Annotated in this window: 59 protein-coding genes and 3 tRNA genes (2 of these 62 only partly in view); 14 read left to right on the forward strand and 48 right to left on the reverse strand. The window is 50.8% G+C overall.

The window, feature by feature from the left end; translation table 11 throughout:
* On the reverse strand, positions 1-165 hold the 5' portion of the coding sequence (locus AYJ59_RS09545; protein ID WP_127119980.1) for a Nif3-like dinuclear metal center hexameric protein. It extends 150 nt beyond the left edge of the window; only the first 165 of its 315 coding nucleotides appear in the window; the start codon lies at positions 163-165; the stop codon falls past the left edge of the window.
* Between the two features lie 64 nt (positions 166-229).
* Here AYJ59_RS09545 and AYJ59_RS09550 point away from each other — a divergent pair, with 64 nt between their 5' ends.
* Positions 230-514, forward strand: a complete 285-nt coding sequence (locus AYJ59_RS09550; RefSeq protein WP_029937592.1) for a hypothetical protein — start codon at positions 230-232, stop codon at positions 512-514.
* Between the two features lie 76 nt (positions 515-590).
* Here AYJ59_RS09550 and AYJ59_RS09555 read toward each other — a convergent pair whose 3' ends face one another.
* The 3 genes from AYJ59_RS09555 to AYJ59_RS09565 all read right to left on the reverse strand — a co-directional run bounded on the left by AYJ59_RS09555 (position 591) and on the right by AYJ59_RS09565 (position 4037).
* Positions 591-1823 carry a methyl-accepting chemotaxis protein gene (locus AYJ59_RS09555; protein ID WP_029937591.1) on the reverse strand — a complete coding sequence of 411 codons (1233 nt, stop codon included), beginning with the start codon at positions 1821-1823 and terminating at the stop codon, positions 591-593.
* A 189-nt stretch (positions 1824-2012) separates the two neighbouring features.
* Positions 2013-3146 carry a protein-glutamate methylesterase/protein-glutamine glutaminase gene (locus tag AYJ59_RS09560; protein WP_029937590.1) on the reverse strand — a complete coding sequence of 378 codons (1134 nt, stop codon included), beginning with the start codon at positions 3144-3146 and terminating at the stop codon, positions 2013-2015.
* A gap of 63 nt (positions 3147-3209) precedes the next feature.
* Entirely contained in the window at positions 3210-4037 is an 828-nt protein-coding gene (locus AYJ59_RS09565) for a CheR family methyltransferase (protein ID WP_127119981.1), read from the reverse strand.
* 132 nt (positions 4038-4169) lie between these two features.
* Between AYJ59_RS09565 and AYJ59_RS09570 the strand changes: the two genes are divergently transcribed.
* The 5 genes from AYJ59_RS09570 (at position 4170) to AYJ59_RS09590 (ending at position 7019) form a co-directional block, all read left to right on the forward strand.
* Complete coding sequence (locus AYJ59_RS09570) at positions 4170-5207, forward strand: flagellar hook-length control protein FliK (RefSeq protein ID WP_127119982.1); 1038 nt, start codon at positions 4170-4172, stop codon at positions 5205-5207.
* 179 nt (positions 5208-5386) lie between these two features.
* On the forward strand, positions 5387-5917 hold the full coding sequence (locus AYJ59_RS09575; protein WP_127119983.1) for a chemotaxis protein CheW: 531 nt from the start codon (positions 5387-5389) through the stop codon (positions 5915-5917).
* A 48-nt stretch (positions 5918-5965) separates the two neighbouring features.
* On the forward strand, positions 5966-6328 hold the full coding sequence (locus AYJ59_RS09580) for a response regulator (RefSeq protein ID WP_029937586.1): 363 nt from the start codon (positions 5966-5968) through the stop codon (positions 6326-6328).
* 27 nt (positions 6329-6355) lie between these two features.
* Entirely contained in the window at positions 6356-6634 is a 279-nt protein-coding gene (locus AYJ59_RS09585) for an STAS domain-containing protein (RefSeq protein ID WP_029937585.1), read from the forward strand.
* Positions 6635-6695: 61 nt separating this feature from the next.
* Positions 6696-7019 carry an EscU/YscU/HrcU family type III secretion system export apparatus switch protein gene (locus AYJ59_RS09590; RefSeq protein ID WP_029937584.1) on the forward strand — a complete coding sequence of 108 codons (324 nt, stop codon included), beginning with the start codon at positions 6696-6698 and terminating at the stop codon, positions 7017-7019.
* A 68-nt stretch (positions 7020-7087) separates the two neighbouring features.
* On the opposite strand, the gene AYJ59_RS09595 is transcribed toward AYJ59_RS09590, so the two are convergent.
* The 22 genes from AYJ59_RS09595 to AYJ59_RS09700 form a co-directional block, all read right to left on the reverse strand.
* Positions 7088-7579, reverse strand: coding sequence for a chemotaxis protein CheW (locus AYJ59_RS09595; protein ID WP_029937583.1), 492 nt, complete (start codon positions 7577-7579; stop codon positions 7088-7090).
* A gap of 30 nt (positions 7580-7609) precedes the next feature.
* Complete coding sequence (locus AYJ59_RS09600) at positions 7610-9577, reverse strand: chemotaxis protein CheA (protein ID WP_127119984.1); 1968 nt, start codon at positions 9575-9577, stop codon at positions 7610-7612.
* Positions 9578-9713: 136 nt separating this feature from the next.
* On the reverse strand, positions 9714-10364 hold the full coding sequence (locus AYJ59_RS09605) for a protein phosphatase CheZ (protein ID WP_029937581.1): 651 nt from the start codon (positions 10362-10364) through the stop codon (positions 9714-9716).
* Positions 10365-10450: 86 nt separating this feature from the next.
* A complete protein-coding gene (locus tag AYJ59_RS09610; protein ID WP_185748090.1) occupies positions 10451-10864 on the reverse strand; it encodes a chemotaxis response regulator CheY in 414 nt (137 codons plus the stop codon).
* A gap of 20 nt (positions 10865-10884) precedes the next feature.
* Positions 10885-11610: an RNA polymerase sigma factor FliA gene (locus AYJ59_RS09615; protein ID WP_029937579.1), complete on the reverse strand. Its 726-nt coding sequence runs from the start codon at positions 11608-11610 to the stop codon at positions 10885-10887.
* A 17-nt stretch (positions 11611-11627) separates the two neighbouring features.
* On the reverse strand, positions 11628-12521 hold the full coding sequence (locus tag AYJ59_RS09620; RefSeq protein ID WP_029937578.1) for a MinD/ParA family protein: 894 nt from the start codon (positions 12519-12521) through the stop codon (positions 11628-11630).
* Positions 12511-13680: a flagellar biosynthesis protein FlhF gene (gene flhF, locus AYJ59_RS09625; RefSeq protein WP_029937577.1), complete on the reverse strand. Its 1170-nt coding sequence runs from the start codon at positions 13678-13680 to the stop codon at positions 12511-12513. Before flhF ends, AYJ59_RS09620 begins: the two co-directional genes overlap by 11 nt.
* Positions 13681-15774, reverse strand: a complete 2094-nt coding sequence (gene flhA / locus AYJ59_RS09630) for a flagellar biosynthesis protein FlhA (protein WP_029937576.1) — start codon at positions 15772-15774, stop codon at positions 13681-13683.
* Positions 15775-15786: 12 nt separating this feature from the next.
* On the reverse strand, positions 15787-16923 hold the full coding sequence (flhB, locus tag AYJ59_RS09635) for a flagellar biosynthesis protein FlhB (RefSeq protein WP_127119985.1): 1137 nt from the start codon (positions 16921-16923) through the stop codon (positions 15787-15789).
* A gap of 30 nt (positions 16924-16953) precedes the next feature.
* Positions 16954-17730, reverse strand: coding sequence for a flagellar biosynthetic protein FliR (fliR, locus tag AYJ59_RS09640; protein WP_029937574.1), 777 nt, complete (start codon positions 17728-17730; stop codon positions 16954-16956).
* A 51-nt stretch (positions 17731-17781) separates the two neighbouring features.
* Positions 17782-18051, reverse strand: a complete 270-nt coding sequence (fliQ, locus tag AYJ59_RS09645; RefSeq protein ID WP_029937573.1) for a flagellar biosynthesis protein FliQ — start codon at positions 18049-18051, stop codon at positions 17782-17784.
* Positions 18051-18770 (reverse strand): flagellar type III secretion system pore protein FliP, encoded by a 720-nt coding sequence (fliP, locus tag AYJ59_RS09650; RefSeq protein WP_038151939.1) that lies wholly within the window; start codon positions 18768-18770, stop codon positions 18051-18053. The genes fliQ and fliP overlap by 1 nt, the downstream gene beginning before the upstream one ends.
* 43 nt (positions 18771-18813) lie before the next feature.
* Positions 18814-19242, reverse strand: a complete 429-nt coding sequence (gene fliO, locus AYJ59_RS09655) for a flagellar biosynthetic protein FliO (protein ID WP_051673565.1) — start codon at positions 19240-19242, stop codon at positions 18814-18816.
* A 194-nt stretch (positions 19243-19436) separates the two neighbouring features.
* On the reverse strand, positions 19437-19820 hold the full coding sequence (gene acpS, locus AYJ59_RS09660; RefSeq protein ID WP_029937570.1) for a holo-ACP synthase: 384 nt from the start codon (positions 19818-19820) through the stop codon (positions 19437-19439).
* 12 nt (positions 19821-19832) lie between these two features.
* Positions 19833-20579, reverse strand: a complete 747-nt coding sequence (gene pdxJ, locus AYJ59_RS09665) for a pyridoxine 5'-phosphate synthase (RefSeq protein ID WP_029937569.1) — start codon at positions 20577-20579, stop codon at positions 19833-19835.
* 56 nt (positions 20580-20635) lie between these two features.
* On the reverse strand, positions 20636-21373 hold the full coding sequence (gene recO, locus AYJ59_RS09670) for a DNA repair protein RecO (RefSeq protein WP_029937568.1): 738 nt from the start codon (positions 21371-21373) through the stop codon (positions 20636-20638).
* A 59-nt stretch (positions 21374-21432) separates the two neighbouring features.
* Positions 21433-22365, reverse strand: a complete 933-nt coding sequence (gene era, locus AYJ59_RS09675; RefSeq protein WP_225972390.1) for a GTPase Era — start codon at positions 22363-22365, stop codon at positions 21433-21435.
* The gene (gene rnc, locus AYJ59_RS09680) at positions 22358-23056 is read right to left on the reverse strand and encodes a ribonuclease III (protein ID WP_029937566.1); all 699 of its coding nucleotides are present in this window, start codon (positions 23054-23056) and stop codon (positions 22358-22360) included. Before rnc ends, era begins: the two co-directional genes overlap by 8 nt.
* Before the next feature lies 1 nt (position 23057).
* Positions 23058-23825, reverse strand: coding sequence for a signal peptidase I (gene lepB, locus AYJ59_RS09685; RefSeq protein WP_029937565.1), 768 nt, complete (start codon positions 23823-23825; stop codon positions 23058-23060).
* Positions 23826-23837: 12 nt separating this feature from the next.
* On the reverse strand, positions 23838-25643 hold the full coding sequence (gene lepA / locus AYJ59_RS09690; RefSeq protein WP_029937564.1) for a translation elongation factor 4: 1806 nt from the start codon (positions 25641-25643) through the stop codon (positions 23838-23840).
* 214 nt (positions 25644-25857) lie between these two features.
* Complete coding sequence (locus AYJ59_RS09695; RefSeq protein ID WP_127119987.1) at positions 25858-27282, reverse strand: DegQ family serine endoprotease; 1425 nt, start codon at positions 27280-27282, stop codon at positions 25858-25860.
* A 10-nt stretch (positions 27283-27292) separates the two neighbouring features.
* Positions 27293-27778 carry a SoxR reducing system RseC family protein gene (locus AYJ59_RS09700; RefSeq protein WP_051673309.1) on the reverse strand — a complete coding sequence of 162 codons (486 nt, stop codon included), beginning with the start codon at positions 27776-27778 and terminating at the stop codon, positions 27293-27295.
* A 71-nt stretch (positions 27779-27849) separates the two neighbouring features.
* Here AYJ59_RS09700 and nadB point away from each other — a divergent pair, with 71 nt between their 5' ends.
* Entirely contained in the window at positions 27850-29466 is a 1617-nt protein-coding gene (nadB, locus tag AYJ59_RS09705; RefSeq protein ID WP_029937561.1) for an L-aspartate oxidase, read from the forward strand.
* Positions 29467-29478: 12 nt separating this feature from the next.
* Here the strand turns inward: nadB and AYJ59_RS09710 are convergent, their stop codons facing one another.
* Entirely contained in the window at positions 29479-30039 is a 561-nt protein-coding gene (locus tag AYJ59_RS09710) for a chemotaxis protein CheW (protein ID WP_051673308.1), read from the reverse strand.
* A 168-nt stretch (positions 30040-30207) separates the two neighbouring features.
* Here AYJ59_RS09710 and ygfZ point away from each other — a divergent pair, with 168 nt between their 5' ends.
* Positions 30208-31275: a CAF17-like 4Fe-4S cluster assembly/insertion protein YgfZ gene (ygfZ, locus tag AYJ59_RS09715; protein WP_029937559.1), complete on the forward strand. Its 1068-nt coding sequence runs from the start codon at positions 30208-30210 to the stop codon at positions 31273-31275.
* A gap of 114 nt (positions 31276-31389) precedes the next feature.
* On the opposite strand, the gene lysS is transcribed toward ygfZ, so the two are convergent.
* Positions 31390-32898, reverse strand: a complete 1509-nt coding sequence (gene lysS / locus AYJ59_RS09720) for a lysine--tRNA ligase (protein ID WP_029937558.1) — start codon at positions 32896-32898, stop codon at positions 31390-31392.
* A 110-nt stretch (positions 32899-33008) separates the two neighbouring features.
* Positions 33009-34104 (reverse strand): peptide chain release factor 2 gene (gene prfB, locus AYJ59_RS09725; protein ID WP_127119988.1). Its coding sequence is split into 2 segments (ribosomal slippage): positions 33009-34031 and positions 34033-34104, totalling 1095 coding nucleotides; the frame shifts between segments, so codons are not numbered across the junction.
* 274 nt (positions 34105-34378) lie between these two features.
* Here prfB and AYJ59_RS09730 point away from each other — a divergent pair.
* A complete protein-coding gene (locus AYJ59_RS09730; RefSeq protein WP_029937556.1) occupies positions 34379-35029 on the forward strand; it encodes a DUF5610 domain-containing protein in 651 nt (216 codons plus the stop codon).
* A gap of 115 nt (positions 35030-35144) precedes the next feature.
* Here AYJ59_RS09730 and AYJ59_RS09735 read toward each other — a convergent pair whose 3' ends face one another.
* From AYJ59_RS09735 to AYJ59_RS09745, 3 genes are all read right to left on the reverse strand, one after another.
* A complete protein-coding gene (locus AYJ59_RS09735; protein ID WP_206197874.1) occupies positions 35145-36242 on the reverse strand; it encodes an NAD(P)-dependent alcohol dehydrogenase in 1098 nt (365 codons plus the stop codon).
* A 114-nt stretch (positions 36243-36356) separates the two neighbouring features.
* Positions 36357-37514: a (R)-mandelonitrile lyase gene (locus tag AYJ59_RS09740; protein ID WP_127119990.1), complete on the reverse strand. Its 1158-nt coding sequence runs from the start codon at positions 37512-37514 to the stop codon at positions 36357-36359.
* A 55-nt stretch (positions 37515-37569) separates the two neighbouring features.
* Positions 37570-38034, reverse strand: coding sequence for a cyclophilin-like fold protein (locus tag AYJ59_RS09745; RefSeq protein WP_206197875.1), 465 nt, complete (start codon positions 38032-38034; stop codon positions 37570-37572).
* Between the two features lie 209 nt (positions 38035-38243).
* Between AYJ59_RS09745 and AYJ59_RS09750 the strand changes: the two genes are divergently transcribed.
* Positions 38244-39179 carry an AraC family transcriptional regulator gene (locus tag AYJ59_RS09750; protein ID WP_127119991.1) on the forward strand — a complete coding sequence of 312 codons (936 nt, stop codon included), beginning with the start codon at positions 38244-38246 and terminating at the stop codon, positions 39177-39179.
* Between the two features lie 122 nt (positions 39180-39301).
* Here the strand turns inward: AYJ59_RS09750 and folD are convergent, their stop codons facing one another.
* Positions 39302-40153, reverse strand: a complete 852-nt coding sequence (gene folD, locus AYJ59_RS09755; RefSeq protein ID WP_127119992.1) for a bifunctional methylenetetrahydrofolate dehydrogenase/methenyltetrahydrofolate cyclohydrolase FolD — start codon at positions 40151-40153, stop codon at positions 39302-39304.
* 162 nt (positions 40154-40315) lie between these two features.
* Here folD and AYJ59_RS09760 point away from each other — a divergent pair.
* The 4 genes from AYJ59_RS09760 to AYJ59_RS09775 all read left to right on the forward strand — a co-directional run bounded on the left by AYJ59_RS09760 (position 40316) and on the right by AYJ59_RS09775 (position 43106).
* A tRNA-Pro gene (locus AYJ59_RS09760) sits at positions 40316-40392 on the forward strand.
* A 54-nt stretch (positions 40393-40446) separates the two neighbouring features.
* Positions 40447-40523: transfer RNA gene (locus tag AYJ59_RS09765), tRNA-Arg, on the forward strand.
* Positions 40524-40551: 28 nt separating this feature from the next.
* Positions 40552-40627, forward strand: a tRNA-His gene (locus AYJ59_RS09770).
* Positions 40628-40874: 247 nt separating this feature from the next.
* A complete protein-coding gene (locus tag AYJ59_RS09775; RefSeq protein ID WP_127119993.1) occupies positions 40875-43106 on the forward strand; it encodes a methyl-accepting chemotaxis protein in 2232 nt (743 codons plus the stop codon).
* A 97-nt stretch (positions 43107-43203) separates the two neighbouring features.
* On the opposite strand, the gene AYJ59_RS09780 is transcribed toward AYJ59_RS09775, so the two are convergent.
* The 15 genes from AYJ59_RS09780 to AYJ59_RS09850 form a co-directional block, all read right to left on the reverse strand.
* A complete protein-coding gene (locus AYJ59_RS09780; RefSeq protein WP_029937548.1) occupies positions 43204-45063 on the reverse strand; it encodes an ABC transporter ATP-binding protein in 1860 nt (619 codons plus the stop codon).
* 14 nt (positions 45064-45077) lie between these two features.
* The gene (locus AYJ59_RS09785) at positions 45078-45851 is read right to left on the reverse strand and encodes a TatD family hydrolase (protein ID WP_029937547.1); all 774 of its coding nucleotides are present in this window, start codon (positions 45849-45851) and stop codon (positions 45078-45080) included.
* 61 nt (positions 45852-45912) lie between these two features.
* Positions 45913-46914 carry a DNA polymerase III subunit delta' gene (holB, locus tag AYJ59_RS09790; RefSeq protein ID WP_237260319.1) on the reverse strand — a complete coding sequence of 334 codons (1002 nt, stop codon included), beginning with the start codon at positions 46912-46914 and terminating at the stop codon, positions 45913-45915.
* Between the two features lie 132 nt (positions 46915-47046).
* Positions 47047-47712, reverse strand: coding sequence for a dTMP kinase (tmk, locus tag AYJ59_RS09795; RefSeq protein ID WP_029937545.1), 666 nt, complete (start codon positions 47710-47712; stop codon positions 47047-47049).
* A 25-nt stretch (positions 47713-47737) separates the two neighbouring features.
* Positions 47738-48745 carry an endolytic transglycosylase MltG gene (gene mltG, locus AYJ59_RS09800; RefSeq protein WP_029937544.1) on the reverse strand — a complete coding sequence of 336 codons (1008 nt, stop codon included), beginning with the start codon at positions 48743-48745 and terminating at the stop codon, positions 47738-47740.
* Positions 48745-49662 (reverse strand): aminodeoxychorismate lyase, encoded by a 918-nt coding sequence (gene pabC / locus AYJ59_RS09805; RefSeq protein ID WP_127119994.1) that lies wholly within the window; start codon positions 49660-49662, stop codon positions 48745-48747. The genes mltG and pabC overlap by 1 nt, the downstream gene beginning before the upstream one ends.
* A gap of 26 nt (positions 49663-49688) precedes the next feature.
* Positions 49689-51032 carry an aminodeoxychorismate synthase component I gene (locus AYJ59_RS09810; protein ID WP_051673306.1) on the reverse strand — a complete coding sequence of 448 codons (1344 nt, stop codon included), beginning with the start codon at positions 51030-51032 and terminating at the stop codon, positions 49689-49691.
* 41 nt (positions 51033-51073) lie between these two features.
* Positions 51074-52312, reverse strand: coding sequence for a beta-ketoacyl-ACP synthase II (gene fabF, locus AYJ59_RS09815; protein ID WP_029937541.1), 1239 nt, complete (start codon positions 52310-52312; stop codon positions 51074-51076).
* 173 nt (positions 52313-52485) lie between these two features.
* A complete protein-coding gene (gene acpP / locus AYJ59_RS09820) occupies positions 52486-52722 on the reverse strand; it encodes an acyl carrier protein (RefSeq protein WP_029937540.1) in 237 nt (78 codons plus the stop codon).
* Positions 52723-52883: 161 nt separating this feature from the next.
* The gene (gene fabG / locus AYJ59_RS09825) at positions 52884-53624 is read right to left on the reverse strand and encodes a 3-oxoacyl-ACP reductase FabG (protein WP_029937539.1); all 741 of its coding nucleotides are present in this window, start codon (positions 53622-53624) and stop codon (positions 52884-52886) included.
* Between the two features lie 10 nt (positions 53625-53634).
* On the reverse strand, positions 53635-54558 hold the full coding sequence (gene fabD, locus AYJ59_RS09830; protein WP_269467390.1) for an ACP S-malonyltransferase: 924 nt from the start codon (positions 54556-54558) through the stop codon (positions 53635-53637).
* A gap of 52 nt (positions 54559-54610) precedes the next feature.
* Entirely contained in the window at positions 54611-55588 is a 978-nt protein-coding gene (locus tag AYJ59_RS09835) for a beta-ketoacyl-ACP synthase III (protein WP_029937537.1), read from the reverse strand.
* Between the two features lie 24 nt (positions 55589-55612).
* Complete coding sequence (gene plsX / locus AYJ59_RS09840) at positions 55613-56653, reverse strand: phosphate acyltransferase PlsX (protein WP_127119996.1); 1041 nt, start codon at positions 56651-56653, stop codon at positions 55613-55615.
* 95 nt (positions 56654-56748) lie between these two features.
* Positions 56749-56922, reverse strand: coding sequence for a 50S ribosomal protein L32 (rpmF, locus tag AYJ59_RS09845; RefSeq protein WP_029937535.1), 174 nt, complete (start codon positions 56920-56922; stop codon positions 56749-56751).
* Positions 56923-56940: 18 nt separating this feature from the next.
* A protein-coding gene (locus AYJ59_RS09850) for a YceD family protein (protein WP_029937534.1) crosses the window boundary here: on the reverse strand, positions 56941-57441 show its 3' portion. 39 nt of this gene lie beyond the right edge of the window; 501 of the gene's 540 nt are visible here — the last part of the coding sequence; its start codon lies off the right edge, out of view — the gene reads right to left on this strand; its stop codon occupies positions 56941-56943.

Genomic DNA, 57441 nt, shown 5'->3' on the forward strand with positions numbered 1-57441 from the left:
CCCCAAAAAAGGCTGACTGCCTGACAAAGGGCGAAACTGCCCCTCCCCTTTGACCTGCCAACAACACTGGTCATAATCCCCGATGCGTCCGGCCCCGGCTTCAAACACCGCCGCTTTGACCGTTTCCAAGTGTGTTTCCGGGACAAAAAAGCACAATTTATACATATTTCTCCTTAAACCGACTAGAATAATTGGGGTTTCAGAATCACCCAACTCAAGGTAGAGCAAGATGAAAAACATATTGATTACGTATTTTATAATACTGGCATTGGGATTCGCGTCGATGTTGACGCATAATCATTATCTGGCAAACATTGCTGGGTTCATTTCCGCCGTCGGCTTCATGGTCATTTTCTTCAAGGATCGACCGGACCCAAGTACATTGAGTGAAGCGGAAATCAAACAAGCCGCCAAAATGCGCACCTATTGGTATATCGTTTTCGCCACCGGTTTGGTTTTCAGTTTGATTTTCGGCAGCTTCTGGAATAGCGAAATGGGCAATATGGCGTCTTAATGACAACTTTACCCGCTTAAAAGCGCCCATAAAAAAAGCACCTTTCGGTGCTTTTTTTATGGCATCGATTTGACGCTTAGAACAAATCGATTTCACCCTCTTCCATTGACTCGGAAGAAACCCGTCGCATCCGCTTGGATTCAATCTCTTCACGTTCCTGGTGAATGGTGTTTCGGAACGCTTCCAAACGTTGCTTATGCTCCGCCACCGATTGCACCGGATCGTTTTTACTCTCTTCAATGAAGTGGTTGATTTTGTGAGAAAAGCCACTCAAATTCTCCAAATGGTTGAGCACCTGCTCGACCAACTGGCGGACAATGTCTTCGAACTGCAAAGAGCGCATGGCGTTCGACACACTGACTTCAATCTCGGAAATAATACCGGACACATCACCCAGCTTGTTGGAAATACCGCTGTTCATCGATTCGAGATCGGTGACCAACACCGTGACCTGATCCTGCGAAGAATTGGCTTCCTGCATGTCTTTTTCGGCGGTATCCATCACTCGACGACGGACTTGGTCAACGGTTTGTTTGGCTTTTTCCGCTTGCTTGCGAATTTGCTCGTTCAACTGGTTGGAGTTCAAAGACAACTTACGGACTTCATCCGCCACCACCGCGAAGCCGCGCCCGGCTTCCCCAGCGCGCGCCGCTTCAATCGCCGCATTCAAGGCCAACAAATTCGTCTGGTCAGCAATACCTTTCACATCTTCCAGCAGGGCGAAAATCGACTCGATCTGACTGACCATATCGTCGATTTTATCGACCGTTTCATTACTGCGCTGACTGGAGTTACGCAACAGAGTGATCAAAAACTCCAAGACATCTTTGATTTCGGCCGAGAATTTCTGAATACTCATGCCTTCACCACTGCCGCCCAGGTTATCCAGCAAAGACACCACCATTTTGTACTCTTCCTGAGTTTGGTTGTGCAGTCCCATAAAGCTTGAGTTCAGGGTTTCAATCGCTTCAGCCACCAATTCTTTGACCTGCAGCAATTCACCGCGGATCACTTCGACTTCCTGATCCACCACCGCATCGATATCATTCATGATGACCTGCAGTGAATCGTCAATCACCGTAGCATCAAAGTTAGCGGACTGGGAAGCTTCCATCGGCGCTGGCGCTTGAACAACCGCGGGGGTTGGAGCACCGCTTTCCCTGGCAACTTTTGCCACGGACAATGTCCAAATCAAGGAAACCAGAACAAGTGCAATGGCACCGATATGCGGAATGTCTATGAAGGTCAATACCACCCCTAACAGGGTTAAGAGCCAAGCAGGCCAGTATTGCTTAAAAGTATGCAACATGCGTTTTTCCTTAAATATTCCCGTAACGTTAACTCATGCAAAGCAGTTAATATGCCAGCACCAAGTGTTTTCTCGGCGGGAATGATAAATTCTTGATGGATAATTTTATATGAACAGAGGCAACGATTTTGGTTTCAGGCAAGTTTTCGATTTAAAAACAATAAGAAACGCCAGGCCTGGTCAATATTATTATTTTTTGACCAGTTCCAATATTTTTTCAGGCACCTTACCCAGCGGCAGCACATGATCCGCGGCGCCCAGCTTTACAGCTTCACCCGGCATCCCCCAAACAACACTGGTTTTTTCATCCTGTGCGATGGTCGGCACACCGATTTCCTGCAACTCCTTCATGCCTTTGGCACCGTCCGCGCCCATGCCGGTCAGCAACACACCCACGGCATTTTTGCCGACATTCTGCACCACGGTACGGAACATGACATCCACGGATGGCTTGTGACGATTGACCGGCGGACCGTCATTCAAGCGGCAAATATAGCCGCCCCCGGCTTTTTCCACCAATAAATGTTTATCGCCCGGCGCGATGTACACATGGCCCGGCAAAATCGGTTGACGGTCTTCGGCTTGCACCACCGTCATTTCGGAAACCGTATCCATGCGCTGCGCGAACGGCAAACTGAATGTCGCCGGGATATGTTGGGTAATCACAATGGCCGGCGTGTTAGCCGGTAAACGCATCAATACTTCTTTGATGGCTTCGGTGCCACCAGTGGAGGCCCCCAGTGCAATAATTTTGTCGGAAATTCGAGATGTGGCCGACGGACTTTTCTTTTGAACGATGACATCCGCCGAATATTTCTCCGCCACGCTTTTCGATGGGGCCGGACGAACAGACGGCAATACAATCGGTTTTTCTTTCAGGTTGGAGGCATAACGCGCATAGTGACGCTCCAATTGCCATCTCGACACCTTGGCCGCGGTTTTGACCTTGGTGCGGATTTCCACCGCATAATCTTCAAAGGTGTGCGCCAAATCGATTTTCGGCTTGGTCACGAAATCCACCGCCCCCAAATCCAAGGCCTCAAACGTAATGTCCGCGCCTTTTTCGGTCAGTGTGGACACCATCACCACCGGCAACGGGTGCAAACGCATCAAATTCTTCAGAAAGGTGACGCCATCCATTTTCGGCATCTCAACGTCCAAGGTCAGGACATCCGGGTGCAACTCCTTGACCTTTTCACGGGCATCGTAAGGATCGGAGGCCGTACCGACCACCTCAATCTCAGGGTCGGCGCCCAACATTTCTTGCAACATGGATCGGACCAATGCTGAATCATCGACGACGAGTACTTTTACCTTTGACATAGGGACACCTGGGCTGGCTTAATGTTTCTTGATTCTCTAATTACTCATTATACCGCAATCGGCTCAGCGAATTTTCCGGTAAATGGTCTGACCGAGCAACTCAAAACGGTCGCACACTTTATATAAGGATTCGGAATGCCCGATGAATAGATGACCATTGTCCGGCAACAAGTTCGCATATCGGTCAAACAGACGCGCTTGGGTTTCCTTATCGAAATAAATCACCACATTACGGCAGAAAATCACATCAACGGCATCTCGAATCGGCCATTCATTCATCAAGTTGATTTGGCCGAAATCGATAATCTGCTGCAATTCGGGTTTCACGCGCACATAACCTTCCCGCGAACCCGAACCTTTGAGAAACCAGCGTTTTTTGCGTTCGTCCGACACCCCTTTCAAACGGTCCATTTTATACACGCCCGTTTGTCCGGTCTGAACCACGTTGGTGTCCAAATCGGTTGCGAGAACACGCGCATCCCAGCCCGGCGGCACCGCTTCTTTCAACACAATGGCAATGGAATAAGGTTCTTCACCGGTGGAACATCCCGCCGACCAGATGCGGATTTTTTTCGACCCTTTGTTCTTTTCCAGCAACATCGGAATGACTTGATTGGCGAGATACTCAAAATGATGATTTTCGCGAAAGAAAAAGGTCAGGTTGGTGGTGATGGCATTGATCAAATGGACGAATTCCGCCTCACCCTGCTCTTCAACGTAATCCAGGTATGCGGAGAAGGAGTTCATATCCAAAAAGCGGATACGCTTCGCCAAGCGATTGTAGACAAGATTTTTCTTGGAATCGTTCAAATCGATTCCGGCAAAATCATAAACGACTGTTTTGACTCTTAAAAAGTCTTTTTCAGTAAAGTCAAATTCCCTTTCACTCACGCCGTTGCCCTTATTTTTAAAATGGTCTTATTGTAATCGTAATTATAGTTGCTTGATTCGCGGAATGCAGTTTATTATTTCACCTAATCGGCAATTTTCTATCACCGAACGGCTTCATGCCTCAGGAATGCTATGGCAATCGGCCCGACTTCAACATCCATTGGCGGCTCCCTAAACCTTGGACAAACCGCGGCTCAGCCCCTGAAACTGTCTGTAGGCCAAATGCTGTCCGTCACCGTCACCAAAGTGGAAGGCAACCAGGTCAATTTCAACCTCGCCGGACGCAGCTTCACCGCTACCAGCCAACAGAGCTTGCAAGCCGGCCAACAATTGGATGTCAAAGTCACTCAAACCAAACCGAACGTCATTCTGCAAATTCAACCACGTACGGCGCCTGGCACACCTCAACCCAATACCCAACAGGCACTGCAAACTGCTTACCGACAACTACTGCCTAATCAGATGCCCATCAATCAAGGGTTGCAGCAACTCGTACAATTCAGCCAAACCGGGTTATTGCCCTCCAATATCCAGTCGCACATCACTTCCCTATTGGAGCAATTGTTCAAGCCTTCGACCCAAACCAGTGCAAAAGAGCTGAAAAACCAACTATTGTCGAGCGGTTTGTTTCTGGAAAACCAGTTAGGCAAAACCCAAAAACCACCAACCAATGACCTTAAAGCTCGACTATTGCAACTGCTGCAAATGACACAACAGACGAAAGCTTCTGACACCACAGAAATGCCGAAATTGGCCAAGCTGCTTTCTCAAACCTTGAACCGAATCACCCTGCAACAGATTCAAGCGATTGAAAACCCAAACTTGCTCAACATCCAACTCCCCCTACAGCCTAACCCCTACATCGACGAAATGGAAATCGACATTCGCCGCCAGGCCAAGGAAACACCGGATTTTTGGGAGGTCATCGTCAACTTGACCCTGTCATCCGGTGAACTCTCCAGCAAACTGATGTTCATGAACGACGAGATCTCTCTCAGCCTCTGGGCTGATAATACCAATCTGGAACAGCGTGTCCGGGCAGGCCTTCCGGAACTTCAAGCCAGCTTCCAACAAGCCGCCATCCCGCTGAAACAGGTATTCATCACCCAACAAAAACCGGAAAATCACCCTCAAGCACAAAAAGTCGCTTTAATTGACCTTCACGTCTGAAAACACATGAAATTGGCGAGCTCCTTGCTTAAACGCAGAGGGTAAATTTTTTATAATCCCCTTGTGGTTTTTTATGTGAAAACCCTTTTTAAAAACTAGACCTTTCCAGACAAATAAGGTAAGTTAGCATTACAAAATATAAGCATATAGATTATTCGAGGATACGAGGCTAGAACCAAATGAGCGCTGACGTAGAAGCCATTCAAGATCAAATCGAAGAAAACGACGGAACGGACGATCAGATCCTCAGTTTTATTCTTGGCGGAGAAGAATACGGCGTTGACATTCTTCGTGTACAGGAAATCAAAGGCTGGGAAAGAACCACCACCATTCCAAATGCCCCTGACTATGTCATGGGCGTGATCAACCTGCGCGGCGCCGTCGTACCCGTGGTGGATTTACGCGTGCGTTTCGGGCTGTCCGACATCACTTACGATGAAAGCACCGTCGTCATCATTTTACGCGCCACCGACGAGCAGACCGCCACACAGAAAATCATCGGCATCGTGGTTGACGGCGTCTCGGATGTACACGGTATCGACTTGCATAACTTGCAGGGCGCACCGGAAATCAACGGCACTATTCATACCGAATACGTTAGAGGACTCGCCACCGTCGGCGAAAAGATGGTTATCGTCTTACATGTCGATGAATTGGTCTCTGCGGGCATCCTGTCGGAGATCAAAAAAAGCCTTCATATTGACGAATAATGTATAATTACAACCAGATTTTAAGTATTAAGAAAGTGAGAAGTAACAATGTCCAAAATCCTTGCGGTTGATGATTCCAAATCTATGCGTCAAATGGTCAGCATGTCTTTGAAATCAGCAGGTCATGACGTCGCCGAAGCCGAAGACGGTCAAATTGCGCTCGACATGGCCAAAAAAGAACAATATGACTTAATCGTAACCGACATCAACATGCCGAACATGAACGGCATCGAACTGATTCAGGCGGTTCGCGGCACACTTCCCAACTACAAATTCACACCGATTCTTTGCTTGACGACCGAATCGTCCGGCGACATGAAAACCAAAGGGAAAGAAGCCGGTGCCACCGGTTGGATTGTGAAACCTTTCAGCCCTGAAAAGTTACTTTCCGTTATCAACCGCGTTCTATAAATAACGGCTTCGGCCAGAGGTAATCCGATGAGCGAATATCAAATCGAACTGCCAGACAGCTTGACCATTCACCACATTGAAGAAGTGTATGGAAACCTGAAAATCGCTTTTCAATCCGATGCGGAAACCTACAAAATTGCGGCCTCCGCTGTCGAGTCGATTGACACTTCCGGTCTACAAGCACTACTGGCTCTCGTGAAGAATGCCGTCCAGAACCAAAAAGAAATTCTCTGGGACTCGCCCAGCGAGTCTTTAACCTCCAGCGCATCAAAGCTGGGGTTAACGGAAAAACTCCGCCTCGCCTAATTTTAAAAGCCGCATTTCAGCGGCTTTTTTATTGCTCTGCAACCATCTTTCAGGATACCGAATGGAAAACCAAGATTCCCCTGTGACCCTTGACCAGAAAGTCGCCATCTCGTTGGAATACGATGGTCAGGCGGCGCCACGCGTCTCGGCAAAAGGTACCGGTTACCTGGCGGAGCAAATCATTGAACTGGCCAAAGAGCACAACATTCCCATCAAGGAAGACCATGAGCTCGTCAGTCTGCTATCACAAGTGGAGCTGGATCAGGAAATACCGGAAATTCTTTATGAAGCCGTGGTGCAAGTGTTGATTTTCGCCTACCAATTGTCGGAAAAAGAGATTCCGGGGCAACCGAAATCCTCTCAGGAGCCAGAGCAACACTCTTAAACGTTGAATATAAAAAACGCCCAGGTCTGGGCGTTTTCAGAAATGCAAATGGATGTTCGGAACCCGGCTTACGCCTGACCGGAAAACATGCTGTCGACATCAATCAAGATAATCACATCGCCATTGTAATGCGCAATGCCTTGCAGGTACCGCGAAGCGCCTTCTTTGGTCGCGGACATCGGTTCGAATTTCTTCTCCGGGATGTCTTTGACTTCCATGACACAATCCACCATCATGCCGACGATGTTATCCGTGTCCAGCTCAACGATAATAATACGAGACAGTTCATCGGCCGGTTTACTCATCAACCCATAGGTTGCACGCGTATCCACCACTGTGACGATGACCCCGCGCACATTGATAACGCCCAGTACATTATGCGCGGCGCCTTCGACTTTACGAATGGAACCGACGCGTAATACTTCACGAACCTTCTTGACATTGATGCCATACACTTCCGAATCCAGATTGAACATCACACAGCGGATGCTCGGACCGGAATATTGTTCCTCTTCTTCGTCACCAATGACGCCGTCCAGCAATTGGTTTGTCGATGTCATACTTTGCTCCATCATGACACGTCTCCGTTATTAATATTGAAAGCGCTGAATCACGCCCGGTAAATCCAAAATCAAGGCGATGTTACCGTTACCGGTAATGGTGGCACCAGCATAACCTTCCAGATGCTTCATCATCACGCCCAACGGCTTGATGACCACTTCTTCCTGACCGTTGACCTGATCGACCACCAGACCGGCACGTTGATTACCGATGGATACGATAATCACCTTGTCACCTTCATAGTTTTCCTTGATGCTTTCAGGGGCCAGCCATTCCGACAGGAACATCAACGGCACACTCTTATCCCGCAAGCGAACCATGACCTGTCCGTCAATTCGGTTCACCTGCGACGCATCGTAATCGAAAATTTCCTGTACGCTGGTCAATGGAATCGCATAACTGTCGTCATCAAACGAAACCATCAACGTCGGCAAAATGGCTAGGGTCAAAGGCACACGAATGCTGATTTGCGTGCCTTCACCCAGTACGGAATGAATGTCGATACTGCCGTTCAGCTTGGTGATCATATTCTTGACCACATCCATGCCCACACCACGACCGGAAATATCACTGATCTGATCCGCCGTCGAAAAACCGGCCGACATAATCAATTCAAACGCGGATTTGTCATCCAACTGATTGGCGGTGACTTCATCCATCATGCCCTTTTCCACCGCTTTACGACGCAGCACTTCCGGGTCCATTCCCTTACCGTCATCGGTAATCGACAACAGAATATGATCCCCTTCCTGTTCCGCAGCCAGAATCACCGTTCCTTTGCGTGGCTTATTGGCCTGTTCACGCACATCCGGCATTTCAATCCCGTGGTCGACGGAATTACGCACCAAATGCACCAGCGGGTCGGCCAGCGCTTCCACCAGATTTTTATCCAAATCGGTTTCTTCGCCTTTCAGCTCCAGATCGATTTCCTTGCCGAGTTTTCTCGCCAGATCACGCACCACGCGAGGGAAACGGCCAAACACTTTCTTGACAGGTTGCATCCGGGTTTTCATCACCGAAGCCTGCAAATCGGTCGTGACGTGATCCAAATTGCCCACGGCATTGGAAAGGTCTTCCTCAGAATCCTGGCTTGAGCGTAGCGTCAATAAACGGTTACGAACCAACACCAGCTCTCCGACCAGGTTCATGATTTCATCCAGGCGACGTGTGTCCACACGCACGGTGGATTCCGTGTTGGCGGCAGCTTTGGCCGACCCTTTATCTCCGCCAGACTCGGCGGCTTTCGGTTGTGGCTTCGGTTTAGGCGCTTCGACCACCGGCTCGGGTTTCGGTTCCGGAGCAACCGGTGGTGTATCGCCTTCCGCCTCATGAAGATTGTCGATCAAATCACGCTGATTCAACAGGGCTTCAAATTCTTCATCGGTGATGTCTCCATCCGGGTCGACCCCTTCCGGCAACTCCAATTTCGGTTCCGGAGCATCCGCGGTTTCCATTTCACCGCCCATCAAGGCATCACGCTGATTCAACAAGGCCTCAAATTCGTCGTCGGAAATATCGCCATCCGGATCCACACCTTCCGGCAATTCCAATTTCATACCGGTTTCGGCTTCTGACGCCCCTGATACTTCGGCCTCTGCAGCAGGTTCGGCCGCAGCTTGTCCTTTCCAAAGGGCATCCAGTTCTGCCAACAGCCCGGTATCCGCCTCTTCCAATTCACGCGCACCGTCGTTGAGCTGCTGGATATAATCGCTGATGACATCGAAAGCACGCATAATGATATCCGCCGCGCTGGAATCATACGACACGTCACCGTTTCGAATTTTATCGAAGACATTTTCCGCACGGTGACATACCTCAACCAAAGGCGTCACACCCAAAAAGCCTGCGCCCCCTTTAATGGTATGAAAGCCACGGAAAATCGCATTCAACAGGTCGGCATCAGACGGCGAATTTTCAAGCTCGACCAGCTGTTCATCCAGCTGCTCAACCAGCTCTGAAGCTTCGACTAAAAAGTCCTGTAAAATATCTTCATCCACGATGTATTCCTCTTTGAGCCTGTGTGAATCCCAATGAAGTGCCAAATTTTCGCCACTTCATCCTTATCGTTTTTCAATGGAAAAACTTAAGCAATCACTATGCCACCAAACTCGTCAAACCGGTTTCGCTTCTGCGTTAAATGCCTAAATCCCCCAACAAATCGTCCACTTCATCTTGCGATTGCGCCACGTTTTGTTGACTGTTTTTCGTCACATTCGGCCCAACACCTTTCATTTCTTCCGCTTTTCGCTGTTCATCGGTGGTCACATCCGGAATGCTGTCGAATTCGATGCCCGACTTTTCAATCAACTCCACCAGACTCTGCTCCAAACTCGTGACCAACATAATCACACGATTCAACACTTGCCCGGTCAAATCCTGAAACGATTGGGCCATCATAATTTCTGTCACTTGCGTCTGAGCCTGAGCAATCCATTCCTTCATCTCGTTATCCGAGGCTTTGGATTCCATGGTTTCCAACAAGGCGATGGTGTTTTCGGCCGCAGACAGCGTTTTGTTACTGGCTTCTTCAGTGGTTTGAATCACATACTCCAAACGCTCGGTCGCATCCGGCAATCCATGCTTGGTGTGTTGCAAAATACGAGAGTCCGCTCCAAACGATTCCAGCGTATCGTGTAAGTTCTGAGCAATTTCTTCGACCTGTTCCAACAAGTTCTCATCGCGGGCCGCGACAATGCCATCCAGTGTCTTCGAGGCCTGGTCGTATTGGCCACTTTCTAAAGCCTGTAGCAGCTCTCTGGCCTGCTCGACATTAATATTCTTCATCGTTCCTCCTTTTATTAAAAAAAAAAGCCTCATTCACGGACAGATGAACAAGGCTTTTTAATCATTTCTTATTGTTGTATGCGCTCCTAACCACCTGCGGCCTTTTTGCGCTCTTCGACACGTTCGAATATTTTTTGAATCTTGCCATTCAAGGTCGCTGCGGTGAACGGCTTGACAATGTACCCGTCCACGCCGGCTTCTGCCGCTTCCAAAATCTGGCTGCGCTTCGCTTCGGCCGTAATCAGCAGAAAAGGCGTATCTTTCAATTTCGCATCGGCACGGACATGTCTCAGCAAATCAATCCCGGTCATTTCCGGCATATTCCAGTCACTGACGATGAAATCGTATTTGCCGCTCTGAATCATCGGCCAGGCGGTGGCGCCGTCATCGGCTTCATCGAAACGACTGAACCCGAGCTCCTTCAGCAGGTTCTTAACGATGCGTCTCATGGTAGAAAAGTCATCCACTACCAATATGTTCATATCTCTATCGATTTGCATTCTATTTCCTCAAACCTTTATTAAATCCAATCTTTTAAGCGTGATTTCAAGCGTTTAATCGCCTGGCTGTGAATTTGACTGACGCGCGATTCACTGACCTCCAGCACCTCGCCGATTTCTTTCAGGTTCAGCTCCTCATCGTAATACAGCGCCATCACGAGCTTTTCTTTTTCCGGCAATTCGTTGATTTGTTCCGCCAACGCGGATTGAAACCCGGATTCCGCCAATTCCGACACCGGCGTTTTCACACCGCTGACCATACGTTCTTCCGACAATTCGTCGTGATCCGGTTCATCGATCGACAACAGTTGCGCGGAGTTCGTATCCTGAAGGATATGGTAATACTCATCCAGAGTAATTCCCATTTCCTCGGCCACTTCCTCGTCGCGCGCTTCACGTCCTTTTTTCGACTCCACCACATTGATGGCATCCGAGACCTCACGCGACTTACGGTACACCGAACGCGGCGTCCAATCCCCTTTTCGAATCTCATCCAGCATGGCGCCGCGAATACGAATGCCGGCATAGGTTTCAAAACTGGCGCCTTGCCCGGCATCGAACTTTTGCGACGCTTCGATCAACCCGATGATGCCGGACTGAATCAGGTCGTCGACCATAACACTGTCCGGCAACCGCCCCTTCAAGTGATAGGCGATTCGTTTCACCAACGGCAAAAACGCCTCTATGTCCATCATCCCGTTTGAGGTCTGTTTGTGAATGTTCGCGTAGGCCTGAGTGCCAGTCATGAAAATCGATTCCTCATCTATTCAGACGGTGCCTGAAATAAACTCTCAACAAAAAACTGCAAATACCCTGTCACATCGCTCGGAATCGGCCATTGGTCGATTCGTTGCGCAATGTTTCGGAAAGCCTGTGCCGACTCACTCATCGGTTTTGCGATGGTGACCGGGCTTTGTTTCTGAATCGCTTCTCGCAAATCATGGTCGAACGGCACGGTTCCAAGATAGTCAATGGACACATCCAAAAACTGTTCGCACACCTGCGCAAACTTGTCATACAGAATCCGACCGTGTTTTTCGGAACGAACCATGTTCGCCAATAATTTGAAACGGGTTAACTTGTAATCCCGACTCAAGACTTTAATCAAAGCATACGCATCGGTCATGGAAGCCGGTTCATCGTTGACCACTACCACAACTTCCTGGGACGCCCGGCAAAAACTGACCACACTGTCGGCAATCCCCGCAGCAGTGTCGATAATCAACACATCCAGAATGCCATCCAGCTCGGAAAAGGCGTTAATTATTCCAGCATTTTCCATCGGGGTCAATTGAGCCATGCGCTTCACCCCCGAAGCGGCCGGAATCACCTTCAAGCCGCCCGGGGCATCCACCATGACTTCGCGCAAGCTCTTTTCCCCGTCCAACACATGGGAAAGGTTGTACTGCGTCTGCAAGCCAAGCATGATGTCCACATTCGCCAAGCCCATATCGGCATCCATCAATAAGACACGGTGCCCCATCTTGCTGAGGCTGACCCCCAGATTGACGGACACATTCGTCTTGCCCACGCCACCTTTACCACTGGCGACGGCAATCACTCTAACCGGTTTGCTTTTCTTTTCAGAACTCACTTTCCGTTCACCGTTATTGCTCGTTTGCATCGCTCTTAGTCCGGCCGCCTGATCATTGAGCATCGGAAATCTCCTTGCCCATTCCCATGCGGAAGGCTTCTTCTTGATTCGAATGCTGGTGTTGTTGTCCCAGCACAATTGCTTTATCCATTAAATCCCTAACCTTAATCGGCTCCAAATCCTCCGGCACACGCTGGCCATTGGACAAATACGACAACGACAACCGGTGTTCGATCAACACCGTAATGATGTTGCCCAACTGCAAGGCTTCATCCACCTTGGTCAAAATACAGCCTTTCAAACCAACCTGGCTGAAGGATCGCACGATGTCTTTCATCACACTTAATTGCGTCGCTGCCGACATAACCAAGTAGTTTCGGATATGATTCACGCCCGGTTGCGCCTTGGTCAGTTGCTGCGTCAACATAATATCTTTCTGACTGATGCCGGCGGTATCAATCAAAATCAGTTTCTTCGATGCCAGGGAGCTCAGCAAGCTGTACATTTCGCCTTCCGAACTCACCACATGGACCGGCACGCCCATCAAGTCGGCAAAAGTCTTTAACTGCGCCTGAGCACCAATTTTATAACAATCCGTTGTCACGAGTGCAATCTGATTCGCGCTGTTTCGCATGACAAAACGACTGGCCATCTTGGCAATGGTCGTGGTTTTACCAACCCCTGTCGGCCCTACCAAAGCAACGATGCCGCCGGACTCCAAAATATCCTTATCGTCTACCGGAATCATGGACTCCACCGTGCCCAGTATTTCCGACCAGGCCTGGTCAGGATGCACATTCACGTCCATCACTAACTTTTGTGCCAAGTCCCAGCCGATTCCTAACTGCACCAAGCGTTTAATCAAACCGACCTTATGGGGGTCTTGTGTTTCACTCTGGTGCCATGCCAAACCGGACAATTGATTTTCCAGCATCTGCTTGACGGCTTTCAATTCGTCCGCCATCTTTGCTATTTCCGGGCTGGACGCTGCATCCGGCATCTTAGACGGAATCACCGTTTCCGGTGATTGGTAACTGCTTCGCGCTTCGCCAGCGGCTTCCGACGCCTGATACTGTTTCGCCTCCGGATCTATGGCGGCCACCACTTCAACCCCCTCATCGGTTTGACGGGTCGACATAATGACAGCTTCGTCTCCCAGTTCATCCCGAACCAAAAGCATGGCACGACGCATATTGGGGGCTAAGTAGCGTTTTAACTTCATCTAGTTTCCTTGCCCGACACTGGCTACAACACTAATGCGTCGGTTTTCCGGCACCTCGGAATAGGCCAATACATGTAAATTTGACAGGCTAAACCGGAACAACTTCGCCAACTGCGCACGAATCTGTGGCGCCACCAGCAAAACCGCCGATTGGCCGGTCATTTCAACCTTTTGAGCCTCTTCCTTCAATGTCGTATGCAACCTTTCCGCCAGGCCTGGTTCAATAGCCAATTGTCCTTCAGGCGCACCCTGTGATGCTTGAAGCAACAACTGTTCCAACCCAGGTTCCAATGTAATCACTTTCAACTCGTCGTCGGTGCCGGCAATGGCCTGCACAATGGAACGTCCCAAGGCCGCCCGTACGTGCTGGGTTAACTGGGCCGGGTCTTGCGTCGTCGAAGCCTTTTCCGTCAACGCTTCCAAAATGGTTCGCAAATCCCGAATGGAAACCTTTTCCGTCAACAGGTTCTGTAGCACCTTGACGACAATGGCCAACGACATTCTTTCCGGTACCAGCTCATCCACCAACTTCGGCGAAGTGTCTTTCAACTTATCCAGCAGTTTCTGTGCTTCGTCATGCCCCAGCAACTCCGATGCATAATCCTGAATCACCTGGCTGATGTGCGTCGCTACAACGGTACTGGCATCGACGACGGTATACCCCAACGCTTGCGCCTGCTCACGATCCGATGGGGAAATCCACACCGCATCCAAGCCAAACGTCGGGTCTTTGGTGGCGACGCCTCGTACTTCGCCAAACACTTGCCCAGGGTTAATGGCCAGTTCTTTATCCGGGAAAACTTCACCTTCTCCCGACGACACTCCCATCAACATAATTCTATATTGGTTCGGTTTTAAATCCAAATTATCGCGAATGTGCACCGGCGGCACCAAAAAACCGAGTTCTTGCGACACTTTACGCCGCACCCCTTTGACCCGCTCCAACAACTGTCCGTTCTGCGCCTGATCCACCATCGGAATCAGACGATAACCGACCTCCAAGCCGAGGACATCAACCGCTTGGACATCATCCCAACTCAATTCCGGCGCGGCGTTTTCCTGCGCACTATCCTCTTCGGCCAACAAGGTTTCGGGTGCCGGCTTTTCCTGCTGTTTTTTATGAATCAGATATGCCCCGGCACCAGCAATGGCCGCAAATGACAAAAAGGCAAAGTTGGGCATCCCTGGAATCACGCCGAACACCCCGACAATCCCCGCCGTCATGCCCAATGCTTTCGGGTTGGCAAACATCTGCGCCTGCACCTGTTGACTCATATCCTCTTTATCGCCAGACACCCGTGTGACGATAATGGCCGTGGCGGTCGACAACAACAAGGATGGAATCTGCGCAACCAGTCCGTCCCCCAAGGTCAGGATGGTGTATACCTGAATGGCGTCACTAAACGTCATGTCATGCTGCCCCATCCCAATCGCAAAGCCACCGATCAAGTTGATAAACAGAATGACGATGCCGGCTATGGCATCCCCCCGGACGAATTTACTGGCACCGTCCATCGAACCATAGAAGTCGGCTTCAGTGGTGATTTCGATTCGACGGGCCTGTGCTTGCTCTTGGGTAATCAAACCAGCATTCAGATCGGCATCAATCGCCATTTGCTTACCGGGCATGGAATCCAAGGTGAAACGCGCGCTGACTTCCGCCACGCGCCCCGCGCCTTTGGTGATAACAACGAAGTTGATGACGACCAGAATCGCAAACACCACCAGACCGACAGCGAAGTTACCGCCGATGACAAATTCACCAAAGGCTTCGATGACGTGCCCGGCAGCAGCGGCACCGTTATGCCCTTCCAGCAAAATAACGCGGGTGGAAGCGATATTCAACGACAAACGGAACAGTGTGGCCAGCAAAATAATGGTTGGGAAAACGGCAAAATCAAGCGGCCGTCTGGCGTAGAGAGTGACCATCAAGACGACCAAAGACAAGGCGATATTGAAGGTAAAGAAGACGTCTAACAGAAATGGCGGTAAAGGCACCACCACCATGGCTAACAAAGCCAAAATCGCAATCGGAATGCCTAAACCTTTTTGGAAAGCGTCTTTGATTTTATTGAGTATTTGATTAAAGTCCATTCCGTCTCAGCTTTACTCGCTCGGCCCGTCCGTTTGCATCTCTTCCGGTATCGGTAAATTCTCGAAATCGACCTTATTGGCTTTCTTGCCATCCCGTAACTGGTACACATACGCCAGAATCGTCGCAACCGCTCGGAACAGTTGAAACGGAATCGGTCGATCAACTTCCGCATTATAGTACAAAGCACGGGCCAAAGGTGGGGCTTCTACCAATGGAATATCATGCTCCTTCGCCAAGGTTCGAATCTGAGCCGCCATGAAGTCACTGCCCATTGCCAAAACCATCGGCTCCCCCATGCTATCGGGGTCATATTGCAAGGCCACGGCGAAATGCGTCGGGTTGGTGATGACCACATCGGCCTCCGGCACTTTTTGCATCATGCGTTTCTGCGACATTTCGCGTTGCAACTGACGAATGCGCGCCTTAACTTCCGGGCTCCCCTCTTGCTGCTTGAACTCCTCTTTCACTTCCTGCTTGGTCATTTTCAATTGCGAAATGTGTTGGTGCACTTGAAACGGAACATCAATGGCCGCAATCACGATCAACGACAGGCTCACGAAAATAAACGCTTCCAAAATCAACTTGGCGGAATGCGCCAACGCCATCTTGGTCGGCTCCACGCCGATGCTCAGAATTTCTTCATAGGAATACCACAGAAAATAGGTCGCCACGACCGACACCAAGACAAACTTGCCCAGAGCTTTCAGCAACTCCATCAACGCCGTCATCGACACCATCCGCTTCAGACCCGACAGCGGATTCAATTTACTGATCTTCGGCGACATCGCCTGCAAACTGAAATTCCAACCGCCCAATAAGCTGCCGGAAACCAGCGCAATCAACACCATCAACATCAAGAAGGGCAACACCATAAAAATGGCCTGTTCCACCAGCGCCAATATACGGTTCGTCAGCATATGGACGTCATAAGCGTGGGAACGGTCAAAACTCAACCCCTCGATGAAAATAGTCTGGATATCTTCCGCCATCCCGGCACCGAAAAAATACAAAAACAGCGCGGCGCCCAGTGTCATCAGCAAGGTTGCCAACTCTCGAGACCGGGGAACCTGCCCCTTTTCCCTCGCTTCCCGAAGCTTTTTCTCGGAGGGTTCTTCCGTTTTTTCGGTACCGTCTTCGTTCTCAGCCATAATTCCGTCTCAGCTTCCCCGTCGATGACCTTATTGATTCAAACTCAGCTTAGAGAGCGTTTCAATTGCATTATTCATCAGTATCTGAATATTCGGTAACAACAGCGGCGTGGTCACAATCAACATAATCAACCCAGCCAACAACGTCACCGGAAAACCAACCGCAAAGATATTCAAGGCCGGCGCCGCTCTCGAAACCACACCAAATGCAATATTGACCAGCAGCAACGCCGTTACCAGTGGCAAAGCGACAGCCACCCCGTATTCAAACATTTGCCCCCCGAAGGTGTAAATCAACTTCAAACTGTCTTGGGTAAAGAAGTGTAGCCCGATCGGCAACATCTCGAAGCTGTTCATCACCGCGGTAAAAACCAAAACATGCCCGTTCATCAATAAAAACAACAACGTAACGACAATGGTGAAATAACGGCCGATAATCGGCGTGTTTACGCCCGTTGCGGGGTCCACCATACTGGCCATCGCCAAGCCCATGGCCATCGAGGCCAAGTGGCCGGCGAGAACAAATGCCTGAAAAATAACCAGGAAAATCAATCCAATGGCGACACCAATGCCCAGTTGCTGCACAATTAACAGCACCCCATGCCAGGTAAACGGATCAATCGGCGGCGGTAAGTCCAGCGAAGGCGCCACGCCTAAGGTAATGAAAACGGCCAATATCAGCCGCACCCGGACCGGCACATAGGAAGCCGAGAGCAACGGCACCATCAGTAGCATGCCGGAAATGCGCACGAACGGCCAAAAATAGAGGCCCATCAATTGCAAAAATTCGGTGTAACTAAAGCTCATCAGCACATTCCATTGGAGTGAACGGCGGCGGCATCCCTAAGGCCGTATGGCTTAACCGATAAAGGCCGGAATGTTTTCGAACAACTCGCGTGAAAAGGAAATCAGGGTCGTCAACATCCAGGGACCGGCAATCACCAGCACCACGCCGACGATGGCGACTTTCGGGATAAAACTCAGGGTCATTTCGTTGATTTGAGTGGCGGCCTGAAACATCCCCACCAGCAAACCGACCAACAAGGCAGGAATCAACAGCGGCGCAGCCAGCATGGTCACCACCTCAAGCATTTTCTGACCGATGGTTAAGACAAATTCCGGTGTCATCAGATACTCCCTCCTGCAACGACGAAACTGTTCGCCAGAGTCCCCATTATCAGCGCCCAACCGTCAATCAACACAAACAGCATGATTTTGAACGGCAAGGAAATAATCATCGGCGACAGCATCATCATCCCCATCGACATCAACAGGGTCGCCACCACCAAATCGATGATCAAAAACGGTATAAAAATCATGAACCCGATTTGGAATGCGGTCTTCAATTCACTGGTCATATAGGCCGGAATCAAAATTTTAAACGGAACCGTTTCCGGGTCGGTCAATTGCACATCCGCCATTTCCGCAAACATGCCCAAATCGTCGGCACGGGTCTGCTGAATCATAAATTGATGCAACGGCTTCGCGCCGATTTCCACCGCTTCCTTGAATTTAATTTGCTCTTCCAGATACGGGCTGACCGCCGTATCGTAAATTTTATCCAGCACCGGCGACATAATAAACAGCGTGAGAAACAGCGCCAAACCAATCAAAACCTGGCTGGAAGGTGTCGTTTGCGTACCCAGAGCCTGTCGTAATAACGCCAACACCACAATAATCCGTAAAAAGGACGTCATGGCAATCAGCGCCGCCGGCAACAGCGTCAAGCCCGTCATCAACAGCAGAATCTGCATGGTCAGGGTGTAATCCTGATTCCCTTGCGCGTCGGTTTCCACGGTGAAGGCCGGAATTCCCGGTTCGGTCCAACCCACCAGCGGCAACAGCATCAAGGCGCTGCCCAACAGCCATTGCACATAAGGTGCATAACGCTTAATCATCCGCGCCACCTTTCGAAGAGTCTTTCGACGGCTGTGTGGCCGTCCGCTGATTAATCGCTTCCTGCAAGCGTTTTGCAAATGCATTGTTGACCGGTTTTTCCGTGACCACTTCAATCGGTTCTTCCAACTTATGCAACAAGGACACGCGGCTGGACGTCACCCCAATCAGCAGTTGTTCTTTCCCCACTTCCAACAACACCGCCCGTTCACGTTGCCCCAAGCTCATGACACCCAAGACTTTCATCTGGTTGCCCGCCACGCCGTTGATTTTGCCGAAACGCTTTAGCATCCAGGCGGCCGCAAAAATAATCAATAAAATGAAAAACAACGACAGGATGATTTGACCGATGTAACTGCTGGGTTCCAGCGAAGTGGTCAAAGACGGGGTTTCCTCTGCTTTGGCGAATGCCGGCAGTTGCATAAATGCCAGGATCAAAAACGACCAGGCCTGGTGAATTGGCCTAAGCCTCGGCTTAAGCGTTTGAAAAGATAATGGCTTCATGGAAGTTAATTGTAATGGATAACCTGTTAAAGTGTAAGCACTTATCACGAGGAATTCAGACTTTCTATCACAGAGACGACCGCCAAGGCCGCAATGCTATTTTCCGAATGGAATCAAAGATGTTTTTCGGCCACCACAAAGGCGACCGCATAGTGATTTTCGTCACTGAGGCTAATGGACCAGCTATCGACATTCAGGCGCAGGGCGACGTCACGCGTGACGCCAGCCAACACGACTTCCGGCTGGCCCGTCACCGCATGCCCAATGGTCATCTCGGTAAAAGACACTCCTTGGGTAAAGCCGGTTCCCAATGCTTTTGCGATGGCTTCCTTCGCGGCCCAACGCTTCGCCAGAAACTTCTCCGGCTGCGCATGTCCTTTAAGTTCCAGCATTTCAACTTCGGACAGCACACGCGTCGCAAAGGCATCGCCCCGTTTTTGCCACAAACGATCGATTCGCTGAATTTCAACGATATCGGTTCCAATACCAACAATCACGTCGGGCCCGCCTTACGCCATATATGCCTGTTGACGGGCTTCCACCATCAAGCGCTTCATTTCGGACACCGCCGCTGGCAAGCCGGAATAAATCGACTGAGCGATGATCGCATGGCCAATGTTGAGCTCTTCGATCATCCTGATACCGGCAATCGCCTGCACGTTATGATAATGCAGGCCATGACCGGCATTCACCGTCAACCCCAAGGACACCGCCAAATCGGTCGCTTCACGGATGCGTTGCAATTCCGCTTCCACCTCAGCCGGGTCGGTCAATTCGGCATAGGTACCGGTATGCAGTTCAATGACCGGCGCCCCCACTTCTTTGGCCGCTCGAATCTGCATTTCGTCGGCATCAATGAATAAGGATACGCGCGTTTTATTTTCCGCCAGCTGCGCACAATAATCCGTTAGCCAAGGCTTTTGCGACGCCACATCCAAGCCGCCTTCCGTGGTCAATTCTTCGCGTTTTTCCGGTACGAGGCAAACGTCTTCCGGCCGGCATTTCAATGCAATTTCCAACATCTCCTGCGTCGCGGCCATTTCCAGATTGACTTTGGTCTGACGCAATTCGGACAAACGATAGACATCGGCATCTTGGATGTGGCGCCGATCTTCTCGAAGATGCAGGGTAATGCTATCCGCACCGGCCATTTCGGCATCCAACGCGGCCTTGACCGGATCCGGGTAGCGCGTTCCGCGCGCTTGACGGATGGTGGCGACATGGTCAATATTCAATCCCAGATAAATCGGGTTCATAGCAATTCCTTCAATCATCATTAAAAACGCCTGCCGAAGCCCTCCGGCAGGTCTGGTCAATCTTTAAACAAGGCTCGTGTCTGTATCGGTTTGTCTCCCAGATGGGCCGAAAGCACATAACGGAACAACCGCTTCCAATCTTTCAGACAGGTTTCGCAATAGCTGCGTTGTGCGAACTTGAGCAAACAGTCTCCGGACACCCAGACCCCTTGCGCGCCTTCCGGGTCCGCCAACTCGGAACGGGGGAACAAGCCTTGTTCCAAATGAAAGAGATAGGTTTCCCCCGCGCGTACCGGGCGATGAAAATGGTCCGTTTCGGCTTGAAAGGCCACGCCGAGTTCGGATAACAGTTCAAACTCGAACTGCCGTAACACCCAGGCCTGGTGAAAACGTTCTTCCGCACGGGCCAAGTCATACAAGGTCTGTTGATACGCCTGAAATAACGTTTCGGATTCCAGCCCGGGATAAAGCAAACGATACAACAATTCATTGACGTAAAGTCCGCAAAGATTACTCTCGCCCATCAACGGAAAACGGACACGACTGGCTTCCAGTTGACGTAACGATACCAAGTCCGAGGTGCGATGCGCCCGTTCGCGCCAGCCGATGGTTACCCCCTGAAACGGTTGTAGCCAGGCTTGTTTGGCTTGTGCGGATTTACTGCCGCTGCGGACACCTTTGATGATGGCATTCTGTTTGCCATAGTCCGGTGTAAAGAAGGTCACCAACAAACTGGTTTCACGATAAGGCCGACGATGTAAAACGAACGCCAATTGTTCGATGTCTTTTGCCAAACACGCCTCCAAAACACCCGCGATTTATGAGGAAACCATCGTTCGCCGAGCGAGCTCTCTCAAGGGTTTTCGGTATAGCCCAAACTGGCCAGCGCCCGGTCGTCGTCCGACCAGTTCTCCTTGACCTTGACCCACAACTCCAGATGCACGCGACTGTCCAGCAAATGCATTAAGTCCTTACGTGCCTGAATCCCCATCTGCTTGATTTGCTCGCCTTTCTTACCGATTACGATCTGTTTTTGCCCCGGGCGCTCGACTAGAATCAAGGCGTTGATATGCCAACGACCCTCTTCTTCATTAAACGCAAATTGTTCAATTTCCACCGTGGCACCATAAGGCACTTCATCCCCTAGGGCACGCATCAGTTTTTCCCGCACGATTTCCGCGGCCAGGAAACGGGTTGAACGGTCGGTAATGTAATCTTCCGGGAAAATCGCGTCCTGCTGCGGCAAATGTTTCAAAATTTCGGCCTGCACCTGTTCAAAGCCCGACTTGGTATAGGCCGAAATCGGAATCAAGGCTTCAAACGCCACTTGATCGCCAACTTTTTGTAAAAACGGAAACAGTTCCGTTTTGTCTTTGAACTTATCGACCTTATTGACCAGAATCACAACGGGCACATCCAAATTGCGGCATTTATCGGCCACGGCCTGGTCCTCTTTGGTCCAGCGACCGGCCTCCACCACAAACAACACCAAATCGACATCGCCAAAGGCACTGTTGGCCGCACGATTCATGTAACGGTTGATCGATTTTTGTCCGCCCAAATGCATCCCCGGCGTATCGACGAACACGACTTGAAAGCGGTCGGTCGTTAAAATACCGTGAATACGGTGACGCGTGGTCTGCGGCTTTGGTGACGTGATGCTGAGCTTTTGCCCGATCAAACTGTTCATAATCGTCGATTTGCCCACATTCGGGCGACCGATAACGGCCACAAACCCCGCTTGATAGTCGGTTGTGGCATCCATTTCAGACGTGTGGTCAGTCATTGGCATTCTCCAGAATGTCAAGCGCCTCTTCGGCCGCAATTTGCTCCGCTTTACGACGATTGGTGGCCGTCGCCTCAAACTTACGATTCAGTTTGGCTACATAACAAGAAACTGTAAATTCTTGAGCATGAGCCGGTCCGTTAACGGTAATCACGCTGTATTCCGGCAACTGCTCATGATTGGATTGTAAAAATTCCTGCAAACGGGTTTTCGGGTCTTTGCCAACCTTGGAAGGGTCCAGTTCTTTCAAGCGTTTATGGTACAGTCGCAAGACGAAATCACGACAGGCTTCCAAACCGCCGTCTTCATAAACGGAAGCGATAATCGCTTCGACCGCATCGGCGATAATCGATTCACGACGATAACCGCCGCTTTTCAACTCCCCCGGTCCGAGCATCAGGTAGTCCGACAACTGATATTCCTTTCCGATCTTGGCCAGCGTTTCGCCCTTGACCAGAAAGGCTCGAATACGACTCAAGTCCCCTTCGGAAATTTTATGAAACTGATGAAACAGGGCATCGGCGATAATGAAGTTAACAAGACTGTCTCCCAGAAACTCCAATCGTTCATTGTTTTTAGCGCCCATGCTGCGATGCGTCAGGGCACGCTGCAGGAAATCAAGGTTTTGGTATTGGTAACCCAGCCGTTTTGAAAGTCGCTCTAACTTAGCACGCTTTTCAACTTCTGACATCTTACTCAATTCCCTTGCCAATGCGATCGAAGTGGACGCCATCATCCCAGTTCATCCAAATCGCAAACGCCTTGCCTTTTAAGTTTTTCTCCGGGACAAAGCCCCAAAAGCGACTGTCATTACTGTGATCACGGTTATCCCCCATCATGAAATAATGACCTTCCGGCACCACGACCGTATTCATATCCTGACTGCTTTTTTCCGGATCCAACAGAATGTCATGCGAATGTTCTTCCAAAAACTCTTCCAACAGAGATGCGCCATCCATCACCTTACCGGATGCCGTACCTTCATATTCGCCCAGCAGCTTTTGCTTGACCGGATTGCCATTGATATACAGCGTCTTGCCATAATAAGCGATTTCATCTCCCGGCAACCCGATGACGCGTTTGATGTAATCCACATCCGGATCTTTCGGATATTTAAAGACCACAACATCGCCTCTTTCCGGTTCGCCCACCGGTAGAATCTTCGTCTGAGTGACCGGCAGTTTCACGCCATAAGCAAACTTATTCACGACAATAAAGTCACCGATTTCCAATGTTGGATACATGGAACCGGACGGAATTCGGAAAGGTTCCACCACGAAGGATCGCAATACCAGGACAATCAAGAAAACCGGAAACAATGAGCGCGAATACTCGACCAACACCGGCTCTTTTTCTGTGGTCACGGATCGGTCACGTTTCGGCTTCCAAACCACGCGGTCCACATACACGATTACCCCGGTGATGGCGGTGATAATCACCAAAATTAATTCAAAGCTCATGTTTCAGTTCTCTCAGTTCTCTTCGGATGTATTCAAGACGGCTAAAAACGCTTCCTGTGGCAATTCAACACTGCCGATGGACTTCATGCGCTTTTTCCCTTCTTTTTGTTTTTGGAGCAGCTTCTTCTTACGCGACACATCCCCGCCGTAACACTTGGCGGTTACGTTCTTGCGAAGCGCTTTCACGTTGGTTCGGCCAATGATTTTAGCACCAATTGCCGCCTGAATGGCGACATCGAACATTTGACGCGGAATGATCTTTCTCAATTTTTCAATCAACACCTTACCACGCTGAACTGCGGTTGAACGGTGCACAATCAAAGCCAAGGCATCCACCTTCTCACCGTTGACCATGAATTCCAGCTTCACCAAATCATCCGCTTGGAAACGACGGAATTCATAATCCATGGACGCATAACCCCGGCTGGTCGACTTCAAGCGGTCAAAGAAATCCAGTACCACTTCATTCAGCGGCAAATCATAAGTAATCGATACCTGGCTTCCGACGTATTGCATGTCTTTTTGCACGCCACGTTTCTCCAGGCACAGCTTCATCACCGCTCCGACAAACTCGTCCGGTACCAGGATATTCGCTTGAATAATCGGTTCGCGGACTTCGTCAATCAAACTTTGATCCGGCAAGCTGGACGGGTTATCGATTCGTATCAATTCACCACTTTTACTTAGAACCTCATACACTACGGTCGGAGCGGTCGTAATCAAATCCAGATCATATTCACGTTCCAGTCGTTCCTGGATGATCTCCATGTGCAGCATTCCCAGGAAACCACACCGGAAACCGAAACCAAGCGCATCGGAACTCTCCGGTTCAAAATGCAGAGCCGCATCATTCAGGCGCAGTTTTCGCAAGGCCTCACGCAAATCTTCGAAATCTTCGGAACTGATTGGGAACAAACCGGCAAAAACACGCGGCTGAACAGGCTTAAACCCCGGTAACGGTTCAATATCGGCATCCGCCGTGGTAATGGTATCCCCGACCGGTGCACCGTCAATGTCTTTGATACCGGCAATGACATACCCCACTTCTCCGGCGGTCAGAAAATCGCGTGGTGTCCGTTTCGGCGTAAAAATTCCCACATCGTCCACCTGATATTCTTCCTTGGTGGAGACGATTTTCATTTTGGTTTTTTTGCCGATTTTGCCGTCAATCACACGCACCAACGACACAACCCCCAGATAATTATCAAACCAGGAGTCGATAATCAGCGCCTTCAAAGGCCCATCCGGATTCCCTTCCGGGGCCGGAATTTTATGAACGATTTCTTCCAGCGTTTCCTTAACACCGAGCCCGGATTTAGCGCTGGCTTGCACGGCCTCATGCGCTTCGATACCGATGATTTCTTCGATTTCGTCCACCACTTTTTCAGGATCCGCGGCCGGCAAGTCGATTTTATTCAGTACCGGCAAGACTTCCAAGCCTTGCTCAATGGCGGTGTAACAGTTCGCCACCGTTTGCGCTTCCACACCTTGAGAGGCATCCACCACCAATAAGGCACCTTCGCACGCCGCCAGAGAACGTGACACTTCATAAGAAAAATCCACGTGTCCCGGGGTATCGATAAAATTCAGTTGATAAGTTTCACCGTTGTCAGCCTGATAGTGTAGCGTCACACTTTGCGCCTTGATTGTGATGCCTCTTTCCCGCTCCAAATCCATGGAATCCAAGACTTGAGCGGCCATTTCTCGCTCGGTGAGGCCACCACAAAGTTGGATAAAACGGTCGGCAATGGTCGATTTTCCGTGGTCGATGTGCGCGATAATGGAAAAGTTACGAATATGATCAAGCTGGTTTGACATCTACGCCTCAAATAAAACGATACAAAACGAAATCCAACCAAACGATTTCAAAATCCGTCCAAGCATAATAAAAAAGGGTGTCTAGTTGCATAGCGCTAGCCACCCTTCTTCGATATCAAGGTATTAAATCGTTTGATAACAAATATTTCGCGTATTTTACGCTAATTCGTTTCAAATCTCACTCGTTTATCCGATTTAGTTACCTTTCGTATGGTTAAGACAACATCAATGGCAGGAAAATCGAACGATTACCACGAATGATGCGAACCGGAATCGAACGCCCCTTCGGAGCGGAACGAACGATTTTGTTTAAATCGGCGGCCGACTTAATCGGTTTAAAATTGACCGTCACCAGAATATCGCCCGGCAGGATACCGGCTTTTTGCGCCGCGCCGCCATTTTGAACCTGGCTGACACCGACACCAAACGGAATGTTCAATTCATCCAACGTTTCCTGATCGATGATTTCCACTTTGACACCTAACGCCGTATTCTCCAGGCCTGGTTGTTTGCCGGAGTCTCCCGCCGACGCAACCTTAGCGCCATCCAATGCTTTCAGGCGAACCGTTACGGTTTTGTAATCACCATTCCGCAGGATTTTGACTTTGACCGGTTTACCAACCGGCGAATTACCGACCACCGGTGGCAAGTCCGCCGACTTCTGGATGGTTTTACCGGCAAATTCGACAATAATATCGCCCGGCTCAATGCCTGCTTTAGCAGCAGCAGAGTCTTTTTCGGTGGAGGTCACCAAAGCGCCAGTAGGCCTTTCCATGTCGAAAGAACGCGCCAAATCACCGGACACTTCCTGCACGCCTACGCCTAAGAAGCCGCGTTCGACATGTCCTTTTTCCTTCAACTGTTGTGCCACATTCATAGCGATGTCAATCGGAATCGAGAACGACAATCCCATGGAACCACCGCTTTTACTGAAAATCTGTGCATTAACGCCAACCACTTCGCCTTTCATGTTCAACAAAGGCCCGCCGGAATTCCCCGGATTAATCGACACGTCGGTCTGAATAAACGGCACGTAGGTATCGTCCGGCAACGAACGTCCCAAGGCACTGACAATCCCATGAGTGACGGTGTAATCCAAACCAAACGGTTCACCGATGGCCATGACCCATTCACCAACTCTCAAGTCCTTCGATGTTCCGATTTTCGCCACCGGCAAATCATCGCCTTCGATTTTAATCAACGCAATATCGGAACGCTCATCCGTTCCGATGATTTTAGCCTTCATTTCCTGGCGATTGCTTAACTTCACAACAATGTCGTCGGCATCCGCCACGACATGATTATTGGTGATAATGTATCCATCTTCGGAAATAATGAAACCGGACCCCAATGAATTCACTTGCTCTTCCGGCATTGGCTGCTGGCCACGTGGCCCTTGTTGCCCCGGAATACCGAAAAAGTAACGTAACATTTCATCCGGCATGCCCCGGAACTGCGGATACGCCGCACGCTCGACCTTACGAGTGGTACTGATATTCACCACCATCGGGCTGTTTTCAGCCGCCAACTCGGAAAAATCCGGCAGGGTGACCGTGGCGGCTTGAGCGGACGTCAAACTCAGCGCCAACAACAAGCTGACCAAACCATAAGTGTATAACGATTTAACCATTGTCTTCATCTTAGCTCCTTTAAGAGGCTTGCAGAATCTTCTCCATCACCGGAGGCTCAGGGCGGTAATATGTTTTTGTGGCCCACCAGCCGATGACGACACCCAACACCCCTCCGACCATGGTCAGCGATTCACTCGCTTCGGTCATCGCAAGCGCTTGAGTGATAAATTGCAGCAAGCCTGCTCCAATAAACAGTCCTAATAATGGTACCCCATAGGCCATGAAGGAATGTTTGATCAAATGTGACTCCTCCATTGAGAGCAAAACCTCATCTCCAGACTTGGCGCCCAGTGCGTTGAACACCGCAATCGGAGAACGATTACGTGGCGCAAACAGTTTGGCCAGCGAAGCCGTTCCACACCCTTCCTGCGAAGCGCAGCCGGAACAACCGGTCTGACGCTCGGTTGAGACATAAGCCACCTCACCCGAAACCGACACCACCCAGCCTTTTGCCGTCAGGCGATTCTCCCGGTTTTCCGCATTTAACTCTTTTGGGTTACCCATTATTTCTATTCCATAACAACATGACAGATATGGTACCATTTATTCGATTTTCAAGAGACGCTAGACACTGCATGAATTCCGATGTCCTTCCTCATTCCCACACTGATGTTCTCGTCATCGGCAGCGGCATTGCCGGGCTGTCCATCGCCCTGAAGCTGGCCAAACATTTTTCCGTCACGCTGGTGGCCAAATCCTCGATGAGCGAAGGCAGCTCAGCCTATGCGCAAGGCGGCATCGCGGCGGTTCTGGACCCTTTCGACTCCGTACAATCACATATTGAAGACACCATGAATGCCGGGGCCGGTTTGTGCGACGCCAAAACCGTCGAAATGGTCGCCAAGAACGGGGCCGCCGCCATCTATGAGTTGATTGAAATGGGCGTCCCCTTCAGCAAACAGGAAACGTCGGATGCCTACCACCTGACCCAGGAAGGCGGACACAGCCATCGCCGCGTCATCCATGCAGCGGACCACACCGGCAAAACCGTCACCGAAACCCTTTTGGAAGTGGTAAAAAACACTCCGAACATCACCGTTTTGCCGGACCATATGACCGTCGACCTCATTCTCAACAAGGACCGACGCCGCTGCATTGGTGCCTATATATTGGATCAAACCAGCGGAAACGTAAAAACCCACCTGGCGCAATTCACGGTTCTCGCCACCGGCGGCGCCAGCAAAACCTACTTGTACACCAGCAACCCCGACACCTCGACCGGTGACGGCATTGCCATGGCCTGGCGAGCCGGCTGCTCGGTCACCAACATGGAGTTCAACCAGTTTCACCCGACCTGTCTATATCACCCGCAAGACCGGTCTTTTTTGATTTCCGAAGCGGTACGGGGAGAGGGTGGCATTTTGAAGCTGCCGAATGGCGAACCCTTCATGCAGCATTATGATGAACGCAAGGATTTGGCACCGCGCGACATTGTGGCCCGTGCCATTGACCAGGAAATGAAAAAACACGGTATCGATTGTGTCTATTTAGACATTTCCCATCAATCGGAAGACTTTATCCACCATCACTTCCCGACCATCCAGAAACGCTGCCTGAACGTCGGCATCGACATCACCCGGCAACCGATACCAGTGGTTCCGGCCGCACACTACACCTGTGGCGGCATCACCACCGACCTCAAAGGGCGGACCGACCTCAAAAACCTTTACGCCATTGGCGAAACCGCCTATACAGGCCTGCACGGCGCGAACCGTCTGGCGAGCAACTCATTGGTGGAAGGCTTGGTCTTTGCCGAAACCGCTTATCAGGACATCAAGGCGAAAATCAAGCCCACCTTCGACCCGGACCGCAACGTCAAGGATTGGGACGACACGCGGGTCACGCCGGCGAAAGAAAAGGTATTGGTCAGTCATGACTGGGATGAAGTGCGTCGTTTGATGTGGGATTACGTCGGCATTGTTCGCACCGACAAACGTTTGAAACGCGCTTTAAAGCGTATCAAAATCTTGAAACAGGAAATTTACGAATACTATTACGACCATAAGCTGAACGCCGATTTGCTCGAACTGCGTAACTTGGCTCAGGTAGCCGAACTGATGATCAAGAGTGCGTTAAAACGCAAGGAAAGTCGCGGTTTGAACTTCAATCTGGATTACCCTTTCATGAAGAAGCGTAGCAAGCCGACTACGCTAATGCCCAAACCGCACGACAAAAACAAAAAGAAATCTTAAACGTTACAACGTTTAACCGTTACGCAGCGGGATGGCTTCATCGACGTTGGAAACTTGCTCAATCAGCCCTTCCGAAGCCAACTTATCAATATCGATGACAATCACCATCCGGCCTTTCGAGACTTTTTCCGACGCGATTCGGCTCTCGTTCTGAATATTCGCTTCCGCTTCCGAACCTTGATCGTAAATCGTAGTCAAACCCTGCATATACTGCGTATCGATGGAGTTGGAAATGTCCGGCGGAGCCTGCAACGCATTCATATCGAATTGATGTACGTCCGATACCGCATCCACCACCAGACCGACAATCCGTTCGCCCTGACGGGTCGCCAGATTCACCACGATGACCACCGTTGTCGCCTTAAATTCCGCCTTCATATGGAAACGCTCACGCAAATCCAGAATCGGCACAATGGTACCGCGAATATCAATCACACCTTTCACATAGGCCGGTACGTTCGGTAGCGGGCTTGGCTCCTGCCAACCGCGAATTTCCTGAACACGGTCGATTGCAATTGCAAACTCTTCCTTGCCCAGTTTGAATGTTAAAAACTCATTAAAAGCTTCAGCCACGAATGTAACCTCCAATCGAATTGTTTTATAGTGTGATATTAACCACTCCGACGGGGTTTATCAATCTCTAAATCATTTCCCACGTAAAGAGACTCCGTGCGTTCGCATTCAAAAAGGCAGTCACTTCAAGGTATAATGGTCGCCCGAAAATTTTTTTTCAAAGGAAAAATGATGAACGCTGACTGGAAAGACTTTTTATCCGCCAAAGGCGCGCAGTGGAACGACGCCGGTGAAGTGACCACCTTTGGCCTACCGGAAATCGAACGCTATATGGTGAAAAACGGCCCGGTATTCACCAGCCTGGCCCATCAGGCCATCATCAAAGTATCCGGCGAAGAAGCGTTTGACTTTTTGCAAGGGCAGTTCACCAACGATCTCAGTGACGTCACCGACGAACACGCGCAATTAAGTGCCTACTGTGACCCGCAAGGCAAAGTCTTGGCCGTCCTGATGGTCTTCAAACATCAGGACGCTTTTTACCTGAATTTTGACGGCTCGCTGAAAGACACCATCTTGAAACGTTTGACCATGTTCAAGCTGCGTTCCAAAGTGGAACTGGAAGACGTTTCCGACGAGATGATCCACATCGGCTACGGTGGCGACTTCGGTGACCTGGACATCCAGCGCCTCCTGACCACCAAGATCAAAGAATTGTATGAAGTCAAGACACTCGATATGGACGGCGTGCGCGACGTCATCGCCGTGAAGCGCCCCGGCCCTTATCACTGCTACAGCTTCTTCGGCCCGCTGGCGTCGATGAAAACGGTTTGGGAACAATTAAAAAGCAACGGCGAAGCCACCAACAATATTGACTGGAAATTATTACAAATTGTCAGCGGCCAACCCAGCGTGGATGCCGTCACCGGCAACGAGTTCATTGCCCAATTTTTGAACCTGGACAAGCTGGACGCCATCAACTTCAAGAAAGGCTGTTTTCCCGGCCAGGAAGTTATTGCCCGCATGCATTACCGCGGCAAAGCCACCAAACGCATGCTTCGCTTACACTTAGGTGACGCCGACGCACCGGCACCCGGGCAAGAGTTTGTTCTGACCGACGACGCGGATAAAAAATACAAGTTCACCTGCATCCTGTCCGCACCGGATGTATTCGAAGGCTCGGTATGTCTGGCTGTTACCACCTTGAAACCCCTGGAAGCCGTGAACGGCCATCTGAAAAGTGAAAGCGGCGCCTCGGCGAATGTGGAACCGCTACCGTACGATCTGACGGAAGAATAAACCACCCTTCCCAAAAACCGCCAGGCCTGGTGGTTTTCAGACAACCGCTCAAATATAAAAAAAGCCGCTGTTTCAAGCGGCTTTTTTATTGGCATCGCGAGTCGACCGAGTGCGTTAATCCGCCGGACGCATATGCGGGAACAACAACACATCCCGAATCGACGGCTTATCGGTGAACAACATCACCAAACGGTCAATTCCGACACCTTCACCGGCCGTCGGCGGCATACCGTGCTCCAAGGCAATGATGTAATCTTCATCGTAATGCATCGCCTCGTCATCACCGGCGTCTTTCGCTTCCACCTGCGCCTTGAAACGCTCCGCCTGGTCTTCAGCATCGTTCAGCTCGTTGAAGCCGTTGGCCAGTTCACGGCCACCGATGAACAGTTCGAAACGGTCGGTGATAAACGGATTGTCATCGTTACGACGCGCCAAAGGCGATACTTCCGCCGGATATTCGGTAATGAACGTCGGGTCCATCAACTTTTCTTCGACCGTTTCTTCAAAGATTTCGGTCATGATCTTGCCCAGCCCGCAACTCTCGTCCAAATCCAGGTGCAACGATTTCGCAATGGCACGCGCCGAGTCCAAATCATCCAGTTGCTCGGCGGAGATATTCGGGTTGTATTGCAAAATGGCGTCCTTCATCGTCAAGCGTGCAAACGGCTTGCCGAAGTCAAAAGTTTGCCCCTGATACGGCACTTGTGTCGAACCAACGGTCATTTCCGCCAATTCTTTCAACAGTTCTTCGGTGTAATCCATCAACTGATGATAATCGGTATAAGCCGCATAGAATTCCACCATAGTGAATTCTGGGTTATGACGGGTCGACAAGCCTTCGTTACGGAAACTGCGGTTGATTTCGAACACCTTCTCGAAACCGCCCACGACCAAACGCTTCAAGTACAACTCCGGCGCAATCCGCAGATACAATGGCATATCCAGCGCATTATGGTGCGTATTGAACGGTTTGGCTGTGGCGCCCCCCGGAATGACGTGCATCATCGGGGTTTCCACTTCCATAAAGCCTTTTTCAATCAGGAAGTGACGCACATGCTGGACAATTTTAGAACGCAACTGGAAGGTTTCGCGACTTTCTTCGTTGACGATCAAATCCACATAGCGTTGACGGTACTTGATTTCCTGGTCCTGCAAGCCGTGGAACTTATCCGGCAATGGACGCAATGATTTGGTGATCAACTCAATGTGCTCAACGTGAACCGACAGCTCACCGGTATTGGTTTTGAACAAATAGCCTTCGGCGCCCACAATGTCGCCCAAATCCCATTTCTTGAACTGAGTGTTGTAGAACCCTTCCGGCAATTCGTCGCGTGTCACGTAAATCTGAATACGGCCATGCGTATCCTGCAACGTCGCGAAACTGGCTTTTCCCATAATACGACGCAATAACATACGCCCGGCCACCTTAACGCGCACCTTCGGCATGGCTTCCATTTCTTCCTTGCTCAAGGCATCGTATTGCTCGTGCAAATCACTGGAGACGTCGTTACGACGGAAGGTATTCGGGTAAGAATGCCCTTCTTCTCTTAAAGCGGCGAGCTTGGCGCGTCTTTCCGCAATGATTTTGTTTTCATCCACTGCTGGGGTTTCAGGGTTTGCCATGATGTTTCCTATTCAAATCACTTAAAATGTTTCAATTCTTTATCGTCAAGCCAATCAGGCTTTTCTACCAGGCCTGGCCGATTGTGTCCAACACCGACTTAAGGTTTATGTCAGACACCTGCTTTCAGGTTCGGAATGATGAACTGGTCCAGGTCACCGTCCAGCACCGCTGTGGTATTACCGGTTTCCACATTGGTACGTAAATCCTTGATGCGACCGGAATCCAGCACGTAAGAACGAATCTGGCTGCCCCACCCGATGTCGGATTTGCTGTCTTCCAACTCCTGTTTCTCGGCGTTACGGCTCAACATCTCCAACTCATAGAGCTTGGCACGTAATTGTTTCATCGCTTCCGCTTTATTCTGATGCTGGGAACGCCCGTTCTGACATTGCGTGACCGTATTGGTCGGCAAGTGAGTGATACGGACCGCCGATTCGGTCCGGTTAACGTGCTGACCACCCGCACCGCTGGCGCGGTAAACGTCGATCCGCAAATCCGCCGGATTGATTTCGATTTCAAAACTGTCGTCGATTTCAGGCGAAATGAAGACCGATGCGAACGAGGTGTGACGTCGGTTGCCGGAATCGAACGGCGATTTACGCACCAAACGATGCACGCCGGTTTCGGTACGCAACCAACCAAAGGCATAATCGCCCTGCACATGCACGGTGGCACTCTTGATGCCGGCCACTTCCCCGGCCGAGACTTCCATCAACTCCGCTTTGAAGCCGTGGCTTTCCGCCCAGCGCAAATACATGCGCAACAGAATATTGGCCCAATCCTGCGCTTCGGTCCCGCCGGAACCGGACTGAATTTCCAGATAACAATTGTTCGGGTCCAGTTCGCCGGAGAACATGCGCTGGAATTCCAATTGATCCAATTCCTGCTCCAGACGCTCCAGCTCGCTGACGACCTCATCGACCATTTCCTGGTCTTCGTCCATTTCGGCCATTTCCAGAATTTCCTGGGCCGATTCCAAACTGCCGTCCAAATCCTGGATGGTTTTCACCACCTTATCCAGCTGAGCTTTTTCTTTCCCTAAATTCTGGGCGCGTTCCGGGTCGTTCCAGACCGCCGGGTCTTCCAGTTCGCGGTCGACTTCGACTAATCGTTCTTGCTTGGTTTCATAGTCAAAGATACCCCCTAAGCACGTCTGTGCGCTCGGTAAAATCTTTGATTTTGGTGTAAATCGGGTTGAGTTCCATATCCGTAAAAATGTGCTTTTTCTGTAAAAGCGGAATGATACCACTTTTTGCCTTTATTATCAGCCAGTCACATCACTTTTCTCAGCACACTGGCCAACCGGGTTTTTCATTACCTGAAGGCAAATTTTTCTTAAGTTTTCAAACCTTCGGCCGATAACACTTTTGGAGAAAAGGCTTTCTCAAACAACGAAAAACCGTTAAGATGAAAGCAACGAAAAGTGGTTCAAAAACAATAAGATTTCTCCAGACCGAATACCAGAAAAAGGAAATCGTCATGTCTATTTCACAGATACCACCCGGATTACAGGCCTATCAAAAACTGGCCGGCACCCAAAGTGAAGTCCTCGCGTCGGACAAAGCCCAGAAAGGGCAGGAAATGAAATTCGACCAAATCGCCATCCGCAACGAAAACCAAGCCAGCCTGGTGGCACATTTGTTCGGCAATTCCGACGAGGCCATCGGCAACGCATTGAAAATGACCTACCAATCGGCCATTACCAACCTGAATGACATTCTGGCACCAGACCTGGGCGAAAATGTCATTAGTTTGGAGAACCTGGAAAAACAAGGTGGTATGGAATATTGGTCGCCGGAAAACACCGCCGACCGTATTATCAGTGGTGCCACCGGCTTCCTGGAAGGCTTTAAAAAAGTCCACCCGGAACTGGAAGGTGAAGAACTGATGAACAAATTCATGGAAGTCGTTGGCGGCGGTTTGCAGCAAGGCTTTGACGAAGCCCAAGGCATTCTGGAAGAACTCAAAGTGTTCGACGGCATGGTCAAGGACAACTTCACGGCCACCACCGATTTGGTCAATAAAGGCATGGAAAACTTCCGTCGGGACTATTTGGGCTTACCGCCGTTAGAGGAGTCGGAAGCCACGCCGGACAGTGACGACACCGGCACCGACACGGAAACCGTTTAACCCACGATTCCAACTTCCCGGCTCGGAAAATAAAAAGCCCCGCAATGCGGGGCTTTTTTGTTCACGGACAAGCACAATAACACAACAATAGGCTTTATCCGTCTGTCACCGTGGTTTAAATCGTCGCGGCATCAATGACATAACGATAACGCGCTTTTTTGTCCACGACATTTTTCCAGGCCTCATTCACCTGTTCGGCATTGATGACTTCAATCTGCGGGTAAATTTTGTGGTCTGCACAATAGTTGACCACATCCTGGGTTTCTTTCATATCCCCAATCAAGGAGGCATTGAAATTCACCCGGTTAATCGACATGCCAATCGCGCTTAACGTCAACGCAAACCCTTCCGGCATCCCGACCTGGGTATAGAAACCGTTCGGCTTCACCACTGAAGCGTAGGCCGCCACATCATACTGCACTGGAATGGTGGTGATCATGTAATCCAACATCCCTTTGTAAGGGGCCAGCTTCTGCAAGTCATCCACGACAATGGCTTCTTTGGCACCGAACGCCAAAATATCCTTGGCTTTGTCCGGTGTGGTGGTAAACGCATAGACTTCCGCGCCCTTCGACACCGCCAGCTTGATCGCCATGTGCCCCAAACCACCGATACCGGCCACCCCAACCTTATCGCCTTTCTTAAACTCGGCTTTCATGATCGGAGAATAAGTGGTGACGCCGGCACACAATAAAGGAGCCGCTTCCTGAAAGGAAATGCTTTCCGGAATGTGCACCGCAAAATAATCGCGTACCACGATATTATTGGAATAGCCTCCTTGGGAGATACCCGTCGGAGAACTTTTTTCCGGATAGCCGTAAGTGAAGGTGGTTTCCGGACAATACTGCTCGCCTTGCCCCTTGCAATCTTCGCATTCCAGGCAGGTATCGACCATGCAGCCGACCCCGGCACGGTCACCGACTTTAAACTTGGTGACGTTTTTACCGACAGCGGCCACCACCCCGACGATTTCATGACCCGGCACCTGTGGATACTGTTGCGGCCCCCAGTGCCCTTTCATTTGGTGAATGTCGGAATGGCAAATGCTGGCGAACTTGATATCAATCAGCACGTCATTGTCACCGACCGGGCGACGTTCAAACTCCCAAGGCGTTAAAATGCCCGACTCGTCCGTGGCGGCATACCCTCTGGATGGAATGTTTTGATTGGCCGGTGTTTCGGCGGCCGATGCATTTGGTGTCGCTCCCAACATAAGACTGGCTCCTGCAATGGTTGATGTTTCAATAAATTCCCGTCTGGTCAGACCTTTCTTCTTATCCATTTCATGACTCCTGTTATCCAATTTTGAATTCCATCCGGACACCCGCTAGTTCTTCGCAGGCACCGCTTTTAACGCGCTGTCGACTCTTAATCCGGTTTCCCGGCTGACATGGGCACTCAACACCCTCGCCACATCCTGCAATTGCTGTCGACTTAACCCCACATTGGACGCCATACCGATATGCGCATTCAGCTGCGGTTCCACGCCGTCCATATTAGCCAAAGCGGCCACCGTGACCAGTTCTCGGGCCTGGTGATCCAAAATCCCGCGTGCGAACAGGTCTCCAAATAAATGCGCCTGTAAAAACTCATTCATCGCCGGCGAAAAGTCGAACAAAGGCCCGCTCACCGGGTGACCCACCAATTCGGTCTGTACTTTTTCACCGAACTCGCGGCTGGTCTGCCCTTTTGGAATCGATCCTGGCGTATCACCTACCGGGTCTTTAATACCTTGGGCACGTCTGGCTTCGACGACTTTCATCAAAGTCCCCATGCCATTCAGCGCGCGCGGAAAACCAACATAAGCATAAAGATGCACCTGAATTTCTTTGATTTCATTCACCGTCAACCCTGCGTCCAAGCCAGCTTGCATCGCGACTTCCAAGGCCGTCAAATCCCCACTGGCCGTTAAGGCCGAAATCGGTACCAACGCCTGCTGCTGTAACGTCAAAGATTGAATATCCAGTTTTTTGGGGACATTGGCGGCCACCGCCAACTGATAGTCGGCATCGGAGACTTTTTCTTTCCACACCACATTTTCACCGTCCAAACTCCCCGTCACCACCAAATGGGTCATGGCCGCTTCGGGCGTAGCACCGTGCCAATGGTCAATATCTTTCGGACACCAGACGGTTTCGCCTTTCTCAAACGCAATCACCTGTCCGTCTCGGGTGCCGGTCAAAGCGGTGCCCGACGTCACCACCATATGCTGCCCGGCGGGATGCTGGTGCCACGCGGTTCGCGCACCGGGTTGAAAGGAGACATAAGCGCCGGAGTAATGTGCCGTTTCGTTGTTGGGAAACAACATTTTCACCGACACATCACCGGTAAAGTAAGCGTCCGGGCCCTTAAAGGTCTCTTGTGTATCAAGCGGGTACAAGGTCTGGGTTTGGGTTTGCGGGAGATCGCTTTGCGCAAAGCCGAGTGTGGCGAAACTGCTCTTAAGCGCAATCAAAAACGCTCTGAAAAATGGTCGAGTCTGCATATCCTTCTCTCCTTCCTAGTTGAAACTTATTACGTTCTGTCCGGACTGACTTTAATCAGTCCGGACCGTCTTGAACACGTTCAATTCGCACGCGCAACTCACCTTGTTTAATAAGCGTTTCAATGCCGGAATCGATGCGTCCAAGGCGGACCAGGCCTCGCGCATAACCAAAATCCCGATAAAAAATCGCTAGATTGCCCCAGGGCGCGTAATAAGTGATGTCACCAATGGCTGGGTCGATACCGTCCGGCGCGCCGTCCGTCGACAAGGTCGACGGCAAATCGGCGATTTTTTCGGTTTGGTGATAATCGGACAAGGTCACGTCCAATGGCAACATCGCCGCAAAATCCCGACTGGCCGCGTTATCATCCAAAGAGGCTTCCACCACGGCATTTTCCATCACCAGGCGAATTTTCATAAACGACTCTCTTTCCATGGAAGTGGCCTCGTTTTGTGCAAAAGCGGCGTGGGTCATTAATGCCAATAACCCCCATAGGCCTTTTTTCAATAACCTTGTCATCTCACCACTCGCTCCTAAAACTGCGACACTCGGCTCTTCTCAGCCAAAGATAACTTAAGTGTTGGATACCATATTGCATCGAAACCCACCTTAAAAGGTATATTAATTGGGTAAATTTCTTGCCTAATCCACCAGAAAGTTAAATTGGTATTCGACAGCGCACTATAGGAAACGGTATCGTATGAAGTGAAATAAACGGGGGAAATGCCATGACGACTGGACATAACAAAACACCAAACACATCTGCCATTCAAGTATTGCATAATGAACTGGCCGCGGTGATTAACCGTTTGACCCTGGGTCAGGAAGACTGTCCGACGGCGATTCCCAATCTATCGCTTTTCCGACGAGAAGCGCCCTCGGATCCGTGTGTGTGTTTGATCGAACCGAGCATTGTGCTCGTGGTGCAAGGCGCCAAACAAATGCTGATTGGTGACGATGTGCATGAATACAATACCGAACGCTTTCTGGTAACCTCACTGGATTTGCCGGCCAGTTCGCAAGTGCTGGAAGCCAGCCCCGAGACCCCCTCTTTGGGCTTGGTTTTAAAACTCGATATGCGCATCATTGCGGAATTGATTTCACAAACCAAACGGCCGATTCCACGCGGCGATGCGGCGGAAAGCAGCGCCGTACTAGGAACCGTCACCCCGGAATTATTGGAACCCTTTACGCGGTTGCTGGCCTTGCTGGACCACACCGACGACATGGCCGTATTAGCGCCGTTGATTGAACGGGAAATTCATTACCGCTTACTGCAAACGGATTTGGCACCACGGTTGTGGCGAATTGTTTCGGTTGGCAGTCAAAGCCAACGGATTGCCAGCGCCATCGATTGGCTGAAACTGAATTACGCCCAACCGCTTCGGATTGATGAACTGGCGCACCATGTGCAAATGAGCAGTTCCAGCCTGCACCACTACTTCCGCCAACTCACGGCCAAAAGTCCGTTGCAATATCAAAAATGGTTACGTTTAAATGAAGCCCGACGTTTAATGCTCAATGAAGGCATGGAAGCGGCACGCGCCGCATTTCAGGTCGGTTACGAAAGTCCGTCACAGTTCAGCCGAGAATACAGTCGCCTGTTCGGCGCGCCACCAAGACGGGATATTGAAGCCTTGCGCCAAAACTCACAAACGGCTTAAACTCAAACGACAATACGATTTAAGGCCATCAACCATCAGCTGCGATAAAAAGAGAATGAATGTTCAGCCAAGCGGCTGAACATTAAGAAAACCGCCAGGCCTGGCGGTTTTGGACAGTTCGGTTACGACTGAGCGTAAGCCGCCTGCAAAGTGTTTTGCATCAAGGTGGCAATCGTCATCGGCCCGACACCGCCCGGCACCGGGGTAATCCAACTGGCCTTTTCTTTGGCGACGTCGTATTCCACATCACCGCATAAAGTGCCGTCGTCCAAACGATTGATGCCCACATCCACCACGATGGCACCGTCTTTAATCCACTCGCCTTTCACCATATTCGGAATCCCGACGCCCACAACCACCAAATCGGCTTCGGACACTTTCTGCGCCAAATCTTTGGTGGCACTGTGACAAACCGTGACCGTGGCACGGGCGTTCAACAGTTCCAATGCCATCGGCACCCCCACGATATTGGACGCACCCACGACAACGGCGTCCAATCCGCGCAACGGAATGCCGGTTTTTTCCAGCATGGTCATGACGCCGTGCGGCGTACAAGGCGCCAACCCTGGCATGCGCGTCGCCAAACGCCCCATGTTATAAGCGTGGAAACCGTCCACGTCTTTTTTCGGGTCAATACGCTCGATGATTTTTTCCGGGTCGATGTGATCCGGCACCGGCAGTTGCACAATAATGCCGTGCACATCGTCACGAGCATTCAAAGTGTCGATTTCCGCCAACAACTGTTCTTCGGTCGTGTCGGCCGGCAACACCATCGACACATCATTGAAGCCGGCTTTCTCGCACGCAATTTTTTTGTTTCTCACATATACCTGGGAAGCTGGGTCTTCACCCACCAAAATAACGGCCAGGCCTGGCGGATTTTGCCCTTTCGCAACCTGTGCGTCCACTTCCGCACGAATACTCTCTCTCAACTCCTGAGCAATGGCCTTTCCATCCAAAATTTTTGCCGTCATGTGAAAAATCCTATTTAAAACAAATTAATACGAAAAGAGCTGGATATAATAACTGATTTCATGGGGTTCGTCGCCAAAACCGCATGTAAAAATTTTTTCATATTTCCTGATTTTAATTATTGACAGCTTACCGTCCGGTCTATAAAATACGCCGCATCTTTTCGGAGTATAGCGCAGTCTGGTAGCGCACCTGTTTTGGGTACAGGTGGTCGGGGGTTCAAATCCCTCTACTCCGACCAATTTTTATCTTGTTGATGCTCGCTATTCAGCACGATATCTAAGAGGTTCGATAAGCGCCCATAGCACAACTGGATAGTGCATCGCCCTTCTAAGGCGAGGGTTTCAGGTTCGAATCCTGATGGGCGTGCCATTTACGGTATGTCTTTCAAACCACTATGGCGGATGTAGCTCAGTTGGTAGAGCCCAGGATTGTGATTCCTGTTGTCGCGGGTTCGATCCCCGTCATTCGCCCCATTTCCCCCATTCAAATAATCCTGTAACGCTCAGTGTTCTTTCATCGCTGAAACCGATTCGTATGTCCAAGCTCCCTTCCCTTTCTTTCCTCTTGAACACATAACATCAAATACTGAAATAAAAGCATTCAATCCTCGTAAAAATTTTTTATCACAAAAATACAAGATACCCCCTATATAATTAATGAAAATAATGCATGTATGCATGTAAACGCTTCAACAATTAAAACAATAAGGGGTCTGCACTAATGACAAACGCAAAAGCACTCAACAGTATTCGAGTCAAAAGTACAATTCCCATTGTCACGCTGGCCATATCCATCATTCTGTTACTTGCGGCGTCATCCTGGATGCTCAAGATGCAAGAACACTCCATCCAACTGCAAGCGGATAAATTTGTCCAATCCATTTCCTTAACACTCAATGCGGACCGGGATTTGTATCAGGCCAAAGAAGCCGAATTGAACTTATTGGCGCGCTACGGCGATGCCGAGGCCGAAAACGCCTCCCGCCTTGAAAACGCCCAGCAAGTCGCCGACCGTTATGCCAAATACCAGACCAATATGCAGGATTACCCGGATGTGCTGGAAAAATCCTCCGCATTCCAAGCCGACTTTGCCGCCTGGAAACAACAATCAGACAAGTTGGTCGCTGCCATCGGACAAGCCTCACCGGAAGAAATCAGCGCGCTGCGCCAAGACGCCGAACAGAAGTTCTCCGCATTACGCGACAACCTGGATAAAGCCGGCGAAGCGGCTTTGTCCAAATCCGTCGAGATACGCGAACACCTAGCCCAGAAACTTGAACAATTCCAGAACATCGCCATGGCAATATTGGGCGTGATCCTAATTGGTGCTTTGTGGCTGGGGTATTCCATTCCCAGAAACATTGCCCGGCAACTCCACCAATCCATCGATACCGCCAACGCCATCGCCGCGGGTGAGTTATCCACAAACATCGAGATTCGGACCGAAGACGAAACCGGACAATTATTGAATGCCATGAAACACGTTCAAGGCACGTTGCAATCCTTATTGCAGGACATGGACCACATGTCTCAACAGCACGATGACGGTGACATCGATGTCCATGTCGACGAAAGTAAATTCCAGGGCGATTTCCAAAAAATGGCCGCCGGCGTCAACAAGATGGTTGACGGACACATTCAAGTGAAAAAGAAAGCCATGGCCGTGTTTGAATCGTTCGGCAAAGGCGATTTCGGGGCCGACATTGAAAAGCTTCCCGGCAAAAAAGCGTTTATCAACAACGCCATTGAAGCGGTTCGCCATAACCTCAAAGCCATCACCGCCGACACCGACATGTTGATTCAAGCCGTGGCCGATGGCGCACTCGACAAACGCGCCAACGCCAACCAATTCCAAGGCGACTGGAAACAAATGATTGAAGGCATCAACCGGATACTGGACGGCATCGTGCAGCCGGTCAATGAAGCCATCCAGGTCTTAAAGGAAATCGAGCAAGGCAACCTCACCCAAACCATCAACGGCGATTACAAAGGCCATTTGGACGACTTCAAACAAACGGTCAACAACACCGTCACCAAACTGTCCGATGTCATCAATCAAACGGCTCAGGCATCTCAAGTCGTCTCGCAGGGCTCTCAGGAAGTGGCGCAAGGCGCCATGGACTTAAGCCAACGGGTCCAGGAACAGGCCGCCGCCATTGAAGAAACCTCCTCGACCATGGAAGAAATGACCTCCAGCGTGAAAAACAACGCCCAACATGCCAAGGAAGCCTCGGAAGTGGCCCATACGGTACAAGGCCAGTCTAACAGCGGCTCTACAGTGATGAAGCAGACCATTGAAGCCATGAATGCGATTCAGGAATCCAGCCACAAAATTTCCGACATCGTTACATTGATTGATGGCATCGCCTTCCAGACCAACTTGCTGGCACTCAACGCCGCCGTTGAAGCGGCACGGGCCGGTGAACACGGGCGTGGTTTCGCGGTCGTGGCCGGCGAAGTCCGTTCACTGGCACAAAAATCGGCCGATGCCGCCAAGGAAATCACCAGCCTAATCACCGAGAGTGTCACCCGCATCGACCAGGGCACGCAACTGGCCTCGGAGTCGGGCGAAGTTCTGTCGGGCATTAATCAATCCATTAATGAAGTCGCCCAGATGATCGAACAAATCTCACAAGCCTCGAACCAGCAGATGGAAGGCATCGACCAGGTGCATAAAGCCATCAGTCAAATCGACGAAGTCACTCAACAAAATGCGGCACTGGTAGAAGAAACGGCCGCCGCCGCCGACAGCATGAACGAGCAGGCCGAAAGCCTTGACCGGAACATGGCGTTTTTCAAAACCGGTCAATCAGTTCATCTGCCGCCGGCCAAAAAGACGGATACCAAACCTGCCAGCTTACCGCCGGCTAAAAAATCAAACGCGCCTGCAGAAACGAAGCCGACTGACAGTCACGAGTCGGAAAAGGCGTCCGATGAATGGAGTGATTTTTAAACCACCAGAGAGAACCGCCGATGAAACGGTCACCTTGCGTTTGAATTGAAAAAACCACCAGGCCTGGTGGTTTTTTATGTGCCTTAACACGATGACTCTAACGATACAGGCGCTGATAAGTCCCGCCGGACACCACCAAATCTTCATGGCTGCCCGATTCGATAATGTGGCCGTCTTCAAAGACAAGAATGCGGTCGGCCTGCTTGATGGAACTCAAACGGTGCGCCACAATCAAAGTGGTTCGCCCTTTCAGGAAAGGCGCTAAATCGACGTACAGCTGACGTTCGGTCTCCATGTCCAACGCCGACGTCGCTTCGTCCATAATCACCACTTTCGGATCCTGCAAAATCATTCGCGCAATGGCGAGGCGTTGACGCTGACCACCGGACAATTTAATGCCGTTACGGCCGACCATCGTGTCCAAACGATGTTCCAGCTTCTCGACCACCTCTTTCAATTGCGCCATTTCCAACGCCTGCCACAATTGCTCATCCGCCAAATCCTGCCCCAGCGTCAAGTTGAAACGAATGCTCTGCTGAAACAACACGGGTTGCTGCAAGACAGTGGCCACATTTTCCCGCACGCACTGCTGGCCGATGTCTTTAATCGACACCCCGTTATATAACACCTCGCCGGCATCTTGTTGATAAAAACCGAGCAGCAATTGCACCAGCGTGGTTTTGCCCCCGCCACTGGCACCGACAAACGCCAGTTTTTCACCGGGCTGAATGGTAAAACTCAGATCATGCAATACGGCTTCGTCTTTGCCGGGATAATGGAAAAACAGGTTTTTGACTTCCACCGAAACGGTATCGGCGTCAAATGGGTTCTGCTTTTGCGGGTATTTGGGCTCCTGCTCCAAATCGAGAACATTGTTGATGCGCTGCAACGCCCCGCTACCGGCACTGTAAGCGTATTGAATGGCGAGAATTTCCTGCACCGGCCCCATCATGAACCAAAGGTACCCGAACACCGCCATCATTTCGCCGATGGACAGATTGGAAAACACCACCATCAGAAAACTGACGCCACGGAAAATGTCGAACCCGACCAGAAAAATCAAAAACGAAATGCGGCTGGCGGCTTCCGACTTCCAGGTAAAGGCTTCGGAATGGTGTTTGATGTCCTGCGCATTGCCAAGAATCCGGCGGAAAAACGGCGTATCCTGATTGGCGGCGCGCACCTGTTGCAACGCGTCCAATGTTTCCGACAACGCCTGCTGAAAAGCATCGATGGCGGTGTTTTCGTCTTTTTTCAGGGTTTTGACCGCGCGCCCCATCCGCATGGTGAAATACACCACGATGGGGTTCATCAACAGGATGAACAAGGCCAATTCCCAATGCAGCCACAACAGAACCGCCGTCACCCCGACCAGCGAGAAAACCGCCAGTATCACCTTGCCGACCGTTGTGCCCAAAAAGGTGTCGATGGTATTGACGTCATTTACCATGGTGGCGGTCACGCTGCCGCTGCCCATGGTTTCATACTGACTCATGGCAACGCCTTGAATCCGCGCCAGCAAGTCCTTGCGGATGCCAAAGGTCACATCTTTAGAAATCACGGTGAACTGCTGTACCTGCCACACTCCGAACACTACCCCGAGCACACGCAACAAAATGGTAATCAAGGTCACAATCAGGATATAGCCGAGTGCGGTTTGCCAAGCCAGCGGAATCACATCATTCAACGAATGCACAATCCAACCGGGTTTATCCAGCAACACTTCGTCGACCAGCAACGGCAACAACAACGGCAAAGGCACCGTGGCCAGCATGGCGAACAACGCAATGATATGGGCTTTGATCAGACGGGATTTATGCCGCAACACCAAATCGAAAATACGCTGCCAGCTATACGCCGGACGATCGGATGCCACCGTTGATTCCGGTTGCCCCAATTGATCCGCCGACACACTCACTAAGGTGTCGGCGGTTTTCCCAGCTCCTGCCTGACTCATACTGGAAAACCGACTCATAACTTAAACAGGCGTTTGAAATTGGCCGTGGTGGCTTCAGCCACGGCCTCCAACGGCAAGTCTTTCAAGCGCGCAATTTCTTCGGCCACGTAACGGGTATAACCCGGTTGGTTGGTTTTGCCGCGATACGGCACCGGCGCCAAATACGGCGAATCGGTTTCCACCAAAATGCGATCCAGCGGAATGGCTTTGGCCACTTCTTTCAATTCTTTAGCGTTTTTGAAAGTCACGATGCCGGAAAAGGAAATGTAAAAGCCCAACGCCATCGCCGCCTGTGCCGTCGCCAAATCTTCGACGAAACAATGCATAATGCCCCCGACCTGGTCTGCCCCCTCTTCCTTCAGGATCTGTAAGCAATCCGGGGTGGAGTTACGGGTGTGAATCACCAGCGGCTTATCCAACTGTTTAGCCAACCGAATCATTTGCCGGAAACGATCCGCCTGCCACGTCATGTCCTCATCGTCGGCATTAAAATGATAATAATCCAGACCGACTTCCCCCACCGCAAGCACTTTCGGATGCGACGCCGCCTTTAACAGGGCATCATCGGTGGTGACCACGTCTTTGGGTTCACAGGGATGAATGCCGATGGCGGCATAGACTTCTTCGTGCGTGTCCGCCAACGTCAGCACCTCATGCCAGGCGCCGGGGCCAATGGCGATGCACATCATTTTATCGACGCCCAATTCATGTGCCTTTTCCAGCACCTCTTCCGTTCCGCCGACATCGTCGGGCAAAATATTCAGGTGACAATGTGAATCAATAATCATAGTAAAACTCGTTTATTTTGGGTGTGATGCTCATCCATTCACGAACACCCCCGTCATTTCATTACAAATCGCGGCCGCGAATCAAGGCACCGGAAAACGCCGCGCCCGGCTGATAATCGGCCTGTTGCTGTTGCAACCATTCCAAACAGATACCTTCCAGCAACAAATCTTTATTGACGTTCTGATGCCAGTATTGGCGCGCCTGCAACACCGCTTTCTGGAAGGCTAACCAATTGGGACTGTAAGGCCGCTTTTGGCCATACAAGGCGGAACGCACCACATTCACCGACCAAGCATAGAAATAATCCAGCGCCACTTCCGGCCGGGGCCATTTTTTCCATTTTTCGACGGCCTGCGACACACTCAGGCGTCCTTGTTGCAGGCCTTTGATATCGTCCTGCCAAGCCGCTTCCCATTCAAACGCTTTGTCGTCAATCCAGGTTTTCGCTGCCACCGGGCCACCCCAGTTGAGCGTCAGCGCTTTTTTCAACAACGGCAAATCCGCTTGCGGTAAAGCTTGTTGCAACCAGGCCAGGGCCTCATCACGCGACGGGGCGGCAAACGCCACCTGACGGCATCGGCTGATAATGGTGGCTGGCAGCGCACTCAAACGATGCGTGGTCAAAATCAACACCGTGCGTTCCGGCGGTTCTTCCAGGGTTTTCAGCAAGGCGTTGAAAGCCGACACATTCAAGGTTTCGGTTTCCAGCACCAGCACCACTTTGAAGCCGCCCTGATGGGCCGTGCGGCTGACCTTGTCGGTCAGCTCACGCACTTGATCGATGGTGATTTCTTTTTTATCCTCCAGGCGTTTCAACACCCAAAAGTCCGGGTGGGTCGCCTGCCGAAACTGATGACATTGTGCGCATTGCCCGCAAGCTTTTACGCCTGGCGTTTGGCACAATAAGCCTTGCGCCATTTCCCGCGCAAAGGCATCAATACCAATCCCCGCCGCACCGGACAGCAGATACGCCTGTCCCAAATGGGCGGCCTGCTGCTGCCACTGTTGCCAAGCGGTTTCCTGCCAGGGAAAAATCATCGAGTCACCATCCGTTTTAGCCACCCATCGTTTTTTCGTGCTGTATCACGCTGTTTCATAGGTAGATTGATTCTCATTTCGTTCACGGGAAGTTTGCATTCTAACACCCTGAGGTGTTTCATGAAATACGTTTTGAAGAGGCTTAGCCCGGAAATTTCATAAATTTGCGGACCCGCTTACCATGCTCATCAGAGCGGCTTGCAACTGTGCTTGAACTGCTTCCAGCGGCTGCTGCGCATCCAGGACGGTATAACGCTCCGGTGCCTCTTCTGCCCGAATCAGATAGGTCGCTCGGACCTTTTCAAAGAAATCGATTTTTTCCTGCTCGAAGCGGTCAATGTGCTGCCCCGACAATTCGGCCCGCGCAGCCACCCGTTTCATGCCTTCTTCAATGGGTAAATCAAACACAAAGGTTCGATCTGGAAAACGCCCTTTCTGCACCCATTGCTCAATTTCGGCAATGCGCTTGAACGGCAAACCGCGCGCGCCGCCTTGATAAGCATAGGTCGCATCGGTAAAACGGTCGGAAATCACCCATTGGCCGGCCGCCAACGCCGGTAGAATTTTTTCCTGTAGGTGCTGATTGCGCGCCGCGAACATTAGTAACAGTTCCGTGTCCGGCGTCATCTCACCGTATTGCTTATCAAGCAAAATGTGTCTGACCGCTTCACCAATGGCGGTGCCGCCCGGCTCTCGTGTTACCACCACGTCGATGCCCCGGTCCCGCAACCACTGCTCGATAAACATCAGATTGGTGGACTTACCGGCGCCTTCCGTCCCTTCGAGCGTAATGAATTGACCGGGTTGTGTAACATGAGACATGAATGAATCCTATGGGCTGCTTGAGTTATTGACGCGACAAAATGTATTTACGCACCGCGCGATTGTGTTCTTTCAGCGTGTTGGAAAACACGTGCTGACCATTGCCTTTGGAGACAAAGTATAACGCCTTGGTGGTCGCCGGGTTCAACACCGCACGAATTGCATCGGCGCTCGCCAGTGCAATTGGCGTGGGCGGCAGTCCGTTGATGCGATAGGTATTGTAAGCGGTTTTGGTCTGCAAGTCTTTTTTGCGGATATTGCCGTCGTATTTGTCACCGATGCCGTAAATCACCGTCGGGTCGGACTGCAACCGCATGCCTTTACGCAGGCGATTGACGAACACACCGGCAATCATCGGTCGCTCGGGCGCATAGCCGGTTTCTTTTTCGACAATCGACGCCAGAATCAGCGCCTCGTAAGGGGTTTTAATCGGCAAGTTATCCGCACGATTCGCCCAGGCCTGCTGCAAGGTTTTCTGTAACGACGCATGGGAACGCTGCAAAATCGACAAGTCCGTTTCGTCGGCGGAATAGAAATAGGTTTCCGGCAGGAACTGGCCTTCCAAAGGTTGTTTCAAACCCAGCTGGGCCTGGATGGCGGCGGTGTCTTGATAATCGAGCACCTTTTCCAGCTTGGGTGAATTGCGCAGGGTTTCCAAGCCTTGTTGTATGGTCTCCCCGGCAATAAACGTCACCGGATACGTCACCGTTTTGCCTTGAATCAAGGCGTCGATTAATTCATCCAACGTCCAATTCGGATGAATTTCGATTTCACCGGCTTTCACCTGCTCTGCCTGACCACGCCACTTCAGGACCCAAACCAACCATTCCGGATGACGCACCATCTTGGCTTCGTACAGCAAATGCGCCACTTTACGGGACGTGGTGCCTTTCGGAATCGACACCACTTGCGCGTCGGCTTGTGAGGAAATCGGTTGGGTCAGAAACTGCTTGAAAGCCCAACCCTCAACCGATAACCAGGTGACCAGCACACAGGCCGCCACCGTCATAAGGAACAGTTTGATTTTTTGCATTAAACCCGTAACCCTCGGATATTCGTTAAATTCGTCTGTTGCCAATTCAGCCAGGCCTGGGCGATTTTATCACTTTGATGCATGGCGTAGGCTCGGCCCTGAAAATGACTCACCGGCATCACACCGCGCAAGGCATTGCAGCAAAAGAGCTCGTCAGCCGCTAACAAATCTTCGCGGCGTATCTCACTCCATTCCACCGTCTGTTCAAACCCGCTTGCCTGCAAGGCGTGATTGAGCGAACGCAAACAGGTTCCGAAGACCCCGCTGTGCGTCAGTTTCGGCGTCAAAAGCCGCCCGTCTTTGAGCAGCACCAGATTGGCCTGAGTAGCACTGATAACCTGACCGTCACCGTCCAGCATCACCGCTTCGTCGAACTCGGTGTCCAACAACGCCTGGCGGGCCAAGACGTTTTCCAAACGATTCAAGTGCTTCAAGCCAGCCAATTGGGTTTGGCGCGACGCCTCGATATCGGACACGGTCATCTTCAATCGAAAAAATGGCCAGGCCTTTATACCCTCTCGGGTGTGGTCGTTTTCCAATGTTAGGCTTTCTGTCGCCCCCTCTTCCGGAAACGGCAACCGCTGGATGAAGACCGACGGACGCGGCTTGGCCAACGGCTGATAGCCTTTGCCGCCTTCGCCGCGGGTAATCAAAATCTTAATGACTTCCAACGGTTGCGCCGGGCGCGATTTGATAAACGCAATCAAATCATTGATCATATTGACCGGATTCAACGCCGGAAAGCCTAAACGCTTCTGGCTTTCGTTCAGTCGCGCCCAATGGGCGTCCCAATTGGCCAGTTGACCGTCGACCAGCAAGATCGTGGTGAAGAAGCCGTCGCCATACAACAAACCTCGGTCAAAGCCAGACTGTGAAATCGGTTCCCCATTCAGCCAGATTTGTGTATTGAACTTCATAACCACTCCTCTTTGGTATCAACCCTTTAAACATCACCCAGTAACGCGTTCAACAGCCCCTTAGCTTTATGGCGCGATTCCTTCAGCTCCCGTTCCGGAATCGAATCGGCGACAATGCCCGCGCCGGTCCGCAGCGACACTTGATTCCCTTGCTGCAGAATCGTCCGAATCAGAATATTAAAATCCAACGAACCATCCCGGTTGATATAGCCTAAAGAACCGGTATAGGCTTGTCGAGGCATTTGTTCCAATTCGGCGATAATTTCCATGCAGCGCACTTTCGGACAGCCGGTAATGGTGCCGCCCGGGAAAGTGGCGTGAATGATTTCCAACGGCGTCATGCCGGGCTGGAGATGCCCGCGCACATTCGACACGATGTGATGCACATGCTCGTAGGTTTCCACCACCATCAACTCATTAACTTCCACTGAACCGGGCAAGCAGATTCGCCCGAGATCATTACGCTCCAAGTCAATCAACATAATGTGTTCGGCGCGTTCTTTCGGATGGGAAATCAATTCTTCGATCAAGGCGCGATCGGCCGCCAAGTCGGCACTGCGTTTGCGGGTACCGGCAATCGGACGCGTTTCCACCCAAGGTGCCCGGTATTGCACCAAACGTTCCGGAGAAGAGCTGAGCAATTGCCAATCGCCAAACTGCGCACAAGCCGCAAATGGGGCCGGATTATTGCGCCGCAACGACGCGTACAAGGCGGCATAATCGGCCTCACTCAATTCAAAGCGCCATTCACGCGACAGGTTGACCTGAAAGATGTCTCCGGCCAGGATGTAATCTTTAATGGTTTCAATGCCGTTCAGATATTTGGCTTCCGGTTCTTCCCAGCGATTAGTGACCTGAATATCAACCGGTTTATCCGGCCGGGCTTGCGCCGATTCAAAATCCTGACGCATGGTGTCGAGACACGCTTCAAAACCGGCTTCGGCCATAAAGTGTACCTGTCCGGTTTGATGGTCGACCATCACCGCCGCCGGCACACGAACCAACACCGCCAACGGTAAATCGGACACCGGCAAATTCAGCGTCGGTTCAACGACCTGAGCGTAATCATAACTGAAATAACCGAACCAACCGCCGGTAAAGGGTAAGTCCGAATCGATGTCCGGAACTTGGAGTGGTTGATAGGCGTCGTGAAACGCATTTTGGAACGCCTCGGCGTCGGTTGCATCCGACAAGGTCAAGGTGTCTTGCGGAAAGGCAAACAGCACATCAAAACGTCCCAATTGCCCTTGGGCCACGCTCTCCAATAAAAACGGATAGCGTGCCGCATCCAGCTGATGCAGTTTTAACAGGTCAACTTGTGGACAGTCAATGGAAACAACGTTCATTGTCTGCGTAGACGTGGCGGCCATTTGGTCGAACCTTTATTGATGTCGGAAGCAGTCAAAAACCATTAAACTTTAGCAAACACCAAAGAGGCATTGGTTCCGCCAAACCCAAGCGAGTTGGACACCGCATAGGTGATTTTCGCCTCACGTGCCCCATCGGACACAAAGTCCAAATCACATCCGTCCGCCGGATCTTCCAAATTAATAGTCGGCGCCAATACCTGCTCTTGAATCATCAAGGCGGTGAACACAGCTTCCATCGCCCCGGCCGCGCCCAAGGCGTGCCCGGTCATGGATTTGGTGGAACTGACCGCCAATTTGTGCGCGTGGTCACCAAAGACGGATTTAATCGCGCTGGCTTCACACACGTCACCGGCCGGTGTCGAGGTGCCGTGCGCATTGATGTAATCGATTTGTTCCGGGTTCAACTCGGCGTTGCGCAAGGCATTTTGGATACAACGCGCGCCGCCTTCCCCCCCGTCGGCCGGTTTGGTCATATGATAGGCATCACCACTCATGCCGAAACCGACGATTTCACAATAAATATGCGCGCCACGCGCTTTCGCATGTTCATAGTCTTCCAACACCACGGCACCGGCACCATCACTCAAAACGAACCCGTCGCGCCCTTTATCCCAAGGACGGCTGGCGGTTTGCGGATCGTCATTGCGGGTCGACAAGGCTTTCGCCGCGGCAAACCCGGCCAAGCCGAGCGGCGTGGTGGCTTGTTCCGCCCCACCGGCAACCATCACATCGGCATCGCCGAATTGAATCATTCGGTAGGCATCACCAATGCTGTGCGTACCAGTTGCACAGGCGGTGCCAATCGCCATATTCGGGCCTTTCAAACCGTGCATGATCGACAGGTTCCCGGAGACCATATTAATGATGGAACTTGGAACGAAAAACGGTGAAACACGACGCGGACCGGATTTCTGCAAGGTCGCATGTTGTTTCTCAATGGAGCCGATCCCGCCAATGCCGGAACCGATGGACACACCGATACGCTCGGCATTCTCTTCGGTCACTTCCAAACCGGAGTCTTTGAGCGCTTGCGTGCCCGCCGCCATCCCATAGTGAATGAACGGGTCCATTTTCTTCGCTTCTTTGGGCGTAATGTATTCGGTAATATCAAAGTCTTTGATTTCCCCACCGAATGTCACGGCAAAACCATCCGTGTCAAAGCCTTTAATGGTTTCAATTCCGCTTTGCCCTTTCAGCAAGGCCGACCAAGTGGCTTCAACCGTATTCCCGACCGGTGTGACACAACCAATCCCCGTTACCACAACACGACGCATTTTCATCTTTCATTCCTTTACATTCACACGCCACCGACGCTTATCCGTCGGTGTTTTATTCCATTGTTCCATGCGCCTTTCGCCAAGCCCACATCAGTAAATATCAACTTGGCGATTTTTCAGTGGCCAGAAACAAAAAAAGCCGTAAAAACGGCTTTTCTGAAAACTTTCAGTTTCGATCAGTCTAGGTTCGCTTCTACATAAGCAGTTGCTTGCGCTAAAGTAGAGATTTTTTCTGCTTCTTCGTCAGGAATTTCGCAGTCAAACTCTTCTTCCAATGCCATAACCAACTCAACTGTGTCCAATGAATCCGCACCTAAATCATCGATGAAAGAAGCATCAGGGGTAACCTGGTCTTCTTCAACACCCAATTGTTCTACAACAATTTTTTTGACGCGTTCTTCAATACTGCTCATGGAATATTCTCCGGTTTACTTGTTAAATTAAAATTCTTCTTTAAAAAATTCCGCTCATTTTCGCCTTATCTTTGTTTTTTTTCAAGCTATTTTGAAAAAACATCCTGACGCATTATAAGCCAAAACCAACACCCAATGATTAAAAAAGCCTGAATCGGCTTTTAAATCATGTACATACCACCATTTACATTGATGGTTTGGCCGGTAATATAGCTGCCGCCTTCCGAGGCCAAAAAAGTCACCGTTTTGGCGATGTCTTTCGGCTCTCCCAGACGCTTCAATGGAATCTGTTGCGTCAAGGCTTCACGCTGCTCTTCCGGCAAGGCGCGCGTCATATCGGTATCGATAAAGCCCGGTGCCACTGTGTTTACGGTCACATTCTTAGCACCGATTTCACGGGCCAAGGATTTGGTGAAGCCCATAATCCCGGCTTTGGCTGCGGCATAGTTGGTTTGCCCGGCATTGCCCATCACACCGACAACGGATGCAATGTTGATAATCGCACCTTGCTTGGCTTTCATCATGCCGCGTAGACACGCCTTGGACATGCGGTAAACCGAACTCAAATTCGTGTCGATGATGTCGTCCCATTCATCGTCTTTCATACGCATCAACAGGTTGTCGCGTGTAATCCCAGCATTGTTCACCAGAACCGTCGGCGTACCAAATTCTTTGGTCACTTCACCCAATACGGTGGCAATCATTTCAGCATCGGTGACATTCAAACATTTCCCCACACCTTGCGCGCCCGCTTCCTTTAAATAGTCGGTAATGGCTTGCGCACCGTTTTCGGATGTAGCCGTTCCAATGACCGTCGCGCCATTCGCCGCCAAATCCAAGGCGATCGCCTTTCCGATGCCACGGCTCGCCCCTGTTACAAAAGCTATTTTTCCAGATAACATAAGGTTTTCCTTAGAGAGTTTCCAACGATGCCGTAAGTGTAGCCGAATCGTAAACGGCTTGCATCCCCATTTTACGATCGATGCGACGGTTCAGCCCCATCAACACTTTGCCTGGGCCCAGCTCATACAAACGCTCGACACCCAAGGATTTCATTTTTTCAACCGTCTTCACCCATTGCACCGGACGGTACAATTGTTCCACCAACGCCTGTTTGATTTCCACTTCCGAAGCAGCGGTATCGACATTGACGTTATGCAGAACTGGAATGGCTGGTGTGTTCAATGTCATCCCGTTCAGTTTTTCAGCCAAAGCATCCGCAGCCGGTTTCATCAGGGAGCAATGAGACGGCACGCTGACCGCCAATGGCACAACACGTTTGGCGCCCGCTTCTTCAAACACGGGCAGCACCGCATCCACCGCAGTTTTTGCACCGGCAATCACAACCTGACCCGGTGAATTGAAATTCACCGCTTCCACCACACCGTCTGCGGCGGCACAGATGTCCATAATCTGCTGATCTTCCAAGCCAAGGACGGCGGCCATGGCCCCTTCACCGGCCGGAACAGCAGATTGCATCAAGCGTCCACGCTCAGCGACCAATTCCACGCCTTGCGCCAAATTCATTACGTCAGCCGCCACCAAGGCCGTGTACTCGCCCAGCGAGTGCCCCGCCAGATACGCCGGCGCCAAGGCTTTCTGCCCGGCCATGGCGCGCCAGATCGCAATGCCGGACGTCAACATCGCCGGTTGCGTGACATCGGTTTGGTTCAATTTTTCTTCCGGACCGTTTTGTACCACACTCCAAAGGTCATAACCCAAGGCTTCAGAAGCTTCATCAAATGTGGATTTTACAACGGCATGCTGCTCAGCCATATCGGCCAGCATTCCAACGGATTGCGACCCTTGACCGGGAAAAACAAACGCGTATGACATAATATAAACGTTCCTTAAATTTGATTAATCTGAATTCTGACCAGGCCTGCCATTAAAAACGCAGCAACGCAGAGCCCCAGGTAAAGCCGCCGCCGAAGGCTTCCAACAGCACGACCTGATTTTTCTGGATGCGACCATCACGTACCGCTTCATTCAACGCCAGCGGAATGGATGCACTGGAGGTATTGGCGTGTTTGCTCACCGTCATCACGGTTTGATCGTCGCCTAATCTCAGTTTGCGGGCCGTAGCTTTAATAATACGGGAATTCGCTTGATGCGGAACCAACCAATCCAAGTCGGTTTTCTCCATCTGGTTGGCATTCAAGGTCTCCGAGGCGATTTGGCTTAACGTATTCACCGCAATCTTGAAGACTTCATTACCTTTCATCGACATGGTTCTTTCGGCAATTTCATCGGTTTGCGGCACTTTGGACGGGCCGGATGGGACATGCAACAACTCTTCATACTGACCGTCGGCATGGATGTGTGTAGACAAGATACCGGTTTCTTCAGACGCTTCCAGCACCACGGCACCGGCTCCGTCCCCGAACAAGACGCAGGTATTGCGGTCTTCCCAGTTGGTGATACGCGACAACGTCTCCGCTCCGACAACCAAGGCGCGCTTGACCATACCGGTTTTAATGTATTGATCCGCCACACTCAAGGCGTAGACAAATCCGGTACAAACGGCTTGCAAATCGAAAGCCGGCGCGCCGTGATTGCCCAAACGAGCTTGCAACAAGGTCGCGGTACTTGGAAAAATCTTATCGGGTGTCGTGGTCGCCACCAGAATCAAATCCAATTCCTGCGGCGTAACGCCAGCCATTTCCAGCGCCTGCAATGAAGCTTGTTCCGCCAAATCACAGGTGGTTTGGCCTTCCGCGGCAATGCGTCTTTCTTCAATCCCGGTCCTTTCTCGAATCCACTCGTCGCTGGTGTCCACCATTTTTTCCAAATCAGCGTTGGTCATCACCTTTTCTGGGAGATAACCTCCCGTTCCAATAATTCGACTGTAGATTTTTTGACTCATAGGACCTGCTTTAGCTGTCGCCTGTTATTCTTGTTTTTCCAAGGGTTGGTCGTCGGAGTGGCTGTCCAGAATCGTCTTCACTTCGGACGCAATTAACTCCGGTACGTTTTTAATCACTTCCAAGCGCGCTTCGGCAATGGCGTGATAAAACGAAAACGCATCGGCACCGCCATGACTTTTGATGACAATTTTACGTAACCCCAATAATGAGGCCCCATTATAACGTCTAGGATCGACTTTTTCTTTAAAAGCTTTCAGGACAGGGTACGCGACCAAACCGGCCAGTTTGGTCAGAAGGTTTTTATTAAAGGCATCTTTCAAGTAAAAGGAAATCATTTTCGCGACGCCTTCACTGGACTTCAAGGCCACATTACCATCAAAACCATCGCAGGAAACCACGTCGACATCGCCCTGGTAGATTTCATCGCCTTCCACGTAACCGACGTAATTGATGGAACTGTTTTTCAACAACTCATTAGCGTCTTTGATGCGCTGATGTCCTTTGATTTCTTCTTCGCCGATATTCAACAGCGCCACGCGTGGCTTGGCGTTATTATCGACCGCATTCGCCAAAACCGACCCCATTACACCGAATTGAGCCAGGCTTTGTCCGTCGGCCCCGACATTCGCACCCAAGTCCAAAACATGGACATGGCCTTTCATGGTCGGCATCTGAGTACAAATGGCCGGACGATCAATACCCGGTAACGTTTTCAGCACAAACTTGGAAACCGCCATCAAGGCGCCGGTATTACCCGCACTGACTGCCGCCTGTGCAACGTCTTCTTTCACTAAATTCAGCGCAATACGCATGGAGGATTTACGCTTATTCCGCAACGCTTTGGAAGGCAGGTCGTCCATCTCTACAATTTGTTCGGCATGTTCGACGGACAGCCGCGATTCATCATATTGATGAGAGGCCAGGGCTTTTTCAATCAAGGGCTGATTACCCACCAAAACAATCGAAAGATCCGGAAATTTTGACAAAGCTTCCAAAGAAGCTGGAACAGTTACCTTAATACCGTGGTCACCGCCCATCGCATCGATAGCAATTTTAATACTCAAGGTCAGATCCTAAAAACAGTAATCCAAAAAAACAGAAATGGGGAATGCAAAAGAAATGAGAGGTGGCCGCCGGACGGCGACACCCCTTAAAAAGATTATTTGTCTTGAATGACTTTTTTGCCTTTGTAGTAGCCATCCGCTGTAACGTGGTGACGACGGTGAACTTCACCGGTGGTTTCATCAACGGTGATTGGTGCCGCGCTCAACGCATCGTGCGAACGACGCATACCACGTCTTGAAGGGGTTTTACGACTTTTTTGTACAGCCATCTTAATATCTCCTGAAGGTTAATTCGGGTTGTCTTTTAATCCTTTCAACGCCGCGAAAGGATTTTCCTTTTTCTCTAATTCTTTTTCTTCCGGCAGTCCCACTTCCTCGGAAGGGTTCTGATAGTCCATTTCACTGGCTTCATTGATTGGCGACAAAGGTACCGATAACATCAGCTCGTCTTCCACCAAATCCATCAATGAGATTTTCTCTTCCGACACTTCGTAGACTTCCACATCGGAAGGCAAGTCTTCGGCCAAAGCCATGGACTCGACAAACACGCCGGTAATCGTTGATGAGGATGGATAGTCAAACCCTTTCAGCGAGCGCTGACATTCCAGCGTGAAGACCGTATCCAACTCCATATCAAACCCGTGCATTTTATATTGCGGGTGATAATAAAAGTGTACGTCCACTTCCACATCATGTTCTGCCGAAAAAAGCAGCTGCTTCAGGCGCGGGAAACGCTCTTGATTGACTCGTGCAACAAATCGTTTATCATGTTGCGAAGAGTAAACAGG

This window comes from Thiomicrospira sp. S5 (assembly GCF_003991075.1).
GTDB classification, from domain to species: Bacteria; Pseudomonadota; Gammaproteobacteria; order Thiomicrospirales; family Thiomicrospiraceae; genus Hydrogenovibrio; species Hydrogenovibrio thermophilus.

Excerpts from the sequence above, each read along its gene's own strand:
- acpP (WP_029937540.1), bottom strand. The coding sequence starts at position 52,722 with ATGAGCAGTATTGAAGAACGCGTCAAAAAAATTGTTGTAGAACAATTG.
- fabG (WP_029937539.1), bottom strand. The coding sequence starts at position 53,624 with ATGTTATCTGGAAAAATAGCTTTTGTAACAGGGGCGAGCCGTGGCATC.
- fabD (WP_269467390.1), bottom strand. The coding sequence starts at position 54,558 with ATGTCATACGCGTTTGTTTTTCCCGGTCAAGGGTCGCAATCCGTTGGA.
- AYJ59_RS09735 (WP_206197874.1), bottom strand. The coding sequence starts at position 36,242 with ATGTTGGGAGCGACACCAAATGCATCGGCCGCCGAAACACCGGCCAAT.
- lysS (WP_029937558.1), bottom strand. The coding sequence starts at position 32,898 with ATGGCAAACCCTGAAACCCCAGCAGTGGATGAAAACAAAATCATTGCG.
- AYJ59_RS09745 (WP_206197875.1), bottom strand. The coding sequence starts at position 38,034 with ATGACAAGGTTATTGAAAAAAGGCCTATGGGGGTTATTGGCATTAATG.
- AYJ59_RS09695 (WP_127119987.1), bottom strand. The coding sequence starts at position 27,282 with ATGAAGACAATGGTTAAATCGTTATACACTTATGGTTTGGTCAGCTTG.
- flhB (WP_127119985.1), bottom strand. The coding sequence starts at position 16,923 with ATGGCTGAGAACGAAGACGGTACCGAAAAAACGGAAGAACCCTCCGAG.
- rpmF (WP_029937535.1), bottom strand. The coding sequence starts at position 56,922 with ATGGCTGTACAAAAAAGTCGTAAAACCCCTTCAAGACGTGGTATGCGT.
- AYJ59_RS09550 (WP_029937592.1), top strand. The coding sequence starts at position 230 with ATGAAAAACATATTGATTACGTATTTTATAATACTGGCATTGGGATTC.
- AYJ59_RS09740 (WP_127119990.1), bottom strand. The coding sequence starts at position 37,514 with ATGCAGACTCGACCATTTTTCAGAGCGTTTTTGATTGCGCTTAAGAGC.
- AYJ59_RS09590 (WP_029937584.1), top strand. The coding sequence starts at position 6,696 with ATGGAAAACCAAGATTCCCCTGTGACCCTTGACCAGAAAGTCGCCATC.
- AYJ59_RS09780 (WP_029937548.1), bottom strand. The coding sequence starts at position 45,063 with ATGAGTCAGGCAGGAGCTGGGAAAACCGCCGACACCTTAGTGAGTGTG.
- AYJ59_RS09730 (WP_029937556.1), top strand. The coding sequence starts at position 34,379 with ATGTCTATTTCACAGATACCACCCGGATTACAGGCCTATCAAAAACTG.
- fliO (WP_051673565.1), bottom strand. The coding sequence starts at position 19,242 with ATGCAACTGCCGGCATTCGCCAAAGCAGAGGAAACCCCGTCTTTGACC.
- AYJ59_RS09595 (WP_029937583.1), bottom strand. The coding sequence starts at position 7,579 with ATGACATCGACAAACCAATTGCTGGACGGCGTCATTGGTGACGAAGAA.
- fliQ (WP_029937573.1), bottom strand. The coding sequence starts at position 18,051 with ATGACACCGGAATTTGTCTTAACCATCGGTCAGAAAATGCTTGAGGTG.
- AYJ59_RS09580 (WP_029937586.1), top strand. The coding sequence starts at position 5,966 with ATGTCCAAAATCCTTGCGGTTGATGATTCCAAATCTATGCGTCAAATG.
- era (WP_225972390.1), bottom strand. The coding sequence starts at position 22,365 with ATGACTGACCACACGTCTGAAATGGATGCCACAACCGACTATCAAGCG.
- AYJ59_RS09570 (WP_127119982.1), top strand. The coding sequence starts at position 4,170 with ATGGCAATCGGCCCGACTTCAACATCCATTGGCGGCTCCCTAAACCTT.
- flhF (WP_029937577.1), bottom strand. The coding sequence starts at position 13,680 with ATGAAGTTAAAACGCTACTTAGCCCCCAATATGCGTCGTGCCATGCTT.
- AYJ59_RS09575 (WP_127119983.1), top strand. The coding sequence starts at position 5,387 with ATGAGCGCTGACGTAGAAGCCATTCAAGATCAAATCGAAGAAAACGAC.
- flhA (WP_029937576.1), bottom strand. The coding sequence starts at position 15,774 with ATGGACTTTAATCAAATACTCAATAAAATCAAAGACGCTTTCCAAAAA.
- AYJ59_RS09810 (WP_051673306.1), bottom strand. The coding sequence starts at position 51,032 with ATGGCCGCCACGTCTACGCAGACAATGAACGTTGTTTCCATTGACTGT.
- nadB (WP_029937561.1), top strand. The coding sequence starts at position 27,850 with ATGAATTCCGATGTCCTTCCTCATTCCCACACTGATGTTCTCGTCATC.
- fliR (WP_029937574.1), bottom strand. The coding sequence starts at position 17,730 with ATGAGCTTTAGTTACACCGAATTTTTGCAATTGATGGGCCTCTATTTT.
- AYJ59_RS09585 (WP_029937585.1), top strand. The coding sequence starts at position 6,356 with ATGAGCGAATATCAAATCGAACTGCCAGACAGCTTGACCATTCACCAC.
- fliP (WP_038151939.1), bottom strand. The coding sequence starts at position 18,770 with ATGCTGTTGCCGCTGGTGGGTTGGACCGAACCGGGAATTCCGGCCTTC.
- AYJ59_RS09555 (WP_029937591.1), bottom strand. The coding sequence starts at position 1,823 with ATGTTGCATACTTTTAAGCAATACTGGCCTGCTTGGCTCTTAACCCTG.
- pabC (WP_127119994.1), bottom strand. The coding sequence starts at position 49,662 with ATGAAGTTCAATACACAAATCTGGCTGAATGGGGAACCGATTTCACAG.
- AYJ59_RS09775 (WP_127119993.1), top strand. The coding sequence starts at position 40,875 with ATGACAAACGCAAAAGCACTCAACAGTATTCGAGTCAAAAGTACAATT.
- pdxJ (WP_029937569.1), bottom strand. The coding sequence starts at position 20,579 with ATGAACCCGATTTATCTGGGATTGAATATTGACCATGTCGCCACCATC.
- AYJ59_RS09615 (WP_029937579.1), bottom strand. The coding sequence starts at position 11,610 with ATGACTGGCACTCAGGCCTACGCGAACATTCACAAACAGACCTCAAAC.
- rnc (WP_029937566.1), bottom strand. The coding sequence starts at position 23,056 with ATGTCAGAAGTTGAAAAGCGTGCTAAGTTAGAGCGACTTTCAAAACGG.
- tmk (WP_029937545.1), bottom strand. The coding sequence starts at position 47,712 with ATGTCTCATGTTACACAACCCGGTCAATTCATTACGCTCGAAGGGACG.
- AYJ59_RS09835 (WP_029937537.1), bottom strand. The coding sequence starts at position 55,588 with ATGAGTCAAAAAATCTACAGTCGAATTATTGGAACGGGAGGTTATCTC.
- ygfZ (WP_029937559.1), top strand. The coding sequence starts at position 30,208 with ATGATGAACGCTGACTGGAAAGACTTTTTATCCGCCAAAGGCGCGCAG.
- AYJ59_RS09605 (WP_029937581.1), bottom strand. The coding sequence starts at position 10,364 with ATGAAGAATATTAATGTCGAGCAGGCCAGAGAGCTGCTACAGGCTTTA.
- AYJ59_RS09700 (WP_051673309.1), bottom strand. The coding sequence starts at position 27,778 with ATGGGTAACCCAAAAGAGTTAAATGCGGAAAACCGGGAGAATCGCCTG.
- fabF (WP_029937541.1), bottom strand. The coding sequence starts at position 52,312 with ATGAAAATGCGTCGTGTTGTGGTAACGGGGATTGGTTGTGTCACACCG.
- AYJ59_RS09610 (WP_185748090.1), bottom strand. The coding sequence starts at position 10,864 with ATGCAAATCGATAGAGATATGAACATATTGGTAGTGGATGACTTTTCT.
- AYJ59_RS09750 (WP_127119991.1), top strand. The coding sequence starts at position 38,244 with ATGACGACTGGACATAACAAAACACCAAACACATCTGCCATTCAAGTA.
- folD (WP_127119992.1), bottom strand. The coding sequence starts at position 40,153 with ATGACGGCAAAAATTTTGGATGGAAAGGCCATTGCTCAGGAGTTGAGA.
- AYJ59_RS09620 (WP_029937578.1), bottom strand. The coding sequence starts at position 12,521 with ATGCTCAATGATCAGGCGGCCGGACTAAGAGCGATGCAAACGAGCAAT.
- AYJ59_RS09785 (WP_029937547.1), bottom strand. The coding sequence starts at position 45,851 with ATGATTATTGATTCACATTGTCACCTGAATATTTTGCCCGACGATGTC.
- lepA (WP_029937564.1), bottom strand. The coding sequence starts at position 25,643 with ATGTCAAACCAGCTTGATCATATTCGTAACTTTTCCATTATCGCGCAC.
- mltG (WP_029937544.1), bottom strand. The coding sequence starts at position 48,745 with ATGCAAAAAATCAAACTGTTCCTTATGACGGTGGCGGCCTGTGTGCTG.
- AYJ59_RS09560 (WP_029937590.1), bottom strand. The coding sequence starts at position 3,146 with ATGTCAAAGGTAAAAGTACTCGTCGTCGATGATTCAGCATTGGTCCGA.
- lepB (WP_029937565.1), bottom strand. The coding sequence starts at position 23,825 with ATGAGCTTTGAATTAATTTTGGTGATTATCACCGCCATCACCGGGGTA.